Origin of the sequence: Rhodopseudomonas sp. AAP120 (genome assembly GCF_001295845.1) — a bacterium.
Lineage (GTDB): Bacteria > Pseudomonadota > Alphaproteobacteria > Rhizobiales > Xanthobacteraceae > Rhodopseudomonas.
This window is the reverse complement of record NZ_LJIC01000073.1, coordinates 57,672-100,827: the sequence shown is the minus strand read 5'-3', so window position 1 is coordinate 100,827 and position 43,156 is coordinate 57,672. Positions and strand designations below refer to the sequence as shown.

Annotated in this window: 44 protein-coding genes (1 of these 44 running past the window's edge); 23 read left to right on the top strand and 21 right to left on the bottom strand. The window is 66.4% G+C overall.

Annotated elements, in window-relative coordinates:
• Together glmS and IP86_RS13230 are read left to right on the top strand one after the other, a co-directional pair.
• Positions 1-1,658, top strand: a 1,658-nt coding sequence (gene glmS, locus IP86_RS13235; protein ID WP_054163005.1) for a glutamine--fructose-6-phosphate transaminase (isomerizing), incomplete at its 5' end; no start/stop codon positions are given.
• A 239-nt stretch (positions 1,659-1,897) separates the two neighbouring features.
• Positions 1,898-2,695, top strand: coding sequence for a DUF502 domain-containing protein (locus IP86_RS13230; protein WP_054162996.1), 798 nt, complete (start codon positions 1,898-1,900; stop codon positions 2,693-2,695).
• Between the two features lie 77 nt (positions 2,696-2,772).
• Here IP86_RS13230 and recG read toward each other — a convergent pair whose 3' ends face one another.
• Entirely contained in the window at positions 2,773-4,875 is a 2,103-nt protein-coding gene (gene recG, locus IP86_RS13225; RefSeq protein ID WP_054162995.1) for an ATP-dependent DNA helicase RecG, read from the bottom strand.
• 155 nt (positions 4,876-5,030) lie between these two features.
• Between recG and IP86_RS13220 the strand changes: the two genes are divergently transcribed.
• A complete protein-coding gene (locus IP86_RS13220) occupies positions 5,031-5,321 on the top strand; it encodes an FAD assembly factor SdhE (RefSeq protein ID WP_054162994.1) in 291 nt (96 codons plus the stop codon).
• Entirely contained in the window at positions 5,318-8,836 is a 3,519-nt protein-coding gene (mfd, locus tag IP86_RS13215) for a transcription-repair coupling factor (protein ID WP_054162993.1), read from the top strand. Before IP86_RS13220 ends, mfd begins: the two co-directional genes overlap by 4 nt.
• Before the next feature lie 169 nt (positions 8,837-9,005).
• On the opposite strand, the gene IP86_RS13210 is transcribed toward mfd, so the two are convergent.
• The 3 genes from IP86_RS13210 to IP86_RS13200 form a co-directional block, all read right to left on the bottom strand.
• On the bottom strand, positions 9,006-10,238 hold the full coding sequence (locus IP86_RS13210) for a hypothetical protein (RefSeq protein WP_054162992.1): 1,233 nt from the start codon (positions 10,236-10,238) through the stop codon (positions 9,006-9,008).
• A 61-nt stretch (positions 10,239-10,299) separates the two neighbouring features.
• Positions 10,300-11,823 (bottom strand): class I adenylate-forming enzyme family protein, encoded by a 1,524-nt coding sequence (locus IP86_RS13205; RefSeq protein ID WP_054162991.1) that lies wholly within the window; start codon positions 11,821-11,823, stop codon positions 10,300-10,302.
• A gap of 15 nt (positions 11,824-11,838) precedes the next feature.
• Positions 11,839-13,554 carry an extracellular solute-binding protein gene (locus tag IP86_RS13200; protein WP_156332495.1) on the bottom strand — a complete coding sequence of 572 codons (1,716 nt, stop codon included), beginning with the start codon at positions 13,552-13,554 and terminating at the stop codon, positions 11,839-11,841.
• 375 nt (positions 13,555-13,929) lie between these two features.
• Here IP86_RS13200 and IP86_RS13195 point away from each other — a divergent pair, with 375 nt between their 5' ends.
• Positions 13,930-14,715: an invasion associated locus B family protein gene (locus tag IP86_RS13195; RefSeq protein WP_054162990.1), complete on the top strand. Its 786-nt coding sequence runs from the start codon at positions 13,930-13,932 to the stop codon at positions 14,713-14,715.
• A 110-nt stretch (positions 14,716-14,825) separates the two neighbouring features.
• Here IP86_RS13195 and hspQ read toward each other — a convergent pair whose 3' ends face one another.
• Entirely contained in the window at positions 14,826-15,158 is a 333-nt protein-coding gene (gene hspQ, locus IP86_RS13190) for a heat shock protein HspQ (protein WP_054162989.1), read from the bottom strand.
• A gap of 211 nt (positions 15,159-15,369) precedes the next feature.
• Positions 15,370-15,963: a TetR/AcrR family transcriptional regulator gene (locus IP86_RS13185; RefSeq protein ID WP_054162988.1), complete on the bottom strand. Its 594-nt coding sequence runs from the start codon at positions 15,961-15,963 to the stop codon at positions 15,370-15,372.
• Positions 15,964-16,151: 188 nt separating this feature from the next.
• Between IP86_RS13185 and IP86_RS13180 the strand changes: the two genes are divergently transcribed.
• Both IP86_RS13180 and IP86_RS13175 read left to right on the top strand, forming a co-directional pair.
• On the top strand, positions 16,152-16,871 hold the full coding sequence (locus tag IP86_RS13180) for a class I SAM-dependent methyltransferase (RefSeq protein WP_197279785.1): 720 nt from the start codon (positions 16,152-16,154) through the stop codon (positions 16,869-16,871).
• Positions 16,872-17,045: 174 nt separating this feature from the next.
• Entirely contained in the window at positions 17,046-17,999 is a 954-nt protein-coding gene (locus IP86_RS13175) for an AEC family transporter (RefSeq protein ID WP_054162987.1), read from the top strand.
• 17 nt (positions 18,000-18,016) lie between these two features.
• Here IP86_RS13175 and IP86_RS13170 read toward each other — a convergent pair whose 3' ends face one another.
• Positions 18,017-19,213 carry a UbiH/UbiF family hydroxylase gene (locus IP86_RS13170; RefSeq protein WP_054162986.1) on the bottom strand — a complete coding sequence of 399 codons (1,197 nt, stop codon included), beginning with the start codon at positions 19,211-19,213 and terminating at the stop codon, positions 18,017-18,019.
• Between the two features lie 131 nt (positions 19,214-19,344).
• On the opposite strand from IP86_RS13170, the gene pcsA reads away from it, so the two are divergent.
• The 3 genes from pcsA to IP86_RS13155 all read left to right on the top strand — a co-directional run bounded on the left by pcsA (position 19,345) and on the right by IP86_RS13155 (position 21,867).
• Positions 19,345-20,079: a phosphatidylcholine synthase gene (pcsA, locus tag IP86_RS13165; protein WP_054162985.1), complete on the top strand. Its 735-nt coding sequence runs from the start codon at positions 19,345-19,347 to the stop codon at positions 20,077-20,079.
• On the top strand, positions 20,076-20,798 hold the full coding sequence (locus IP86_RS13160) for a TerC family protein (protein ID WP_054162984.1): 723 nt from the start codon (positions 20,076-20,078) through the stop codon (positions 20,796-20,798). Before pcsA ends, IP86_RS13160 begins: the two co-directional genes overlap by 4 nt.
• A gap of 94 nt (positions 20,799-20,892) precedes the next feature.
• Positions 20,893-21,867 (top strand): quinone oxidoreductase family protein, encoded by a 975-nt coding sequence (locus tag IP86_RS13155; RefSeq protein ID WP_054162983.1) that lies wholly within the window; start codon positions 20,893-20,895, stop codon positions 21,865-21,867.
• Positions 21,868-22,060: 193 nt separating this feature from the next.
• On the opposite strand, the gene rimO is transcribed toward IP86_RS13155, so the two are convergent.
• Positions 22,061-23,386: a 30S ribosomal protein S12 methylthiotransferase RimO gene (rimO, locus tag IP86_RS13150; RefSeq protein ID WP_054162982.1), complete on the bottom strand. Its 1,326-nt coding sequence runs from the start codon at positions 23,384-23,386 to the stop codon at positions 22,061-22,063.
• Positions 23,387-23,616: 230 nt separating this feature from the next.
• Between rimO and IP86_RS28695 the strand changes: the two genes are divergently transcribed.
• Positions 23,617-23,769 (top strand): hypothetical protein, encoded by a 153-nt coding sequence (locus IP86_RS28695; protein WP_156332493.1) that lies wholly within the window; start codon positions 23,617-23,619, stop codon positions 23,767-23,769.
• 15 nt (positions 23,770-23,784) lie between these two features.
• Here the strand turns inward: IP86_RS28695 and IP86_RS13145 are convergent, their stop codons facing one another.
• The 3 genes from IP86_RS13145 to pxpB are packed head-to-tail and all read right to left on the bottom strand — an operon-like array spanning position 23,785 to position 26,312.
• Positions 23,785-24,549 (bottom strand): LamB/YcsF family protein, encoded by a 765-nt coding sequence (locus IP86_RS13145; protein WP_054162981.1) that lies wholly within the window; start codon positions 24,547-24,549, stop codon positions 23,785-23,787.
• A gap of 30 nt (positions 24,550-24,579) precedes the next feature.
• On the bottom strand, positions 24,580-25,587 hold the full coding sequence (locus IP86_RS13140) for a 5-oxoprolinase subunit C family protein (protein WP_054162980.1): 1,008 nt from the start codon (positions 25,585-25,587) through the stop codon (positions 24,580-24,582).
• Positions 25,584-26,312 (bottom strand): 5-oxoprolinase subunit PxpB, encoded by a 729-nt coding sequence (gene pxpB / locus IP86_RS13135; protein ID WP_054162979.1) that lies wholly within the window; start codon positions 26,310-26,312, stop codon positions 25,584-25,586. The genes IP86_RS13140 and pxpB overlap by 4 nt, the downstream gene beginning before the upstream one ends.
• 232 nt (positions 26,313-26,544) lie before the next feature.
• On the opposite strand from pxpB, the gene IP86_RS13130 reads away from it, so the two are divergent.
• The 6 genes from IP86_RS13130 to IP86_RS13105 all read left to right on the top strand — a co-directional run bounded on the left by IP86_RS13130 (position 26,545) and on the right by IP86_RS13105 (position 30,447).
• Positions 26,545-27,258, top strand: a complete 714-nt coding sequence (locus IP86_RS13130; RefSeq protein WP_054162978.1) for a ribonuclease activity regulator RraA — start codon at positions 26,545-26,547, stop codon at positions 27,256-27,258.
• Between the two features lie 21 nt (positions 27,259-27,279).
• Positions 27,280-27,687 carry a (R)-mandelonitrile lyase gene (locus IP86_RS13125; RefSeq protein ID WP_054162977.1) on the top strand — a complete coding sequence of 136 codons (408 nt, stop codon included), beginning with the start codon at positions 27,280-27,282 and terminating at the stop codon, positions 27,685-27,687.
• A gap of 232 nt (positions 27,688-27,919) precedes the next feature.
• Positions 27,920-28,813, top strand: a complete 894-nt coding sequence (dapA, locus tag IP86_RS13120) for a 4-hydroxy-tetrahydrodipicolinate synthase (protein WP_054162976.1) — start codon at positions 27,920-27,922, stop codon at positions 28,811-28,813.
• A 55-nt stretch (positions 28,814-28,868) separates the two neighbouring features.
• Positions 28,869-29,300 (top strand): large conductance mechanosensitive channel protein MscL, encoded by a 432-nt coding sequence (gene mscL, locus IP86_RS13115; RefSeq protein WP_054162975.1) that lies wholly within the window; start codon positions 28,869-28,871, stop codon positions 29,298-29,300.
• Between the two features lie 36 nt (positions 29,301-29,336).
• On the top strand, positions 29,337-29,810 hold the full coding sequence (gene smpB, locus IP86_RS13110; protein ID WP_054162974.1) for an SsrA-binding protein SmpB: 474 nt from the start codon (positions 29,337-29,339) through the stop codon (positions 29,808-29,810).
• Positions 29,811-29,871: 61 nt separating this feature from the next.
• Positions 29,872-30,447 carry a peroxiredoxin gene (locus IP86_RS13105; RefSeq protein ID WP_054162973.1) on the top strand — a complete coding sequence of 192 codons (576 nt, stop codon included), beginning with the start codon at positions 29,872-29,874 and terminating at the stop codon, positions 30,445-30,447.
• 27 nt (positions 30,448-30,474) lie between these two features.
• Here IP86_RS13105 and lexA read toward each other — a convergent pair whose 3' ends face one another.
• Complete coding sequence (gene lexA / locus IP86_RS13100) at positions 30,475-31,182, bottom strand: transcriptional repressor LexA (protein ID WP_054163002.1); 708 nt, start codon at positions 31,180-31,182, stop codon at positions 30,475-30,477.
• 176 nt (positions 31,183-31,358) lie between these two features.
• A complete protein-coding gene (locus IP86_RS13095; RefSeq protein WP_054162972.1) occupies positions 31,359-32,570 on the bottom strand; it encodes a molybdopterin molybdotransferase MoeA in 1,212 nt (403 codons plus the stop codon).
• A 212-nt stretch (positions 32,571-32,782) separates the two neighbouring features.
• Between IP86_RS13095 and IP86_RS13090 the strand changes: the two genes are divergently transcribed.
• Entirely contained in the window at positions 32,783-33,142 is a 360-nt protein-coding gene (locus IP86_RS13090) for a hypothetical protein (RefSeq protein WP_054162971.1), read from the top strand.
• Between the two features lie 10 nt (positions 33,143-33,152).
• Here the strand turns inward: IP86_RS13090 and IP86_RS13085 are convergent, their stop codons facing one another.
• Entirely contained in the window at positions 33,153-33,635 is a 483-nt protein-coding gene (locus tag IP86_RS13085; protein WP_054162970.1) for an acyl-CoA thioesterase, read from the bottom strand.
• Positions 33,636-33,664: 29 nt separating this feature from the next.
• Positions 33,665-34,294: an HAD family hydrolase gene (locus tag IP86_RS13080; protein WP_054162969.1), complete on the bottom strand. Its 630-nt coding sequence runs from the start codon at positions 34,292-34,294 to the stop codon at positions 33,665-33,667.
• A gap of 243 nt (positions 34,295-34,537) precedes the next feature.
• On the opposite strand from IP86_RS13080, the gene IP86_RS13075 reads away from it, so the two are divergent.
• A complete protein-coding gene (locus tag IP86_RS13075) occupies positions 34,538-35,392 on the top strand; it encodes an OmpA/MotB family protein (protein ID WP_054162968.1) in 855 nt (284 codons plus the stop codon).
• Between the two features lie 27 nt (positions 35,393-35,419).
• On the opposite strand, the gene IP86_RS13070 is transcribed toward IP86_RS13075, so the two are convergent.
• Both IP86_RS13070 and IP86_RS13065 read right to left on the bottom strand, forming a co-directional pair.
• Positions 35,420-35,659: a PilZ domain-containing protein gene (locus IP86_RS13070; RefSeq protein ID WP_054162967.1), complete on the bottom strand. Its 240-nt coding sequence runs from the start codon at positions 35,657-35,659 to the stop codon at positions 35,420-35,422.
• 165 nt (positions 35,660-35,824) lie between these two features.
• On the bottom strand, positions 35,825-36,325 hold the full coding sequence (locus IP86_RS13065) for an Hsp20/alpha crystallin family protein (RefSeq protein ID WP_054162966.1): 501 nt from the start codon (positions 36,323-36,325) through the stop codon (positions 35,825-35,827).
• Positions 36,326-36,557: 232 nt separating this feature from the next.
• On the opposite strand from IP86_RS13065, the gene IP86_RS13060 reads away from it, so the two are divergent.
• The 4 genes from IP86_RS13060 to IP86_RS29230 all read left to right on the top strand — a co-directional run bounded on the left by IP86_RS13060 (position 36,558) and on the right by IP86_RS29230 (position 38,675).
• The gene (locus tag IP86_RS13060) at positions 36,558-37,043 is read left to right on the top strand and encodes a hypothetical protein (RefSeq protein ID WP_054162965.1); all 486 of its coding nucleotides are present in this window, start codon (positions 36,558-36,560) and stop codon (positions 37,041-37,043) included.
• A 630-nt stretch (positions 37,044-37,673) separates the two neighbouring features.
• Positions 37,674-38,291: a hypothetical protein gene (locus tag IP86_RS13055; protein ID WP_156332491.1), complete on the top strand. Its 618-nt coding sequence runs from the start codon at positions 37,674-37,676 to the stop codon at positions 38,289-38,291.
• Between the two features lie 2 nt (positions 38,292-38,293).
• Positions 38,294-38,449: a hypothetical protein gene (locus IP86_RS29235; protein WP_156332490.1), complete on the top strand. Its 156-nt coding sequence runs from the start codon at positions 38,294-38,296 to the stop codon at positions 38,447-38,449.
• A gap of 31 nt (positions 38,450-38,480) precedes the next feature.
• The gene (locus tag IP86_RS29230) at positions 38,481-38,675 is read left to right on the top strand and encodes a hypothetical protein (protein WP_156332489.1); all 195 of its coding nucleotides are present in this window, start codon (positions 38,481-38,483) and stop codon (positions 38,673-38,675) included.
• Between the two features lie 92 nt (positions 38,676-38,767).
• Here IP86_RS29230 and IP86_RS13045 read toward each other — a convergent pair whose 3' ends face one another.
• The 4 genes from IP86_RS13045 to trpD form a co-directional block, all read right to left on the bottom strand.
• Positions 38,768-41,332: a cation-translocating P-type ATPase gene (locus tag IP86_RS13045; protein ID WP_054162962.1), complete on the bottom strand. Its 2,565-nt coding sequence runs from the start codon at positions 41,330-41,332 to the stop codon at positions 38,768-38,770.
• Between the two features lie 36 nt (positions 41,333-41,368).
• Positions 41,369-41,890, bottom strand: coding sequence for a cyclic pyranopterin monophosphate synthase MoaC (moaC, locus tag IP86_RS13040; RefSeq protein ID WP_054162961.1), 522 nt, complete (start codon positions 41,888-41,890; stop codon positions 41,369-41,371).
• 243 nt (positions 41,891-42,133) lie between these two features.
• A complete protein-coding gene (trpC, locus tag IP86_RS13035; protein ID WP_054163001.1) occupies positions 42,134-42,955 on the bottom strand; it encodes an indole-3-glycerol phosphate synthase TrpC in 822 nt (273 codons plus the stop codon).
• A gap of 145 nt (positions 42,956-43,100) precedes the next feature.
• Positions 43,101-43,156, bottom strand: partial view of an anthranilate phosphoribosyltransferase gene (trpD, locus tag IP86_RS13030; RefSeq protein WP_054162960.1) — the final stretch only. It continues 961 nt past the right edge of the window; the window shows 56 of its 1,017 coding nt (coding positions 962-1,017); its start codon lies off the right edge, out of view — the gene reads right to left on this strand; its stop codon occupies positions 43,101-43,103.

Genomic DNA, 43,156 nt, shown 5'->3' with positions numbered 1-43,156 from the left:
GGCTCGCGCGCGAGCCGTTGTCCGGCCATGCCGGCATCGGCCACACCCGCTGGGCGACCCACGGTAAGCCGACCGAAGCCAACGCGCATCCGCACGCCGCCGATGGCGTCGCCGTCGTGCATAACGGCATCATCGAAAACTTCCGCGAATTGCGTAACGAGCTTCAGGCCGACGGCGCCAAGTTCGCCAGCGAAACCGACACCGAAGTCGTCGCGCATCTCGTCAACAGCTACATCCGCGAGGGCGCGTCGCCGGTCGAGGCGGTGAAGGCGGCGCTGCCGCGGCTGCGCGGCGCGTTCGCGCTGGCGTTTCTGTTCGAAGGCCACGACGACCTGATGATCGGCGCCCGCAAGGGCTCGCCGCTGGCGATCGGCTACGGCGACGGCGAGATGTATCTCGGCTCCGACGCGATCGCGCTGGCGCCGCTCACCGACGATATCAGCTATCTCGACGACGACGATTGGGTCGTGCTCACCCGCAAGGGCGCCGAGGTCCGCGACGCCAAGGGCGATGTCGTCCAGCGCGGCGTGATCAAGTCCGGCGCGTCGTCCTTCGTGGTCGACAAGGCCAATTATCGCCACTTCATGGCGAAGGAAATTCACGAGCAGCCCGAAGTCGTCGGCCATACGCTGGCGCGCTATCTCGACATGGGCAGCGAGTGCGTCGCGTTGCCGACCAAACTGCCGTTCGACTTCAAGGATATCCAGCGGATCTCGATCACCGCCTGCGGCACCGCGAACTACGCCGGCTATATCGGCAAGTACTGGTTCGAACGCTTCGCGCGGCTGCCGGTCGAGATCGATATCGCGTCGGAATTCCGCTATCGCGAGGCGCCGCTGCACAAGGGCGATCTGGCGATCTTCATCTCGCAGTCGGGCGAGACCGCCGACACGTTGGCGGCGCTGCGCTACGCCAAGGAGCAAGGGCTGCACACGCTGTCGGTGGTCAACGTCCCGACCTCGACGATCGCGCGCGAGAGCGAAACGGTGATGCCGACGCTGGCGGGCCCGGAGATCGGCGTCGCGTCGACCAAGGCGTTCACCTGTCAGCTCACCGTGCTGGCCGCACTCGCGGTCGCTGCCGGCCGGGCGCGGGGTGAATTGTCCGACCAGGACGAGACCAGGTTGGTGCAGGGCCTGATCGAGCTGCCGCGGCTGATGGCCGCGGCGCTCGCGACCGAGCACCAGGTCGAACGGCTGGCGCGCGACATCGCCAAGTCGCAGGACGTCCTCTATCTCGGCCGCGGCACCTCCTATCCGCTGGCGCTGGAGGGCGCTCTCAAGCTGAAGGAGATCTCCTATATCCACGCCGAAGGCTATGCCGCCGGCGAACTCAAGCACGGCCCGATCGCGCTGATCGACGAGAAGATGCCGGTCGTGGTGATCGCGCCGTATGACCGGGTGTTCGAAAAGACGGTGTCCAACATGCAGGAAGTCGCCGCCCGCGGCGGCCGCATCATCCTGATCACCGACGCCAAGGGCGCCGAGGAGGCGACGGTCGAGTCGCTGGTGACGATCGTGATGCCCGACATGGCGGCGGCGTTCACGCCTCTGGTGTATGCGATCCCGGCGCAACTGCTCGCGTACCATACGGCCGTCGTGATGGGCACCGATGTCGACCAGCCGCGCAACCTGGCCAAGTCGGTGACCGTCGAATAGGCAGCGCCGCAACTCTATCCACACCCGCCAGTTGTTGAGGCGGCTCGAACCGCCTATATCTCGCACCACGCGGGCAGGCCTTTCCGGCCTTTCCCGATGGCGCAGCGGTTCGCGTGGAAAAGGTGTCGAGACACCATTCTGGTGGAGCGGTTCCGATGCCAACGGAACCGAAACTGCATTAGAGTGGACGCACGCCGTCAGTTCGCGGCGCATTTCAATGTTGCCGACCTGGACGCCGCATGAACGATACGCCCAATCCGCCTCTCGGTGAGACCGTCCAGGATCCGCCGCGCGGATTCATGGGACGGATTCGGAATTACTTTCTGACCGGCCTGATCGTCGCCGGCCCGGTCGCCATCACCTTCTATCTGACCTGGTGGTTCGTGAACTGGGTGGATGGCTTCGTCCGTCCGTTCGTGCCGCTGGACTATCGACCCGAAACCTATCTGCCCTTCGCCGTGCCGGGCTCCGGCCTCGTCGTCGCCTTCCTGGCGCTGACGATGCTCGGCTTTCTGACCGCGAATCTGATCGGCCGGTCGCTGGTCGATCTCGGCGAGCGCCTGCTCGGCCGGATGCCGGTGGTGCGGGCGATCTATCGCGGCCTCAAGCAGGTGTTCGAGACGCTGTTTTCGGGCAACGGCAACAGCCTGCGCAAGGTCGGGCTGGTCGAATTCCCGTCGCCGGGGATGTGGTCGATCGTGCTGATCTCGCTGCCGCCGAACGAAGAGATCGCGACCAAGATCCCCAGCCCGGACGAGCACATCTCGGTGTTTCTGCCTTGCGCGCCGAACCCGACCACGGGCTTCTTCTTCTACGTGCCGCGCAACCGGGTGATCCCGGTCGATCTTAGCGCCGAGGAAGCCGCGACGCTGATCATGTCGGCCGGCGTGGTGCAGCCCGGCTCCGACCCGCAAAAGAAGATCGCCGCGCTCGCCGCCACCGCGCTCGCCGCCAAGAAGGCCGCGGGCGAGCCGGAATCGGCGTTTTCGCGGCGGCGCGTGAAGGCGCCGGAAAAAGCCTCCGACAAGGTCGATTAGTTGCGCGTTCGGCGCGCGCCCCGGAATGACCAGCTTGGGGGCCGTGCGACGTTGCGTGCCCGACGGCATCGTTGATCCTAACCCGCGCCGAGCAGCGGGATCGCTTCGTCGCGTTCGTACAGATACAGCAGGCAGCGCAGCGCGTCGCCCTGCGGGCCTTCCAGCTTCGGATTGTCCTTGAGGATGCGCAGCGCTTCGTCGCGGGCCTGGGTGATCAGTTGGGCGTGGACCTCCGAGCGCGCGATGCGGTAGCCGGGCAGGCCGCTCTGGCGGGTGCCGAGCACGTCGCCTTCACCGCGTAGCTTGAGGTCTTCCTCAGCGATGCGGAAGCCGTCGGTGGTCTCGCGGATCACCCGCAGCCGTGCCGCGGACATTTCGCCGAGCGGTTCCTTGTAGAGCAGCAGGCAGGTCGACGCCTCGCTGCCGCGGCCGATCCGGCCGCGCAGCTGATGCAGTTGCGCCAGCCCGAAGCGCTCGGCGTTTTCGATTACCATGATGCTGGCTTCGGGCACGTCGACGCCGACTTCGACCACAGTGGTCGCGACCAGCACGCTGATCTCGCCGCGCGCGAACTGGCCCATCACCCTGTCTTTGTCTGTCCCTTTCATCCGGCCGTGCACCAGGCCTACACGCTCATCGCCGAAGCGCTGCCGCAGCGACTCGTAGCGCTGCTCGGCGTCGGTGAGTTTGACGTTTTCGGATTCTTCCACCAGCGGGCAGATCCAGTACACGCGCTTGCCGGCGGCGATGGCGCGGCCGATGCCGTCGATCACTTCCGGCAGGCGCTGCTCGGACAGCGCGCGGGTATCGATCGGCTGGCGGCCGGCCGGCTTTTCGCGTAATTCCGCGACGTCCATGTCGCCGAAATAAGTCAGCACCAGCGTGCGCGGGATCGGCGTCGCTGACAGCACCAGCACGTCGACATCGGCGCCCTTGCTGGTCAGTGCCAGCCGCTCGCGGACGCCGAAGCGGTGCTGCTCGTCGACCACGGCGAGGGCCAGCGATTTGTAGATCACGTCGTCCTGGATCAGCGCGTGGGTGCCGACCAGGAAATCGATCTCGCCGCTTTCCAGCCGCGCCAGAATCTCGCGGCGCTCCTTGCCCTTCTCGCGGCCGGTGAGGATCGCCACGTTCATGCCGGCGCGCTCGGCGAGCGGCGCGATGGTCTTGATGTGCTGGCGCGCGAGAATCTCGGTCGGCGCCATTAGCGCGGTCTGCTTGCCGGCCTCGGCCACCGCCGCGGCGGCGAGCAGCGCAACCACGGTCTTGCCGCTGCCGACGTCGCCCTGCAGCAGCCGCAGCATCCGCACGGGCTGCTGCAGATCTTCGGCGATCGCCGCGGCGGCGTCGCGCTGCGAGTTGGTCAGCGCGTAGGGCAGCGCGTCGATGATCTTATGCCGCAGCCGGCCGTCGCCGGCATTGCGCGCACCGGCGGGGCGACGGAGCTGCGCGCGCACCAGCGCTAGGGCAAGCTGGCCGGCGAGCAGTTCGTCATAGGCGAGGCGTGACCAGAACGGACCCGCCGGCAGGATGTCGGTCGGCTCGACCGGGATGTGGACGCGTTGCAGCGCCTCGGCGAATGGCGGAAAGCTGCAGCGGCGCAGCACCTCGGGGCTGATCCATTCCGGCAGCGCCGGCAGCTTGGTCAGCGCCTGCGCCACCGCGCGGCGCATCGCGCCGATCGCCAGCCCTTCGGTCAACGGATAGACCGGGTCGATCTTCGGCAGCTTGGCGAAGCCTTCGGCGTCGACGACGCGGTCCGGATGCACGATCTGCAGCGTGCCGTCGTAGAGCTGGCCGGTGCCGGAGACGTAGCGCGTCTCGCCGACCGGCAGCAGCTTCTCGAGGTACTCGGCCTTGGCGCGGAAGAACGCCAGGATGACGTCGCCGGTGTCGTCGCTGGCATAGACCAGATATGGCGCGCGCGAGCGGCCGGGCGGCGGTGGACGGTGGCGGTCGACGGTGACCTCCAGCGTCACCACGGTGCCGGGCTGGGCGTCGCGGATCTTGGGCCGGGAGCGGCGGTCGATCACGCTGACCGGCAGATGCAGCAGCAGATCGGCCAGCCGCGGGGTGTCGTCGCGATCCAGCAGATAGCGGAACAGCTTGTCCTGCTTCGGGCCGACCCCGGTCAGGGTGGTGACGGGCGCGAACAGGGGATTGAGCAGAGCGGGGCGCATCGAACTGGTTCGGATGAACGACGTTGGCAGCAGGCTTGAATGCATTTTGCGCGGATTGCAATGCGCGGCGGCGGGCTGACAGCCGCCGCGGCGGCGGCTATATCACCTCCGCCCGGCACGTCCGGGCTTTCGTCGTTGACCGAAGGTTTCATCCCATGACCGGCACCACACGATCGAGCGGCGGGCTCGATGACCGTCGCAAGCGCCTGCTGTTCCGCTGCTGGCACCGCGGCACCCGCGAGATGGACCTGATTCTGGGCCAGTTCGCCGACGCCGAGATCGGAGCCTTGAGCGACGCCGAGCTCGACGAGCTGGAGCGGCTGATCGAACTCAACGACCACGACCTCTACGCTGCGGTCGCGGGCGGCGACACGCTGCCGCCCGCGTTCAAGGGCGGCCTGTTCGAGCGGATCAGGACCTACGGCCATCAGGGCGGCGCGGCATGAAAAGTCCGGCAAAGTCACCGGCGGAATTGCTCACACCCGGCAAGGCGCTGACTTTTGCCAATGTGGCCGAAGGCGCCGAGGGACTGATCGTCTCCGATCTCGCCCGAGCGATCGCGGCGCGGCCGAAGCCGCCCGCGGTGAGCCTCGCCGTGATCTGCCGCGACGGGCCGCGCATGCAGCAACTTGCCCGCAGCCTCGAATTCTTCGCGCCGGACGTCGGTGTGATGCAGTTTCCGGCGTGGGACTGCCAGCCCTATGACCGCGTCTCGCCGCATGCCGGCATCCTGGCGCAGCGCGTCACCACGCTGGCGAAGCTGTCGCGCCTCACCGGCAGCGACAAGCCGCTGATCGTGCTGACCACCGTCAACGCCGCCGTGCAGCGCGTGCCGGTGCGCGAGATCATCGCCGCGCAGGCGCTGTCGGTGGCGCCCGGAAATATCGTGCCGATGGATTCGGTGGTCGCCTGGCTCGAGCACAACGGCTACAGCCGCGCCTCGACGGTGCGCGAAGCCGGCGAATACGCCGTGCGCGGCGGCATCCTCGATCTGTTTCCGGCCGGGCTCGACCAGCCGGTGCGGTTCGACTTCTTCGGCGATCAGCTCGAATCGATCCGCACCTTCGACGCCGAGACCCAGCGCACGCTGCATACCATGCGCGGCCTCGACCTGGTGCCGGTGTCGGAATTCCAACTCGTCACCGAGACCATCCGCCGCTTCCGCATGGGCTACGTCGCCGCCTTCGGCGCGCCGAATCCGGCCGATCAGCTCTACACCGCCGTCAGCGAAGGCCGCCGCCATCCCGGCATGGAGCATTGGCTGCCGCTGTTTCAGGAGCGGATGGACACGCTGTTCGATTATCTCACCGGCACGCCGGTGGCGATCGAGCCGCAGAGCGAGGACGCGGCCCGCGAGCGCTTCAAGCAGATCGCCGATTACTACGACGCCCGCCGCGAGGCGATGGATCAGCCGGGCTCCGGCGCGATCTACAAGCCGCTGCCGCCGGACCAGTTGTATCTGACCGAAAAGGAATGGGGCGAGCGGCTGGAGGGGCGGCCGCTGGCGCGGCTGACGCCGTTCGACGTCCCGCCCGAAGGCGGCGCCGTGGTCGACGCCGGCGCGCGGGCCGGGCGCAATTTCGCGCCGGAGCGGGCCGACGCCAACGTCAACGTGTTCGAGAAGCTGGTCGCGCATGTGCAGGCGCTGCAGGGCGCGCGCAAGAAGGTGGTGATCGCGCTGTGGAGCGAAGGCTCGCGCGATCGCATGGCCAGCATGTTGAAGGATCACAAGCTGATCCATCTCACCAGCGTCAATTCGTGGCGCACGGTGCAGGCGACGCCGCGCAACGAGACCACGCTGGCGGTGGTGGGGCTTGAGTCAGGTTTCGAGACCGACGCCTTTGCGGTGATCACCGAGCAGGACATTCTCGGCGACCGCTTGGTGCGGCAGCGCAAGGCCAGCAAGAAGCTCGACAACTTCATCTCGGAAGTCACCAGCCTGTCGGCCGGCGACATCGTGGTGCATGTCGAGCACGGCATCGGCCGGTTCATCGGGCTGCAGACGCTGGAAGTCGGCGGCGCGCCGCACGATTGCGTCGAGTTGCACTACGCCAATGAGACCAAGCTGTTTCTCCCGGTCGAGAACATCGAGCTGTTGTCGCGCTACGGCTCGGACGGCACCAATGTCGAGCTCGACAAGCTCGGCGGCTCGGGCTGGCAGGCGCGCAAGGCCAAGCTCAAGAACCGCATCCGCGAGATTGCTGGCGAGCTGATCAAGATCGCGGCCGAGCGGCATCTGCGCCAGGCGCCGAAGCTGCCGGTGCAGCCGCATCTCTACGACGAGTTCTGCGCGCGCTTTCCCTACGACGAGACCGAGGATCAGCTCGCCGCCATCAACGCGGCGCTGGGCGATCTGGAGAAGGGCACGCCGATGGACCGCCTGGTGTGCGGCGACGTCGGCTTCGGCAAGACCGAGGTGGCGCTGCGCGCGGCGTTCGCGGTGGCGCTCGACGGCAAGCAGGTCGCGGTCGTGGTGCCGACCACGCTGTTGGCACGGCAGCACGCCAAGACGTTTACCGAACGCTTCCGCGGCTTCCCGGTGCATGTCGGCCAAGCGTCGCGGCTGGTGTCGCCCAAGGAACTGACGCAGGTCAAGAAGGGCATCGCCGACGGCACGCTGGACATCGTGGTCGGCACCCACGCGCTGCTCGGCAAGTCGATCAAGTTCAAGGATCTGGGCCTCGTCATCGTCGATGAGGAGCAGCACTTCGGCGTCACCCACAAGGAGAAGCTGAAGCAGCTGCGCGCCGAAGTGCACGTGCTGACGCTGAGCGCGACGCCGATCCCGCGCACGCTGCAGCTGGCCATGACCGGCGTCCGCGACCTGTCGATCATCGCGTCGCCGCCGGTCGACCGGCTTGCGGTGCGCACCTTCGTGGCGCCGCACGATCCGCTGATGATCCGCGAGGCGCTGCTGCGCGAGCGCTATCGCGGCGGGCAGGCGTTCTACGTCGTGCCGCGGATCGACGATCTCGCCGAGGTCAAGGACTTCCTCGACAAGCACGTGCCGGAGATGAAGGTCGCGGTCGCGCACGGCCAGATGCCGCCGACGGTGATCGAGGACATCATGTCGGCGTTCTACGAGGGCAAGTTCGACATCCTGCTGTCGACCACCATCGTCGAATCCGGCCTCGACATTCCCAACGCCAACACGCTGATCGTGCACCGCGCCGACATGTTCGGCTTGGCGCAGCTGTATCAGCTGCGTGGCCGCGTCGGCCGCTCCAAGCTGCGCGCCTACGCGCTGTTCACGCTGCCGCAGCACGGCATCACCGCGCAGGCGGAGCGGCGCCTCAAGGTGCTGCAATCGCTGGAAACGCTCGGCGCCGGCTTTCAGCTCGCGTCGCACGATCTCGACATTCGCGGCGCCGGCAATCTGCTTGGCGAAGAGCAGTCCGGCCACATCAAGGAAGTCGGCTTCGAGCTGTATCAGCAGATGCTCGAGGAGGCGATTACCAACCTCAAGGCCGGCATCGTCGACGAGCCGGTCGCCGACCGCTGGTCGCCGCAGATCACGATCGGCATGCCGGTCCTGATCCCCGAGGAGTTCGTTCCCGACCTCGCGGTGCGGCTGTCGCTGTATCGCCGGCTCGCCGATCTCGACTCCGATGAGGAGATCGCGAATTTCGGCGCCGAGCTACGCGACCGCTTCGGCCCGCCGCCGGACGAGGTGCGCTATCTGTTCCAGGTCGCGGCCATCAAGGCGTACTGCCGCCACGCCAATGTCGAGAAGGTCGACGCCGGCCCGAAGGGCGTGGTGATCACCTTCCGCGACAATTCCTTCGCGCATCCGGACAAGCTGGTGTTCTTCATCAAACGCCACGGCGAGGCCGCCAAGGTGCGGCCCGACATGAAAGTGGTGTTCTTCCAGGTCTGGAAGACCCCGGAGGAGCGTCTTGCCGGCACCACCGACATCCTCAAGCAACTCGCGGAGCTGGCGGGGAGCAAGAAGGCGGCGTGAGGACCTAGTTAGTCAGCCGACGTTCTCTCCCCGTCATTGCGAGGAGCGAAGCGACGAAGCAATCCAGCCCCGGGCACTGCGCGGCTGGATTGCTTCGCTACGCTCGCAACGACGGGGGGAGGCCGCGCTCAAGTCGCAAATTTTCACCGCTGCTGTGATCATGCCGCGCCTACGACGCGGCGCGGCGGGTGTCGAGCTTGGCGAGGCGGGACAGGATGGCGCGAGCGGAGTCGCCGGACATCATCGTTGCCAGCGAGACGTCGGGATCGATGCGGCTCTCGCGGCGCGCGGAGTGCGAAGTCTGCCGGATCACGGCCATCAGCCGCCGGGCGATCGTCTGGGCGCCGCGTAGGTCCGCTTCGGCGAACACCACGAGAATGCTGCCGTCGGGCAGCAACGTGCCGAAATCCATCTTCCGCATCAGCCGGCTGACGATGCGCGCGGTGTCGAACTGCGCGCGCGGCTCGGCGCGGTTCAGCACGAATTTCGCCACCGACAGGCCGTCGCCGCGCACCTGCGCGTGATACACGGCGGTCGCGAAGTCGCGTTCGAAAGCGCTGGGCGTGAGCAGGCCGCTGCGTGGATCGATTAGCCCGCCGGCATCCAGCGCGCGGAGAAGTCGGCCGAGCTGAGCTTCGAACGCATGCTGCCGGACCAGGGGCAGCGCCGCCGCCACGATTTGCGCCGGCTCGCCCTGAACGAAATCGAGATTCGGCAGATCGACCGGCCGTTCCGATGGCGGCGCCGTCACCACGATCGGCAGGTTGCGAAAGCGGGTATCCTCGAACAGAACGGTCAGGAACGCATCGACGACGCGCTGGCTGAAGCCCTCGGCCAGAACGATGCCATCGAGTTCGCGCGCGTTGAGATGCTTGGCTGCGGCTTCGATCGACAGCGCGCCGACGACGCCGACGCGTTCGCCCAGCGCGACGGATAGCGCCGGGTAGGCGGCCCCTCGGCCGATCAGCAGGACGGTGGCATCCTGAAGCGGGTCATGCTGCGGCGGTTGTTCGATGCCGCCGTCGTCGCTCAGCCGGCGCAACGTGGTTGCGTGCAGGGTGCGGACCCGCAGCGCCGCGCGCAACCGCGGCGGCAGTCGGTCGAGATCGTCGCTGGCGAAACCGATGATATTGCCGGCGGTCGCGCGGTGCGGACCGAGCGCGACGAGCGGCACATAGGGCTCGATGGCGGCCACCTGCTGCGCGAGCGCGTCGAGCGCGTCGTTTGATCCGGTGGCGATCACGGCGGAGGGCTGCAGGCGGATCACGGCGTCACGGGCGTCGCGCCAGCCGACTGCCTCTGCCGGGAGCAGACGCGCCTCGGTGAGCGCCGACAGGATCCGAGACGGTTCGTCCGACGAGATGTCGTCGGCGATGATCAGGATAGGCGCGTGATACGACATCGACGGGAGCCGGTTCTCCGCTGCACGGAGCCGACCCTAGGCCAGGTGCCTTAATACGGCGTCAATGTGGATGAGAGTCGTCGCCACGCGCCGGGCTGTCCCGAAAGGCTTCGACCATTAAAGGATTTAGGCCGAGTTCCGAAAGCGCTTCGCGAGCTCGGGCGTTGTCCTGGGCGCGGCCGGCGAGCCGATATCCGCTCCAGCGATCGGGTAGTGCGGTCAGCAGCGCGCCCTGGCCGAGTCGCTTGGCCCATTCCTGGAGATCCTGCGCCAGGAACCGGTATCCGCCGACCGCCATCACGCCGGACGGCGGCGCAGTGATACAGATCGCCCCGGTGGTGCGATCCAGCCGGGCGGCGAAGCCGGTATCGACGAAATCCGGCGCCGGCGGCGGCCGCGTCCCGGCATGCAGCGGCGGCAGCGGCGCGTAGGCGGCCAGAGTCACCATCGGGCCGCGCAGGCCGAGCGTGCCTTTCGGCGTGATCAGGACCTCGCCCGCGGAGGTGCCACCGGGCTGATTGCGCGGCGCCGTGTGCGGACCCGGCAGGATCGGGACCGCGGCGCCGTCGGCTCCGCGGCGAGCGCCGAACAATCCCGCCTCGCCGAACAGGTAGATGTCGGTGAAGCCGGTCGGTGCGCCGGTCCAGGCTGTGCTGGCGGCGACCTGTTCCGGCGCGCGCCACATGCCGATCACGCTGCGCAGCGTCGGCGCCCGGGCCGGCAGGCCGGCGTCCCCCAGCCGCAGCGCCAGGGGAGCCGGCGCAACCAGCGTGTCGCAGCCGAGCTCGCGAATTTCGGATTCCAGCAGCGCCTCGTCGAACGGATGATGCAGCGCCAGCGTGCCGCCGCTCAGCAGCCAGGTCACCATCGACGACGCCAGCCCGGCGAATGACGACAGCGTCTGCGCCGACATCAGCATCGCGCCTTGCGGCACGCGGCTCTCGAGGAACACCGCGAGGCCGCCGGCGATCATGTGCAGATGGGTGCGCGGGATCGCTCGGACGCCGTCCGGCGTGGTGTCGAACGAGATGATCGCGGCGCGGCGGGCATCCTGCACGCCTGGATCGAAATCGGCGCCGACCTCCTCGGTCATCGCAACGTCGAGCGATGCCATGCCCTCTGGCAGGTCGTCGCCGTAGCCGCCGACATAGCGGATCGAGAAGGCTTCGGCGGCGGCGTTCATCGCCACGTCGGCGTGGCTGACGCCGTCGATCCAGCGCGACGACACGATCGCGCGCGCACCGGTCCGGTTGAGCGCCGCAGTGACGTCGGCCTGTCGCCAGAGCTGCGGCAGCAGCGCCACCACCAGGCCGGCGCGGTGCGCCGCCAGGATGGTGAGCGGGAATTCGATCGTATTCGGGAGCTGCAGCGCGATCACGGCGTTCTGCGGCAACCCCGCGGCGGTGAAGTGAGCGGCGAGGGCGGAGATCGCCTTGTCGGCCTGCGCGTAGGTGAGCCGGGCCGGCGGCTGCCCGGTGATGCGCTGCTTATCAGCAGGATCGATCAGCGCGATGGCGTCGGGCTGGCGCGCCAGGATGCGGCGAAACAAACCGTCGAGGGTCGGCGAAGCGTGGGGCTGGGTCACTTGATCACCTCTGCGTCACCGTGGCTGTATCGATGGCCGGGCCCACCAAGTCTCCGGAAGATAGCCGGTCAGCGCGGTCGCTCCCGGCCGTTCTATCCGATTCCACCGCGCGATCCATTGCTCCTGGATGTTGTAGAGCGGGATCACGTAGAAGCCCGAGGTCAGAATGCGGTCCAAAGCGCGGACTGCCGCGACGAAGTCCGGCCGGCGGCGCGCGGCGATCATCTCGGCGATCAGCGCGTCGACCGCCGGATCCTTTACGCCCATGTAGTTGCGGGTGCCCTGGATGTCGGCGGCTTCCGAGCCCCAGTAGAAGGATTGCTCATTGCCGGGCGACAGCGACTGATCCCAGCGGTTCGGGATCATGTCGAAATCGAACGAGATCCGGCGCTGATCGAATTGCACCGCGTCGACCACGCGGACGGAAGCGGCAACGCCGATGCGCTTGACGTCGCGTGCGAAGGCCAGCGCGATGCGCTCCTGTTCGCGGGTGGTGACGAGAATCTCGAAACTGAGCGGCTGATGCGTCGCGCGCCGGCGCATCACCGTGCCGTCGAGCTGATAGCCGGCCTCCGCCAGCAGCGCGAGCGCGCGCCGCAGCGCGGTCCGGTCGCGGCCCGAGGCGTCGCTCACCGGCAGGCGGAAGCTGCCGTCGATGAAGTCGGGGCGCAGCCGGGCCAGATAGGGCCGCAGCAGGCGGAGTTCGTCGGGGCCGGCCGCGCGGCCATAGGCGGACAGCTCCGAGCCGGCGAAGTAACTGCCGCTGCGGGCATAGAGGTCGAAGAAGTAATTGTGGTTGATCCACGCGAAGTCGAACATCTGCAGCAGCGCTTCACGCACGCGGATGTCGGCGAACACCGGCCGCCGCGTGTTGAACACCAGCACTTCGGTCGGCTGCGGCGTGCCGGGTTTCACGACGTCGCGAATGACCTCGCCGCTGCGCGCCGCGGGAAAGCCGTAGCCGTCGTGCCAGCGAAGCGGCTCGGTTTCGACCCGGTAATCGTAGATGCCGCGCTTGAACGCCTCGAATTGTGAGTTGGCTTCGCGGAAATACTCGACGCGGATTTCATCGAAGTTCCACAGCCCGCGATTGACCGGCAGATCCCGGCCCCAGTACTCGGGGTTGCGCGTCAGCGTCACGCTGCTGCCGGCCTTGACGGCGCTGACGCGGTACGGTCCCGAGCCGATCGGCGGCGTCAGCGAGGTTTCCTCGAAGGTGTCGGGATTGACGGCGTGCCTGGGGAAGATCGGCATCAGGCCGAGGATCAGCGGCAATTCGCGATCCTGCGCATCGCTGAAATCAAACCGGACGGTACGATCGTCGATCGCTGCGGCGCGCGCCACCTTGGCGTAGTACAGGCGGTGGTTGGGCCGACCCTTGTCGCGCAGCAATTGCCAGGAGAACAGCACGTCGTCGGCCAGCACCGGTCGGCCGTCGGAGAATCTCGCCCGCGGATTGATCCGGAACGTGACGTAACTGCGGGTGTCGTCGGTTTCGACGGATTGCGCGAGCAGGCCGTACAGCGTGAACGGCTCGTCATTGCCGCGCGCCATCAGGCTCTCGACCACATAGCCGCGGATGCGCTGCACCGCGAGGCCGCGCACGATGAACGGGTTGAGGCTGTCGAAAGTGCCGAGCACGCCCTCCACCAGGCGGCCGCCTTTCGGCGCGTCCGGATTGGCGTAGGGCATCGCCGTGAAGTCGGCGGGCAGGGCGGGGTCGCCATGCATCGCCAGTGCGTGCGACGGCTTCGCTGCCACGCTGGTCTCGGCCGCTCTGGTGGGGCTGATCGCAGCCGCCAGGCCGAGCACAATCAGCGTCGTCAGCACGGCTCCAAGGCGGCGCGTGCCGGTCGCGAATCGTTCATGTGATTCGGCGCTCTTCACCCCCGAGGATTTACCACAAGGGAGTGATCCAACGGGCCGTGGATGATTGTCGCCATTGATCTTTTCGTATGCCGATGTATTGAAAGCGGACGCGCGACGGTGCCCGACCGGCCCGTCACGTAACTGCCTCAATTGGCTCCGAGACACCGGCCGAACGGCCAGATGCCAGCTCCCGCGTCGCTGTGGGGTGCGCGACCGTTTCAGAAAGGGTTTTCCGCAATGAAGTCTTGCAACTTGGTCGCGCCGGCCGGGCCGCGCGGGCGGGCATTTGCCCTGCTGACGGCGACGGCGGTGTCCGTCATGGCCGTCGCTTCCGCCGCGCAAGCGCAAGCCCCGCAGCAGCAGCCCGCGGCTCCCAAGGCTGCCCCGGCGCCGAAGGCCGCCCCCAAGGCGCCGGCGAAGGGCGCTCCGGCCGCTCAGGCCCCTGCCGCCGGTGCGGCGCAGCCGCAGGAACAGCAGCAGGTTCAGCTGATCTACGCGCCGTGGACCAAGTTCTGCCTGAAGGGGCAGGACGCCAACGCCAAGCAGGTCTGCTTCACCGGTAAGGACGGCCGCATCGAATCCGGCCAGCCGGTGATTGCCGCGGTGATCATCGAGCCGGAAGGCGAGCCGAAGAAGATCCTGCGCGTCACGCTGCCGCTCGGCATGCAGCTCGTCCACGGTACCCGCATCATCGTCGACAGCAACGCGCCGCAGCAGAGCCCGTATGTGATCTGCTTCGCAAACGGCTGTATGTCGGACTACGAAGCGACCCCCGAACTGATCGCCAACATGAAGAAGGGCCAGAACCTGGTGGTTCAGGCGATCAATTCCAACGGTGCGCCGCTGACCCTGCCGTTGCCGCTGGCCGAGTTCGCCAAGGCCTATGACGGTCCGCCGACCGACCCGAAGCAGTTCGAAGAGACCCAGAAGAAGCTGCAGGAAGAGCTGCAGAAGCGCGCCGAAGAGCAGCGCAAGAAGCTCGAGGCGCAGGCGCCGGCCGGCGCCAATCCGGCCGCGAAGTAACACAGCGACATCTGCGAATGAAAAAGGGCGCCCCAACAGGCGCCCTTTGTCGTTCCGGACTGCTGCGTATGAGCGAAGCGCGGTCCTGCCGCGCCGGATGCAGTTCCGGGCTAATTCAGCGACGAGTTGCGCGGGCGATAGCCGCCGGCCTTGTCCTTGACGAAGATCTCGGCGACCTGCGAATGCCGGATCGGTTCGCCGGAATCGTCGGGCAGCAGGTTCTGCTCCGACACATAGGCGACGTATTCCGACTCGGCGTTCTCGGCGAGCAGGTGGTAAAACGGCTGGTCCTTGTGCGGCCGGACCTCTTCCGGAATCGACAGCCACCATTCCTCGGTGTTGTTGAACTCCGGATCGATGTCGAATACCACGCCGCGGAACGAAAAAATCCGGTGGCGAACGATCTGCCCGATCTGAAATTTGGCGGTTCTCGTCTTGATCATCAGAGTCGCATAAACCAGGATTGCGGCCGATGCTAGGGCTTCCTCATTGGCAGCGGTCGCTTGATCGGCCGCAGCGCTGTTTAGAGGCAATCTCACGGTCAAATCGCAAGGTCTTGATTGACAAGAGGTTTGGTGTTGCCGGGCTATGCCTTGGAGCAGGCTGGGCGGCTGCGACTGCCCGTCAGGTCCGGCAACGCTGTGTGCGACGGCATCACAACGCGTCGTGCAGGCTCGCAAACGCCTCGCGAAGATATTGCGGCGGCGGCCGCTTGCCCTGGTCGTCGCTCCAGGCGTCGATCGCAAGGCGAAACGCGCCGACCGATAGCATGGCAACGAACCGCAGCGACTTTCGCCGCTTGGCTTGGGGCCATTTCTCGCACAGCGCTTCGAACACGGCTTGTTCCTGGGCGATGTATTTTGCATTCCTAGCGGCGCGGAGCGTTTCATTGGTCCGGAGAACGCGGTCCAGCGCGATACTTTGCTTGGAGTCGAAACCGAGCACCAATTGCCGGAGCGCGTTCTCGACGACCTCGATCGGCGGGAGATCGGAGGGCTGCGCCAGGATGGCTTCACGGATCAGCGCGGTGAAGTTGCTCTGCCAGGCAAGGATGACCTCTTCCTTGGACTTGAAGTAGTAAAAGAACGTCCGGCGAGAAATCCCGGCAGCCTCTGCGATCATGTCCAAGGTCGTGTTGTCGTAGCCGATGGCCATAAACAGACGCAGTCCGGTCTCCGCGATCCGCGCCAGCGTCTCGCGTCGTTTGCGCTCGCGCACTCCGATGTCGTTGCTGTCGTGGCCTGTCATCACGTCTTCGGGATCGAGCCGCCGGCTCCTTGAAAAATTACACTCGGTGCAATAGCAATTTTACACGGAGTGCAATTTTGAAGCAAGGATGCCGTATGCTTTGTCTGACACTGCTTGATGCGAATCCCCGGCTGCAGTCGGGCTCGACGGTTTGCCGTCCTGCCAGCCTCGAATGGACGAGCTGACGAATGTCGAGCCTCGACACGCCGCGGTGCCACTGGTCCTACCAAAGCTGGTGCAAGACTCGCGAGCGACGCGACGCGCGTCCACGCTGGCGCAACGTCGCGTCGTTCGATCCCGTCTCGTTCTTCCTGGCTTGGCTCGCCGCGCCCCGCCGTGTCGGAGCGGTGGCACCATCCAGCGATGCCCTCGCGAAGATCATCACACGCGACATCGGCCAGACCACCGGCGCTGTCGTCGAACTTGGGCCGGGCACTGGTGCATTCACCGACATGCTGCTGAGGCGCGGCGTCCGGCAGGAGGATCTGACGCTCATCGAATATGGCTCGGAGTTCATTCCGGCGCTGCAACTCCGCTTTCCGGGCATCCGCGTGATCTGGATGGATGCGGCGAGTCTCGGATCATCCGGCGTGTTCAAGCCGGGCGAAATCGGCGCCGTGGTCAGTGGCCTTCCTTTGCTCAGCATGTCGCCGCGCAAGGTCATGGCTATCCTCGAGGGGGCGTTCTCAGCGATCCGCCCCGGCGGGGCCTTCTATCAGTTCACCTACGGGGTGAGTTGCCCGGTGAGCCGCCCGATCCTCGATCGCCTCGGCCTCAAGGCGGTCCGGGTCGAGACGGCGATCCTCAACTTGCCGCCAGCCACGGTCTATCGCCTGACGCGCCGGAACCCCCGGCCGATGCGATCGATCGATCATGCCCGCGAGGCAGACAACCTCCCGGTCGACTGATCGCGCTCTGAACACGCCTCCGCGGGCGAGATCCGGTCGATGAGCCGTCGGCCGGATCATCGGCGTCCAGCGAAGGCGGAAGAAACGCGTCGCAGCGAGGCAGAACGTTGCCTATAAGACCCGAACGGATCATCCCGTTCGCGTCTCTCGGCCCCCCGCCTTGCTGCAGTTTCCATGATCGATATCCTCAACCTGGCGCTTCCGTATTTCGGGCTGATCTTCGTCGGCTTCGCCTGCGGCCGGCTGAAGCGGCTGCCGGAGAACGGCCTCGCCTGGATGAACTTCTTCCTGCTGTACGTCTCGCTGCCGGCACTGTTCTTCCGGATCATGTCGAAGACGCCGTTCGAGGAACTCAACAATCTGCCATTCGTGCTGGCGACGACGCTGGGCACCGCCGTCGCGTTCTTCCTGTCGGGCGCGCTCGGCCGGATCATCGGCGGGCTGACGATCCGCGAGGCAACCATGGCAAGCCTCGCCGGCGGCTACGGCAACATCGGCTATATGGGGCCGGGGCTGGCGCTGGCGGTGCTGGGGCCCAAGGCGGCGGTGCCGGTGGCGCTGATCTTCTGCTTCGACAGCATCTTCCTGTTTTCGGTCGTGCCGGTGGCGATGGCGCTGACGGCGGGGCAGCGGCGCCCGCTGCTGCCGACCATCATGCACGTCGTCCGCGAGATCGTGCTGCATCCGCTCATAGTCGCGGCCTATCTCGGTGCCGCTGCGGCGGCGCTGCATGTGCATCTGCCGGCGGCGGTCGACAATACGTTGCAGTTTCTGCAGAACGCCGCCGCGCCGGTGGCGCTGTTCACGCTCGGCGTCACCGTCGCGCTACGGCCGTTTGGGCGCGTGCCGTGGGAGATCCCGAGCCTGATCGGCGTCAAGCTGCTGCTGCATCCGGTGATCGCACTCGGCCTGATGCTGGCTTTCGGTCCGTTCTCGCCGGAATGGGCCGGTACTGCGGTATTGATGGCATCGCTGCCGCCCGCGCTCAACGTGTTCGTGATTGCGCGTCAGTACAACACCTGGGTCGAGCCGGCATCGGTCGCGGTGCTGATCGGCACCTTCGTGTCGGTGGTGACGCTGACCACGGTGATGTGGCTGATCAAGACCGGCCACATGCCACTGCTGTAGCGATCTCAGCAGTCAGATCAGAGTGACCGCCAGAACGGCGACAGGCCCTCGCGCATCGCGATCCGGCGTAGCGGTCCGACCGAACTGAGCAATTGCATTCCGGCGGCACGGACCGCCTGCGCCGGCAGCAGCTCGCTGAGCAGCGTGCGGTTGGCCATGTCGATCGCGAAAGTGCGGCTGGCGACGTCGGCCCCGCGAGCGCGGCCGAACCGCGCGATCACCGCATCGCTGCCGGGATCCTGGTCACGCGCCATCGCGTCCTCGACGATTTCGGCGATGTCGCCGGCGTCACGCAGGCCCATATTCAGTCCCTGCGCGCCGATCGGCGGCACCACGTGGGCGGCTTCGCCGACCAGCACGATGCGATTGCGGCCGTAGGCGCTCGGCTTCTCGATCGCGAGCGGAAACAGGTTGCGGCCGGGTGCGACGCTGACCTTGCCGTAGATCGAGTGCGACTGTTTTTCGGCAGCGGCCGACAGTTCGTCGTCGGTCAGCTCGCTCAGTCGCTGCGCTTCCTTCGGCGACGCGACCCAGACAATGCTCATGTGGCGGCCGGGCAGCGGCACGAACACGCACGGTCCCTCGGCGGTGTGGAATTCAGTCGAGACGTCGTTGTGCGGACGCGAAGTGGTGATGTTGAAGGTGAGGGCGGACTGCTTGAGCGGCCGGCTGCTCACGGTGATGCCGGCAGCCTGCCGGCACTGCGACTGGCGGCCATCGGCGCCGATCACCAGGCGTCCCGACAGGGTCTGGCCTTGTCGGGTGATCACAAGCGCGCTCTCGTCGCCCGGCGTCACCGTCGCGGCTTCGTCGTCGAACCGGTCGACATTGCCGACCTCGGCCGCGCAGGCTTCGAGCGCGACCATCAGCTTGCGGTTCTCGATGTTGTAGCCGAAAGCATCCATGCCGATCTCGCTGGAGACGAACCGCACCTCCGGGGCGCGGATCAGCCGATCGGTGGCGTCGACCAGCCGCATCGTGCGCAGCGCCGCGGCGTCGCCGGCACAGCGCGCCCAGACGCCCAGCTTGTCCAGCAGATCGATCGAATCGCCGAGCAGCGCCGTGGTTCGGTTGTCCGCGTAGGGCACCTTGCGGGCGACGAGAGCGGTGAGGGCGCCGGTGCCGGCCACCGCAAGCGCGGCTGCCAGACCGGCGGGGCCGCCGCCGACCACGATGACGTCGTAGCTGTTGGGTTCGAGCAGGGTCTGGGTCATAGCAGAGACAATCGTCAGTCGGGGCCCCGATTTCAAGCCCGCATCGGAACTTTAACGCTGCCGCGGCTCGGACGGGCCACCACGGTCGCGGGAAATGCAAAGTCGCGCCGGACCTGATATGGCGTGAGTCGATGACCCCGCTGGACCAGACGCCGCTGCCGCCGGCTTCGCGCCCCCGTCGCCTGGCCGCATTCGCGGTGCATCTGCTGACCGCCGCCGGCGCGGGCGTCGCGCTGTTGGCGATGCTGGAGGCGGTTCGCGAGCATTGGGCGGCGATGTTCGGGTGGCTCGGTCTCGCGCTGCTGATCGACGCGGTCGATGGTCCGCTCGCCCGCCGGCTCGATGTCGGCCGGCTGCAGCCGGATTGGTCGGGCGACGTGCTCGACCTCGTGGTCGACTTCCTCACCTACGTGTTCGTGCCCGCTTATGCGATCGCCGCCAGCGGGCTGCTGGTCCCGATCGCCGCACCGGTGCTGGGCGTCGGCATCGTGGTCAGCTCGGCCCTGTACTTTGCCGATCGACGGATGAAGACGGCGGACAATCACTTCCGCGGCTTTCCGGCGCTGTGGAACGCAGCGGCCTTCTACTTGTTCTTGCTTCACCCGCCCGCCGCCGTCGGAAGCCTCGCCATCGCCGCCCTGATCGTGCTGACGTTCGTTCCCGTGCATGTGCTGCATCCGGTTCGGGTAGCGCGGCTGCGCGGATTCAACCTGACGCTGATGGTGATCTGGAGCGTGCTGGCGGCCTACGCCCTCGTGCGACACTTCGCCGTGCCGGCCCCGGTGACCGTCACGCTTTGTGCGATAGCGTTCTATATAGTCGCCGCAGACGCCATCATCCGATTGATTCAACGAGCCCGACGATGATCGACCTGATCTACAGCCCGGAAGCCTGGGCTGCACTGCTGACGCTGACCGCGCTCGAGATCGTGCTCGGGATCGACAACATCATCTTCCTCTCCGTGCTGGTGTCACGGATTCCCGAACCGCAGGCGACCCGCGCCCGCCAGATCGGCCTGGCGCTGGCGCTGATCTTCCGGCTGATCCTGCTCAGCCTGCTGGTCTGGCTGACGGGGCTGACGGCGCCGGTGTTCACGATCGCCGAGCAGGCGTTCTCCTGGCGTGACATCATCCTGATCATCGGCGGTCTGTTCCTGATCGCCAAGGCGACGCACGAAATCCACGCCGAGGTCGAAGCCCGCGAGGCCGAGCACAAGACCTCGAACGTGCAGAAGGCATTCTTCTGGGTGATCGTGCAGATCGTGGTGATCGACCTGGTATTCTCGGTCGACTCGATCCTCACGGCGATCGGCATGGCCGAGCACATCGAGATCATGGTCGCAGCGGTGCTGATCGCGATGGCGGTGATGTACATCTCGTCCGGCCCGGTGGCGCGGTTCGTCTCCGAACATCCGACCACCAAGATGCTGGCGCTCGCCTTCCTGGTGCTGATCGGCGTCGCGCTGGTCGCGGACGGCTTCCAGTTTCATATTCCGCGCGGCTACATCTACTTTGCGATTCTGTTCTCGGCCGCCGTCGAACTGTTCAACGTGCTGGCCAAGCGCAACCGCACCCGGACGCGCTGACGCAACGCAGCGAGCCTCCCGCGCGGCGGTCGGTTGACAACGCCGCGCGGATGGCATTCGGTTGCCCGACGCGGAAACTCCCGAGGGAACGAGAATGACGAAAGCGGTGCGGGTGCATCAGGTTGGCGGCCCGGAGGCCCTGGTCTACGAGGCTGTCGAGCTGCCGCCGCCGGGAGACGGAGAAGTCCGCATCCGCCAGCATGCCGTGGGTCTGAACTACATCGACGTGTACTTCCGCACCGGCCTGTACAAGGCACCGACGATGCCGTTCGTCGCCGGCAACGAGGCGGCCGGTGAAGTCGTCTCCGTCGGCCCGCACGTCACCAATTTCCATCCCGGCGACCGAGTGGCCTACTACTCCAACCTCGGCGGCTACGCGACCGAGCGCAACATCGAAGCCGCCAAGCTGGTCAAGCTGCCTGACCACATCACCTACGAGCAGGGCGCCGTGCTGATGCTCAAGGGCCTGACGGTGTGGTACCTGCTGCACAAGACCTTCAAGGTCGAGCCCGGCCACCGCGTCCTGATCCACGCCGCCGCCGGCGGCATCGGCCTGCTCGCGTGCCAGTGGGCGCGGGCGCTCGGCGCGCATGTGATCGGCACCGTCGGCTCCAAGGCCAAGGCTGATCTCGCGCTCGCCAATGGCTGCGACCACGTCATCCTCTACAACGAGGAAGACTTCGTCGCGCGGGTCAAACAGATCAGCCGCAACGAATTGTGCGACGTGGTCTACGACGGGGTCGGCAAGACGACCTTTCCAGGCTCGCTGAAGTGCATCAAGCCGCGCGGCCTATTCGTGTCGTTCGGCAACGCCTCCGGTCCGGTGCCGCCGTTCTCGCTCGCCGAGCTCAACGCCCACGGCTCGCTGTTTGCGACCCGGCCGAAGCTCAACGATTACATCGGCACCCGCAAGGAACTGATCGAAGGCGCCGATACGCTGTTCTCCGCGGTGATCGAAGGCAAGCTCCACGTCCCGATCAACCACGCTTATGCGCTAAAAGACGCCGCGAAAGCGCATATCGACCTGGAAGGGCGGGTCACCACAGGCGCGTCGATCTTGAAGCCGTAACCGACCAACCTCGTGTCCCGGACAAGGTGCAGCGCGCAGCGCTGCGCCGCCGATCCGGGACCCCGGTTCTTCCAGCTTCAACCAACTGCAGTCCAGATCAACTGGGACCTCAGGTCACCGGGCCCAGGTTCAGCAGCGCATCACGCCGCAAGTGCGGCGCGCTGCGCAGCATCCGGGGCACGTGCGTTGTGACTCAGAACCCCGCCACAGTCCCGTGCAGATCATACGCGTCGGCGCGGTCGATCTTGGCGGTGACGATTTCGCCGACGCGGAGCGGGCGGCGGCTCGACAAGTACACGCTGCCGTCGATCTCGGGCGCGTCGGCCTTGGAGCGCCCCTTGGCGACGGTCGGGCCGATTTCGTCGATGATCACCTGTTGCCGGGTGCCGACCTTGCGCTTCAGCCGCCGCGCCGAGATCGCCTGCTGGCGGGCCATCAGCCGGTTCCAGCGCTCCTGCTTGACCTCGTCGCTGATCTGATCGAGCAGAGCGTTCGACGGCGCACCGGCGACAGGTTCGTACTTGAACGCGCCGAGGCGGTCGATCTCGGCCTCGTCCAACCAGTCGAGCAAAAATTCGAAGTCGCGTTCGGTCTCGCCGGGGAAGCCGACGATGAAAGTCGAACGCAGCGCCAGCTCCGGGCACTCCGCGCGCCAGCGCTTGATGCGGTCGAGCGTCTTGTCCTGCGCGGCCGGGCGTTTCATCAGCTTGAGCACGTCGGGGCTGGCGTGCTGGAACGGGATGTCGAGATAGGGCAGCACCTTGCCGTCGGCCATCAGCCCGATGACTTCGTCGACATGCGGGTAGGGATAGACGTAGTGCAGCCGCACCCAGGCGCCGAGGTCGCCGAGTTCGCGCGCGAGGTCGATGAACTTGGCGCGGACCGCGCGGTCCTTCCAGGCGCTCTCGGCGTATTTCAGATCGACGCCATAGGCCGAGGTGTCCTGCGAGATCACCAGCAGTTCCTTGACGCCGGCCGCGACCAGCTTCTCGGCCTCGCGCAGCACATCGGCGGCGGAGCGCGAGGCGAGGTCGCCGCGCAGCTTGGGAATGATGCAGAAGCTGCAGCGATTGTTGCAGCCCTCCGAGATCTTCAAATACGCGTAGTGCCGCGGCGTCAGCCGGATGCCTTGCTCCGGGACGAGATCGAGGTGGGGATTGTGCAGCGCAGGCTTGGCACGGTGCACGGCGTCGAGGACGCTCTCATATTGCTGGGGGCCGGTGATCGACAGCACGCCCGGATAGGCCTGCTCGATCTGTTCCGGCTCGGCGCCCATGCAGCCGGTGACGATGACCTTGCCGTTGGCCGCCATCGCTTCGCCGATCGCCGCCAACGACTCCTGCTTGGCGCTGTCGAGGAAGCCGCAGGTGTTCACGATCACGAGATCGGCGCCGTCGTGCTGGCGCGCGAGCTCATAGCCCTCGGCACGCAGACGCGTGATGATCCGCTCGGAATCCACCAAGGCCTTGGGACATCCAAGCGAGACAAAGCTGATTTTTGGCGCGGCGGCCTGCTGCATCGGTCCAAAACTGCCTGATTGAAGGTCCCGAGCTAAACCGGTTCGACGGCGGAGACAAGGCGGTTTCGGCCTCCAAGGGCCTAGAAAGAACGTCGCCTTCGCGGCTGCGGAAGAGAAGATTTCTGCCGGTTCCGGGACCTGCGTGGCACGGGCGTCGTTATTTCGCCGGCCGCCTTGCGGGGCGGCGGATTCGGGCTTTTGTTGTTCCGCGAGAGTTTGGGAGACCCGCGATGACACAGCACGACCGCACGAACGCACCGGCGATCCGCCGCGCTTTGGCGTCGGCCGCGACGGTGCTGAACGTCGACATCCTCGCCGTCAGCGCCGCCTTCGGCATTATCGCCGCAGTCGCGTTCGGAGCGCCGCACCTCCGCCCGTTCTGAGGCGAGACGCGGCGTTCACGTCCGCGCGAAGGGCTCGACCTTGATGCCGTTCTGCTCAAGCAGCTGACGCACGCCGCGGGCGATCTCGACCGCGCCGCTGGTGTCGCCGTGGATACAGACCGTGTCGGTGCGCATCTTGATCACCTTGCCGGTGACCGACACCACGGCACCGTCCTGGGCCATCCGCAGGACTCGCTCGGCAATCGCCGCCGGCTCATGCAGCACGGCGCCGGGCTTGCGGCGGGACACCAGATTGCCGTCGTCCTCATAGGCGCGATCCGCGAACACTTCATGGACCAGAGCCAAGCCTGCGGCTTCGCCGGCAGCGACCAGCTTCGAATTCGCCAGCACCACGAAGATCAGCGACGGATCGACCGCCTTGATCGCTGCCGCGATCGCGCGGGCGGTCATGTCGTCTTCACAGGCGACATTCGACAAAGCGCCGTGTGCCTTCACATGCGTGACCTTGTGGCCGGCCAGCGTGGCGACGGCCTGCAGCGCGCCGATCTGATAGGCGACCAGGTTCTCGATTTCCGCCGCGGTGATGCCGGGCACCGGGCGTCGGCCGAAGCCGTGCAGGTCCCGAAAGCCCGGATGCGCGCCGATCGAGACGCCGTGCCGCTTCGCCATCACCACGGTCTTGTGCATGATGTCGGGGTCGCCGGCGTGGAAGCCGCAGGCGATGTTGACGCTGGTGGCGATGCTCATCATCGCCGCATCGTCGCCCATGCTCCACGCGCCGAAGCCTTCGCCGAGGTCGCAGTTCAGGTCGATCTTCATCTCAGGCCTTTCTTCCAATTAATTCAGTGCTCAGCCATCGAGGGCATCGACTGCGGCGCCGGCGACGTTCGCGGTGGCGAGCGCGTCGAGGTCGAGCGTCACGTGGTGCGCTTCCTGCAGACGATCGGGCAGGGTGCGGATCAGCTTGGCCATCGCCCGATAGGCGGCCTGCGCCTCGCCCATCCCGACCGCGGCGAAGCGGAACGGCTGCCCCGGCTGGCGCTGCGCCAGGCGGCCGAGATCGGCGGTGATCACCGTGGCGATCTTCGGATAGCCGCCGCTGGTGCCGCGATCGGACATCAGCACGATCGGCTGGCCGTTGCCGGGGACCTGGATGCTGCCGTCGACAGTGCCGTCGGAGACGATGTTGTGGCCATGCAGATGGCGGATCGCCGGACCTTCGAGCCGGTAGCCCATCCGGTCGCTCGTCGCGGAGATCTTCCACTCGCCGTCAAGGAACGTCGCGACGGCGTCGCCGAACTCATCGTCCTGCGGCCCGAGTACGACGCGGATCGGATCATCGGCCAGCTTAGGCGGATCGAGCCGGCGCTCGTCGCCGGGCGCAGCCGATTGGGCCGGAATGATATCACCGGCCTGCAGCGGGCGCGGATAGGGACTGCCGAGACCGGCGCGGGCATTGACCGCGAGGCTGCCGAACATCGGCTCGCCCTCGATGCTGCCGGCGATCGCCAAGTAACTGAACACCTGGCTGCGCGCGATGCCGAGGGTCAGCGTCTTGCCTTCGCCGAGAAGGAAGGACTCGTTGAGCAGGATGGCCTTGCCGTCGATGGCTGCGGGCCGCTCGGCGCCGGTGAGGGCGAGGCGCAGCGCGCCGTCCTGGGCCGTGAGCTTGGCGCCGAGTGGTCCCAGTTCGATCGCGGCTGCAAACGGCGTGTTGCCGACCAGGACGTTGGCGGCGGCCAGTGAAAGCCGGTCCATCGCGCCGCTCGGCGTCAGGCCGTAGCGTTGCGCACCATGCCGGCCGCCGTCCTGCACCGAGGTCGCCGGCCCGACGCTGTCGATGACCAGCCGGCTCATGCGGCCACCAGCTCGGCGACGATCTCGCCGGCCTCGGCGGCGCGATCCTGCTCGGCGAATTGCTTGGCGTCGATCGGGCTGAAGCTGATCGTGTCGCCGGGCTCGAGCAGGAAGATCGGATCGCGGTGCAACTGATAGGTCCGAACGGGCGTACGGCCGAGCAGATGCCAGCCGCTGGGACCGGGCAGGCACTGCACGCCGGTCTGCACCCCGCCGATCGAAATCGTGCCGGCGGGCGTCAGCAGTCGCGGCGCCTGGCGACGCGGGATCGCCAGCGCCGGATCGAGCCCGGACAGATACGACCAGCCCGGTGTGAAACCAATCATTGCAACCCGGTAGTCGCCGCTGGCGTGACGCGCGATGAGCGCGTCCGGTGTCGTGTTCAGCGTGGCCGCGGCGTCCTCCAGATCGATGCCGTGCTCGCCGCCGTAGCAGACCGGAATCCGCCAGCGCCGCTGCGCGGTCGTCGCGGTCTCGATCGGCTGTTGCGCCAGCTGCGTCAGCTGTTCTGCGAGCGAACCGAAGCCGATCTGTTCCGGATCGTAGTGCACGAGTAACGAACGATAGGTCGGCACCGTCTCACGCACACCGACGATCGGAGCGGCGCCGAGCAGGCGATCCAGCGCGAGCACGCGGCGGCTCGACTCGTCGCTGATCTCGCGGCCGAAATCGACAGTGATGGCGGAGTCGCCGCTCGGCAACATACGGGGAGTCGTCAGCGCCATGTCTTCTGAACACGCCCCTCTCATTATCGGCGAAGGTCTACGCATAGCGTGTTTTCGGATCGCTTGAAAATCACTTCGTGAACGGCTCACAGCCGATAACTGATTGCCGGAACAACCGATAAGCCATGCTGATCAGGCGTTTGCCGAAGGTCAGCCGAGCGCGAGTTGCAGCTTGACGGGGAGAGGCGCGCCCGCAAGATGCGGCTCCGATCTCTTGAGGAGCTGCGTGCACATGTCACTGACCCCGGAAGCCATCGCCATCCTTGCGCGCGTCTCGACCGCGACCATCACCACGGTGTTGCTGAAGAAGGGGCTTCGCAACGTCTGGCTGCGCGGTGCGCGGCCGCTGCGTCCGGGGCAGCCGCGGCTGGTCGGCGAGGCGTTCACGCTGCGCTTCGTGCCGGCGCGCGAGGACCTCGCCACGCCGGAGTCCTGGGCGTCGCCGATCTCCACCCGCGCGGCGATCGAGGCGATGCCGGAAGGCTGCATCGCGGTGATCGACGCGATGGGCGTCAGCGATGCCGGCGTGTTCGGCGACATCCTGTGCGCCCGCATGGTCAAGCGCGGCATCACTGCGCTGATCACCGACGGCGTGGTCCGCGACCTCGAAGGCGTGCTCGGCACCGGTCTGCCGGTGTGGTGCAACGGCGCGGCGGCGCCGCCCTCGGTGGCCGGCCTCACCTTCGTCGGCTGGGGCGAGCCGATCGGCTGCGGCGGGGTCGCTGTCTTCCCCAAGGACATCATCGTCGCCGATCAGGATGGCGCGGTGCTGATTCCGCAGGCGCTGCTTGACCACGTGCTGGCCGAGGGACCGGAGCAGGAGCGGATGGAAGGCTGGATCGTCGAGGAGGTCAACAACGGCGCGGTGCTGCCCGGCCTGTATCCGATGAACGCCGAAACCAAGGCGCGCTATGCCGCGTTCAAGGAGAAGGCGGGCAAGGCGTAAGCGCCCCGGGGAGGCCAGACCATGGACATCTTCGCAGCCGGCTCCCGACCGACGCAGCGCGCCTCCAGCGACTATTTCACCGGCACGGTGTGGCAGGATCCGATCGTGTCCGCGCCGGCCCCGGCGCGGCTGGCGGCGACCCGCGTGGCCTTCGAGCCGGGCGCCCGCACCGCCTGGCACACTCATCCCCTCGGCCAGACGCTCTATGTGATCGCGGGGGTCGGCCGCATCCAGACGCTCGGCGGCCCGGTCCGGGAGATTCGCGCCGGTGACGTGGTCTGGATTCCGCCGGGCGAGAAGCACTGGCACGGCGCGTCGCCAACCAATGGCATGACCCATATCGCCATGCAGGAGGCTCTGGACGGCAGCTTCGCGACCTGGATGGAGCAGGTCAGTGACGCGGATTACAGCGCGGAACCAGTACCTTAAGCTCAGGGGTTCCAGCGAAGTTGGAGCCGGTCCAACTCGGCCGTCGGTCGTTTCGACGGAACTTGAAAATCGGAGGCTAAGACCTTCGAACTCCGTCATCCTTGCCCGGAGCGTTCGCATCCGCAAGCGAGCGTCGCTGGCGTTTCCGTCGTAACGTCAGGTCTTTCGCCGCTGTCGCGGACTCGTTATGAAGGCGGTTCGTTTGCAGGCGATGCGCGTCAGGAGAATACCAATGGCAGCCAAGGCGAATTTCCGGGGGTCGTTTACCGCCATGGTCACGCCGTTCAAGAAAGACGGATCGCTGGACGAGGGCGCATTTCGTTCGCTGGTCAACTGGCAGATCGAAGAGGGCACCCATGGTCTGGTGCCGGTCGGCACCACCGGCGAGAGCCCGACACTGAGCCATGACGAGCACCACAAGGTGGTCGAATGGTGCGTCGAGGAGGCCAGGGGCCGGGTGCCGGTGATCGCCGGGGCTGGATCGAATTCGACCCGTGAGGCGGTCGAACTTGCCAAGCACGCCGAGAAGGCCGGAGCCCAGGCGGTGCTGGTGGTGACGCCGTATTACAACAAGCCGACCCAGGAAGGCATGTATCAGCACTTCAAGGCGGTGAACGATGCGATCGGCATCCCGATCATCATCTACAACATCCCGCCGCGCTCGGTGGTCGACATGTCGGTCGACACCATGAGCCGGCTGTACGAGCTGAACAACATCGCCGGGGTCAAGGACGCTACCGCCAATCTCGGCCGCGTGTCGCAGCAGCGCCATGCGATGGGCGCCGACTTCCTGCAGCTCTCCGGCGAGGACATGACCGCGCTGGCCTATATGGCGGCGGGCGGCCATGGTTGCATCTCGGTGGTGTCGAACGTGGCGCCGAAGCTGTGCTCGGACCTGATGGGCGCGGTGTTCGGGGGCGACTATGCGGGCGCGCTGAAGATCCAGGATCGGCTGGTGCCGCTGCACGACGCGGTGTTCAAGGAGCCGGGCGTCGCCGGCGCCAAGCACGGCCTGACGCTGCTCGGCCGAATCCACGAAGAGGTGCGGCTGCCGCTGATGCCGGTGACCGAACCGACCGGCAAGGTGATCCGCGCGGCGATGATGCACGCCGGCTTGCTGAACTGATCTCCGGCGCCTGCTTCGGTCGGGCGCCGACCATAACAAGCTTGGGGGAGACGCGATGCTGAAGGAATTTCGCGAGTTCGCGATGAAGGGCAATGTCGTCGACCTCGCGGTCGGCGTCATCATCGGCGCGGCGTTCGGCGCGATCGTCTCTTCGCTGGTCGGCGACGTGATCATGCCGATCATCGGATCGATCACCGGCGGCCTCGACTTCTCGAACTACTTCACGCCGTTGTCTAAAGCGGTGACGGCGAACACGCTGGTCGAGGCCAAGAAGCAAGGCGCGGTGCTGGCGTGGGGCAATTTCCTGACTTTGACGCTGAACTTCCTGATCGTCGCTTTCGTGTTGTTCATGGTGGTGCGGGCGATGAACCGGCTGAAGCGCAAGGACGAGGCGAAGCCAGCCGAGCCGGCGAAGCCGACCCGGGAGCAGGAACTGCTCAGCGAGATTCGCGATATTCTGAAAAGCGGCAACCGTCCGCAGGTCTGACCTGCAGCGGGGCGGCGATTACGAGGTTCAGCCGCAATGGCCGACAAGAACGAACGCCCGATCAAGGTCGTGGCCGAGAACCGCAAGGCGCGGTTCAACTATGCGATCGAGGACACCATCGAGGCCGGCATCTCGCTCACCGGCACCGAGGTGAAGTCGGTGCGCAGCGGTAAGTCGACGATCGCAGAATCTTACGCTGATTCGCGCGGCGGCGAGATCTGGCTGATCAACGCCACGATTCCCGAATACCTGCAGGCCAACCGCTTCAATCACGAGCCGAAGCGGCCGCGTAAGCTTCTGCTGCATCGCAAGCAGATCAACAAGCTGATGGGCGCGGTCGAGCGGCAGGGCATGACGCTGATTCCGTTGAAGCTGTATTTCAACGAAAAGGGCCGGGCCAAGCTGCTGCTGGCGCTGGCCAAGGGCAAGCAACTGCACGACAAGCGCGAGACCGAGAAGAAACGCGACTGGAGCCGCGAAAAGGGCCGGTTGCTGAGGGCACGCGGCTGATCGCGCGACGTGGACTGTGGCTGCCGGAAATGCGTGCCCATCACGGGCGGGAGAAGCGAGAATGGCACAGCCCAATCTGCAGGACGTCGATTGGTCCCTGATTCCGGCCCCGGCCGATGACGGCGCGGCCGCGCATCTGCCGGGCATGACGCTGCCGTCGGTGTCGCTGCCTGCCACCAGTGGCGACACCGTCGATCTGTCGAAGCTGCGGGGACGCACGGTTGTGTTTGGCTATCCGCGGACCGGAGTGCCGGGGCAGATCTCGCCGGTGGACGACTGGGACATGATCCCCGGCGCGCGCGGCTGCACGCCGCAAACCTGCTCGTTTCGGGACTTGTACGCCGAGCTGACAGCGGCCGGCGCCTCGCAGGTCTTCGGCCTGTCGACGCAGAGCACCGCCTATCAGCGCGAAATGGCGACGCGGCTGCACCTGCCGTTTCCGGTGCTGTCGGACGAGAGGCTCGCGCTCGCGACCGCCGCGCGATTGCCGACCATGCAGGTCGCCGACATGACGCTGCTGAAGCGCATCGCGCTCATCATCGACGACGGCCGTGTCAGCCACGTGTTCTATCCGGTGTTTCCACCGGACCGGAATGCAGCCGACGTGTTGGACTGGCTCAAGACTCACCAGCTCTGAGATCGCGCCGTTCGAGGGCGGTCGCGATTAGTACTTGCGATACAGGCCGACCAGCTTGCCCTGAATGCGGACGCGGTTCGGCGGCAGGATACGGACCTCGTAGGCGGCGTTGGCGGGCTCCAGCGCGATCGACGCGCCGCGGCGGCGGAAGCGCTTCAGTGTCGCTTCCTCCTCGTCGATCAATGCCACCACGATGTCGCCGGTATCGGCGCTCTCGTTGCGCTGGATCAGCGCCATGTCGCCGTCGAGGATGCCGGCTTCCACCATCGAATCGCCGCGTACTTCCAGCGCGTAATGCTCGCCGGCACCGAGCATCTCGGGCGGCACGCTGATGGTATGGCTTCGCGTCTGCAGCGCCTCGATTGGCGTACCGGCGGCGATTCGGCCCATCACCGGCACGGCGACGTTGCGGTCGGTCTCATGTTCGACCGGCTGCGGGCTGGGCGGCCGCACCTTGCCGAGATTGCCTTCGATCACGCTCGGGGTGAACCCGCGCCGCGCCCCGCCGGCGTTGCCGCCGAGATCTGGCAGCTTGATGACCTCGATTGCGCGTGCCCGATTTGGCAGTCGGCGGATGAAGCCGCGCTCTTCGAGCGCCGTGATCAGGCGGTGGATTCCGGACTTGGAACGCAGGTCCAGCGCGTCCTTCATCTCGTCGAAGGAGGGCGGCACCCCGGCTTCCTTCAAACGCTCGTTGATGAATTTCAGCAGCTCGAATTGTTTGCGCGTCAGCATCCCGACCATTCCCCAATCTGGCGACGATCGCCATCTCGTCCGTCATCACCATGCGTCATCACGTCGTGAAGCGAGGTAATGAGGCGACATGAATCGAAACAAATCATGAACGAACACTATCTGTTCGGTATGTGTTCTGCAACCTCTTAATTTGGGGTCAACAAATTCATCGTTCGCTATAGGGGGAGCTTAAGGATGTGACAGCTCGCGCCGGCCGCGCTGGCTGGGGCATGGGGCGGCCGGATGATCAGCGCCTGCGCGGCCGACAGCCGCGCCAGCAGCGACGAGTCCTGACGGTCGACGGGCGTCGCGATCAGGCGGCCGTCGTCGCCCGCTTGCAGATGCGCCCGCAGATAGTCTTCGCGCTGGTCATTGGCGGTGAGTTCGACGCCGAGCGCCGCCGGTTCGCGACGATGCATCACTTCGGTCATCCCTGACAGCGCGCGCAGCAACGGCACCATGAACAGGAAGGCGCAGACATAGGACGACACCGGATTGCCGGGCAGCCCGATCACCCGCATCGGGCCGAGCCTTCCGTGCATCATCGGCTTGCCGGGCCGCATCGCGATCTTCCAGAACGCGATCTGCGTGCCTTCCGCTTCCAGCGACTGCTTGACGAGATCGTGGTCGCCCGCCGAGGCTCCGCCGGTGGTAACCAGCACGTCGACGCCGAGATCGCGAGCCTTGCGGATCGCCGCGGTAGTCGCTTCGACCGTATCGCCGGCGATGCCGAGGTCGATCACCTCGGCGCCTTCGCTGCGCGCCAGCGCGCGCAGCGCGTAGCCGTTCGAATACACGATCTGGCCCGGCTGCAGGCTGCTGCCCGGCATCACCAGCTCGTCGCCGGTGGCGAGCATCGCCACGCGGGGCCGGCGATACACCGGCAGCGCCGGATGGTTCATGCCGGCGGCGAGTGCGAGGTCGCGGTCGTTCAGCCGATGTCCGGCATGCAGCAGAGTCTCGCCTTCAGTGAAGTCCACGCCGGCCGGCCGGATGTGACGGCCGGGGCGGGCAGCCTCGGTGATGGTCACCTGATCGCCGTCTCGCACCGTGTCTTCCTGGATCACCACGGCGTCGGCCCCATCCGGGATGACGCCACCGGTGAAGATTCGCAGCGCCTGGCCGGGGCCGACGCCGAGCGCGGCCGGCTTGCCGGCGGCGATCTCGCCGATCACGGTCAGCCGCGCCGGCGCAGTCGCGGCGTCCGCGGCGCGCACCGCATAGCCGTCCATCGCCGACATCGCCTGCGGCGGCTGGGTGCGCAGTGCCGCAAGATCGCGTGCCAGCACGCGGCCATGGGCATCCTCGAGGGCGACCGCCTCGGTGGCGAGGCCTGCGGCGCCATTCAGCACCGCAGCCAGCGCGTCGGCAACCGGCATCAGCGCCATTGGCAGACTCCGGAGCGGGCGAGCGATGATTGCAGTCGGAGAAGATGAAAACAGCTCATACTTCGGCTTTAGGTGCGCCGCGCCGCTTGCGCAAGATGCACCGCAGCACTCGGTGCGACGGTCCGCCCAACGAAATCCTAATTGTCGGCCCGGGCCGCGCGGCGGTAGGAACCACTCGTCGCGGGCGTTGTGGCCGGCAGTGGAGCGTGCAGATGGGTGACGATTTTGCCAAATGGCTGCTGCGAATTGTCGGCGTGATCGGGCTGATCGCGTTCGGCACCACCTATGCGGTCCGCCACGACTGGAGCAAAGGCTGGATGCCGTCGGCCAATCCGGACTACGCGCCGCCGGCGGCGAGTGCGCCCGAAGCGGTGGCCGCTGCGCCTTCTGCCGCACCAACGCAGACGCCGGCACCGGCGAGTGCACCGGCGGTTGCGTCAGCGGCCACGGCCCCGTCCGCGGTCGCCGCACCGGCTGTGTCGCGCGCGGCCACGCCGTGCCAGCCGATCGGCCGCACCGCCAAGGGTGAGCTGGTGTATTCGATGGACTGCCGGTCGCTGCCGGCGCAGTAGCGTCGGTTCGTCACGCCCGATCGGGAGGCGCTTCGTCTTTCGGCCGCACCATCACCGGCAAATAAATCGCGGCAAACTCCGGCGGCAGGCGGCGAGGGCGGCCGCTCGACATCTCGATGCAGACCAGTTGCCAACGGCCGCGCATCACGGTGGCGCCGTCGCGCAGCCGGATCAGCTGGAAGCGCCGCTCCATCACCAATTTGCCGTCGCTGCCGTAGATCCAGGTGCCGAGCAGCAACTCATCGCCCAAGTGGCTCGGCAGCAGATAGTCGTATTCGCCGCGCCGGATCGCCATCGCACGGTCGAGCCGTTCCCAGTCGGCGAGCGCCAGACCCAGCGCTTCGGAATGCGCCCAGCCGACGCTGTCGCACCAGCGGACATAGACCGAGTTGTTGGTGTGATTGAGCCCGTCGATGTCGGCCGGACCTGGCACCAGCGTCAGCGTGAACGGGTTCGGATGATCCCAGGCGAGGTCGGTCGCAGCATCTGTCATGGCTACTCGTCAGCAGTCAGTCGGGCTGTTCACGGCAACCCGAGTTGATCGAGCGCCTGCGCCACATCCGCGCTGGAGCGGACGTGCACCGCCTTGAGGCCGTGCCGGCGCGCGGCTTCGATGTTTTCGGCCAGATCGTCGAAGAACACAATGCGCTCCGGGCGCACGCCGATCTGCTTCACGACGTGGTCGTAAGCTTCGGCGTTCGGCTTGCGCAGCCCGATCCGCGACGACAGGAACAGCTCGCGGAAGTGCACCAGCAGATGCGCATAATGTTCGGAGAAATGCGCGATGTGCGCATCGTTGGTGTTGGAGAGCGCGTAGAGCGGCAGGTGCTGCGCGGCGCGCGCGAGCAGCGGTGCGATGCCGGGCATCTCGCCGATGAAGATCGCGTTCCAGCCGTCCCGCAGCGCGTCGTCGGAGAGCTTCAATCCCAGCGTGTCGCGCACCGCCGCGAAGAATTCGGCTTCGGTGACTTGCCCGGTCTCATAGCGGTGAAAGGTGTCGTTGGCCGCCAGCCGTTTCATCATCGCCGACGGGTCGGTACCGAGTTCGACGGCCCAGGCCTTCAGCGTACGTGCGAGATCGAAATCGATTACCACGCGGCCGAGGTCGAACAGCAGCGCATCGACCGCGCCGGGGGCTAAAGAGGTTGTCATGCCGAAGACCTAGCAGGAACGCAGCGCCGAGGCGAGATGCCGACGGAAGTCTAGTATGGTCCGGAAACATTGAGGAACAACGACAACCGTTTGTTCATGCGTACCATTCTAGAACAGCGAAGCTGCGCGGCGAGGCCGTCTCCGAGGCCCGATGCACGCGGCGCCGGATCCATCAGCGGCGATCGCCATGCGCGTCGGACTTCATCGCTCGTTTGCCAAGTGCTCGATGTCGGATCATCTCCGATGCTGAGCGGGAGTGGTCGCGCCGGAGGCAAGAAGAAGGTCGAGGACGATCATCCCGCCGGGCACGGGTGGTTCGTGACGTTCGCCGATCTGATGGGGCTCCTCGTCAGCTTCTTCCTCGTGCTGGTGTCGTTCTCGACTCAGGATCTGCGCAAGATGCAGATCGTGGCCGGCTCGATGCGCGACGCGTTCGGCGTGCAGCAGGAGTCGCGCTATTCGGGCGTGCTGGAGACCGACGGCGTGCCGGTCCAGGGCAAGGTCCGCAGCAAACAGAACGTCGCTCCCGATCAGTCGAGCGCCACGCCGTATCGTGAAGACGCCGGTGGCGCCAGCAGCGCGGCCTCGCAAGCCAAGGCGGAGCGTGAATTCGCGCTCGCATCCGCGTCGCTCCGCCAGGCCCTGCAGGACTCGCCCGAACTGGCCGAATTGTCGAAGAACGTGGTGTTCGAGGAAACCCCCGCTGGCCTCAATCTCGAACTGACCGATCAGGACGGCCGGCCGATGTTTCCGGATGGGTCGGCGGTGCCCTACGAAAACGCGCGCCTGCTGATCGCGCGGCTCGCCGGGCCGCTGCGTGCGACGGCGCTTCGCATCGCGATTGTCGGCCACACTGCGGCCGTCGCGGTGGCGGCCAGCGACGACTATGACGCCTTCGACCTCTCCACCGGCCGCGCCAATGCGGTCCGCCAGATTCTCAAGCGCGAGGGGCTGCCGGCGAGCCGGGTGATGTCGGTGGCCGGCAAAGGCGACGGCGAGCCGCTGTTTCCGGAGGCGCCGACGATTGCGGCCAACCGCCGGGTGACCATCAGCCTGCTACGCGAAAACCCGCCGCTGCCGCCGGACCTGCAGCGCTGAGCGCGAACGGAACGCCAACAGTCGGCCTCAGAAGGCGACGCCGACGCGGCGATCGCGCTTCCAGACCATGCGACATTTCTTCTTCGTGCCGCCGTGCAGAAGTTCGAACCGCGACGGCAGGCTGATATCGGAGTTCAGCTCCACACAGGCACCGCCGGCGGAGTAATCGACCACGTTGCAGGACACGACCGGCAGCTTGGGGCCCACGATCAGGCTCCCCGCGCTCGCATTCGGCCGCACACGCGCAAATCGTCGCTCTTGTCTCATCACCAACTCTCGCCCCGCCGGTGAAAATACCTCTGTCGAGCGACTACACCCTGAAGTTGTTAAATTCTGTTTGCGCCGATACTGAGCGCCCCGGGACAAGGCGGGAGCGTCCCGGGGCGAACTGCGGGATGATGAACAGATCGTTTCGGCGCGTTCCACCGGCGATCACTTGCCGGGCTGGATTGCGATTCGCTTGGCGGAGGACGGTGCAGGCCCGTTCTTCGGCAAGGTTACCGTCAGGAGACCGTTCTTGAACGAGGCACTGACCTTGTCGGCCGCGATCGCGGCGTCGAGCGGGATCCGGCGCTCGAACTTGCCGTAGAAGTGCTCGCTGAACTGCTTGTCCTTGTCTTCCGTCGCCGATGTCTTCTCGCCTCGGATCGTCAGCGCGCCGTCATCGAGCAGGACCTCGATGTCCTTTTCCTCCATGCCGGGGACTTCGGCCGAGACCGTCAGCTCTTTTTCGGTATCGGCGATTTCCAGCTTCGGCCAGGAACTGCCGAGGGCCGGAAAGCGGTTTGCAAGGGCCGGCGCATCGAAGCCGCGGAAAACGTCATCGAACAGCCGGTTCATTTCGCGGTGCAGCGACAGAAAGGGATCGCCGTTGAACGACGGCACAGCGGGCTGACTGCCGCGGCTCCAGGGGATGATGTCTCGCATGTTCATGGATGCCTCCTCACTTCAGTCTTGATCATCCGATCACGGAAATCAGGAAAGCGCACCGCGCCGTAGCGGGCGCGCTGATCGATCTGGGATCGCGTCGTTCGCCGTCAAGAGGGAGCTGGTAAGCGGATGGAGAGAAGCGCGAAATTTTTCTCGGCGGGGACTTGAAAGCCGTTCTGGTCTTTCTAATTTTCGAACCGTCCCGTTCTGAAAGGAGTAGCTCGGGAGGATTGCTATGCACAGTACGACCGAAACGGCTCTGGACCGCCGCCATGTTCCGGGCCTCGACCACACCGCCTTGCAAAACCCGGCTGCGGGGTACGACCATCCCGATCAGGTGCTGCGCGACGACGCGCTGAGCACGTCTGAGAAGCGGGCCATTCTCTCCTCATGGGCGTCGGACGCCAATGCGATCGAGCAGCAGCCTTGGCTGCGCGCCGTGCCCGGAACGGGCCGGACGGTTGCGCTCGCCGCCATTCTGGCCGCGCTACGCCGGCTCGACGACGACGAACCGCCGCCGAAAGGCGGAGCGGCGGTTCGGCCGAGCGGCCTCGGTGATCGCGACGACAGCCTGTCGTTCGAGCGAAGCGAGCCAGTGGGGAGGAGGCATTATGGTCTGGCGAAACATTCAAACTACGTTCGATCCCGCGCGCTGCCCCGTCTGTGGCGCGACGATGCGGCTCGCGTGCGTCGAGCCGCGGCCGGTCGGGCGCAGTTTTGAGTTCGAGCGCCACACCTATCATTGCGAAGACTGCGCCAATACCAGCCGCTTCGTGATCGACCGTCAGGCGATCGAAGCGATGTCGGCGTAGCAACAACGCGGACGGTCGCGGCGATCAGCTCCCCGCTGACCGCCGCGACGGCTGCGCGTACACATCTGATGACCTCGGCACACCTGGTACCAGCAAAGCGACCAGTGTCGCGCCGCCATATCGTGCGGACCGCCAAACCACATTCCGGTCCGTTGCAGCTGATGTCTCTGGTACCAACATTGGACTGATCTCTGTTGCAGAAACGTCGCAACGTGTCGCGACCTTTGGCGCGAGCAGAATTTGCATTTGCAATTTCTGGTCTCATGAGATTGGATCCGCCGATATAGTTATTCTTTTTTAATTAGTTGTCGCGAGCCAATACCATGTTTGTGGATCGTATATTGCCGCTTTGCGTCGCAGCATTGTTGACGGGGTGTGGGACTTACGTTCCGGGCATTCAGGAGCCCCCCGGTGACGCGGCCGACGAACAGGCGCTCATCAATAGCATCGTGCACAATGTGAAGTGCGAGCTGCGCGACTCCTTCGCTGCGGTCTACGCAGCGCATCCGCGCACAGTGCTGGACAATTGGGGCGTTCAGATGAGCCTCAATTTTACGATGGGCGAGAACAGCGCAGCCAATCCGAACGCCATTTGGTTTCCGCCGGGCGCGGCCACGTCGATTTTCAGTCTCGCCGGAGGCGCCAACCTGTCGTCCGACGCCACTCGGATCAACAAGGTCGGCGCGTTCTACACCGTCCGCGAGCTACGCGAGCTGAAGGAATGCGAACCCGGCGAGCGGCCGGGCGGCTGGATGCTGATGCAGAGCGATCTGAAGCTACGCGACTGGTTGTTCGACAATCTCTCGCTCAGCAGCTCCGGCCTGATCAATTTCCGGCGCTACAAGCCCGACGGCACGGGTGTGAACGTCCTGTCGCACGAAGTGAAATTCGAGATCGTGACCAAGGGCAACATCACGCCGTCCTGGAAACTGGCGCGCGTCACGGTCAACCCATCGGGATCATTGTTGTCGGCGAGCCGAACGCGCACCCACGACCTGATCCTCACGCTGGGGCCGACGGTGATCGTGCCACCGCCGCCCGGCCGGCCGCAACTCGTCTCGACAGTGGTGCCGGCGCGCGCCGCCGCTGAGGCGCACTTGTCATCGGAAATCGGTCTCGCCGTATCGAACGGCATCCGGAACGCCCGCTTGCAATAGCCTTGCATCGCATCGTCGAAGGAGGTCGCAATGGTCAAGAAGGCAAAGAAGGCAAAGAAGGCAAAGAAGGCGGGCACGGCACCATCAGCCCGGAAGTCGCGGAGCGCGCCTGCCAAAAAGACCGCGAAGCGGGCCAAGACGGCCGGCAGGACGCTTGAGAAGGCGGCGGCCAGCGGTCGCATCTGGAGCATGAGCGCACCGACAGTTGCGCTGAAGCTGTCGATCAACGAGGCCTTGGCGCTGCCGCGGTTCGCCTGTCAGAAGACCGCAGTTGCGGGCGTTTGCCTGCTGTTCGAGTACAACAATCGATCCAAGCAATACGACAAGCTGATCGGCCGGACCGACTGCAGCAGCTGTACGCATTTCATCGAGCCGATCGAGTGACGCAGCGCCCGACCGTCAAGGTCCCATGGGGAAATGGTGAGACTGCTACCGGCCGACAGATCCAGGCTGGTCCTGACAGCTTCACGCGGGGGCTACGCCGCGCGCTGCGGCGATACGCCGCCCAATCCGCTGCGCCACAGCGGCTTGATCAGTTCGAGCACGATCAGCACCAGCAGCGCGGCGAGGGCGGTGAGTGCGAGATCGTCGCCGTGCAGCGGACCGAATTTGAAAAGTTCGCGCAGGCAAGGCCAGGCGAGGCTGAGGCCAAGTACGCCGGCGACGATGATCAGCACGACCAAAAGCATCGGATTGGGCCGGCGCAACGCTGCCAGGATCGAGGTCGAGAACGAGCGGTTGACGAAGATCAGGCAGACGAAGCTCAACACCAGGGCAAAGAACGTCAGGGCGCGCAGTTCGGTCTCCGGCATCGCGCGAGACTGTCCGATGACGAACACGCCAGCCACCAGCGCGAACACCAGCAGGCCCTGCACCAGGCCCCAGCCGATCAGTGCGCGGCCGAACAGCGGCTGCTCGGGATCGCGCGGTTTGCGGCGCATCACGTCGTCCTCGGCGGTCTCGGCTTCGAACACGATCGAACAGACCGGGTCGATGATCATCTCAAGAAACGCAATGTGGATCGGGCCGAGCAGGATAGGCAGGCCGAACAGCAGCGGCAGCAGCGCCAACCCGGCGATCGGCACGTGCACGGCGAAGATGAAACCCATCGCCTTGACGAGATTGTCGTAGATCCGCCGGCCGAGCCGGATCGCTTTCACGATTGAGGCGAAGTCGTCGTCGAGCAGCACGATCGCAGACGCTTCGCGTGCGACGTCGGTGCCACGGCCCCCCATCGCGATGCCGATATGCGCCGCCTTCAGCGACGGCGCGTCGTTGACGCCGTCCCCGGTCATGGCGACGACTTCGCCGTCGGCCTTCAGAGCCTCGACGATGCGCAGCTTCTGCTCCGGCATGATCCGCGCGAACACGGTGGTGGTCTTCAGGCGCTGCGCCAGGGTGGCGTCGTCGAGCCGGCCGATCTCGTCGCCAGTAATACTCGTCTCCGCCTCGATACCAGCCTCGCGCGCGATCGCCCGCGCCGTCACCGGATAGTCGCCGGTGATCATCACCACGCGGATGCCCGCTGTGCGGCAATCCGCGACCGCCGCCGGCACCGCCTCGCGCAGCGGATCGGCCAGTCCGACGAGGCCGAGAAACGCAAATCCGAAACCGAGCGGCGTCTCCGGCCAATCGTCGCTGGGATGTGAGGCGCGGGCGACGCCTAGCACGCGCAGTCCATCGGCAGCCATCGTATCGATCGTTCTTGATAGTAGCCTGAGATCGGCGTCGCCGAGGCCGCTCATGCGGGCGATCGCCTCCGGCGCGCCTTTGGCCGCGACGACGTAGTTGTCGAGATCGTCGGGATCTCGCCAGACCTGGGTGATCGCCAGCAGGTCGCGGCGCAGGCCGTAGGAATGCACCAGGCTACGCGCATCGGCGCCGTCCGGGAGGTGCTCGCCGGCAAGGCGATGCAGTGCGCGGTCCATCGGGTCGAACGGGTCGGGCGCAGCGGCGAGCAGGGCAGTGTCGAGCAGATCGCGGAATGTCGGCGGGAGGTCGCCGGCGCGTGGATGGAAAACATCGCCGGTCGGCAGGCGAAGTTCGGCGACGCTCATCCGGTTCTCGGTCAGTGTGCCCGTTTTGTCGGTGCACAGCACCGTGGCTGAACCGAGCGCCTCGATCGCGGCGGCCCGCCGTGTCAGCACGCGGGCCTGCGAAATCCGCCACGCGCCCATCGCCATAAAGACGGTGAGCACCACCGGGAATTCCTCCGGCAGCATCGACATGCCGACGGTGATGCCGGCCAGCACCGCGTCGAGCCAGCCGCCACGCAGCGTGCCGTACAGCATCACGACGAGGATACTGAACGCGCCGCCGATCAGGCCGAACACGCGGACCAGCTTGCGGGTCTGGGTCTGCAAGCGCGGCGGCTCGGTCTGCATCGTGCCGAGCGCCTGGCCGATCTTGCCGATCTCGCTGCGCGCGCCGGTGGCGATCACTTCGGCGATGCCGCTGCCGCGGACCATCAGCGAGCCGGAATACACGACCGGCTGATCGTCGCCGCCGGGCCGGCGCGCAATCAACTCGCCGGCCTCGTCGCGCGCGATCTTGCGCACCGGCAGCGACTCGCCGGTCAGCAGCGACTCGTCGGCCTGGATGTCGTCGGCCTCCAGCAGCACCGCGTCGGCGGCGACGCGGTCGCCCTCAGCCAGCACCAGCAGATCGCCGCGTACCACCTCGCGGCCGGCGATGCGCTTGCGCTCGCCGCCGCGGATCACCAGCGCGCGCGGGCTGGTCAGGTCGCGCAGCGCTTCCAGCACGCGCTCGGTGCGGCTTTCCTGCACCACGGTGATGATCACCGACAGGCTGGCGAACACCAGCAGGATGATGGCTTCCTTGAAGTCGCCGAGCGCCAGATAGATCACGCCGCCGCCGAGCAGCAGCGCCAGCATCGGCTCGCGCAAAACTTCCAGCACGATGCGGAGCAGCGTCCGCCGGTCCGGTCGCGGCAGTTCGTTGAAGCCTTCGGCCTTCAACCTCGCGTCGGCGTCGAGCTCGCTGAGGCCGACGAGGGGCGGAGAAGCTGCATCTGTCGGCATCGGCGCGCTCCCTGCGGATCGGCGCCGAGCTTACGCCTATTTGGCTCGCGCGTCCGCGACGTAGTCACCCGACTTTCCGCCGGTCTTGGCGAGCAGGTGGATGCCTTCGATCCGCACGCCGCGTTCGGCGGCCTTGATCATGTCGTAGATCGTCAGGCAGGCCACCGAGACAGCAGTCAATGCTTCCATCTCGACGCCGGTCGGACCAGAGACCTTGGCGGTGGCGCGGACGATGCAGCCCGGCAGCTTCTTGTCCGGCGTGATGTCGATCGTGACTTTCGACAACGCCAGCGGATGGCACAGCGGGATCAGCTCGGAGGTCCGCTTCGCCGCCATGATCCCGGCGATCCGCGCCGTGCCGAGCACGTCGCCTTTCTTGGCGTCGCCGCTGAGGATCAGCTCGAGCGTCGCCGGCTTCATCACCACGCGCCCCTCGGCGACCGCGACCCGTTCGGTCGCCGGCTTGTCCGACACGTCGACCATGTGCGCCTCACCGGTGGCTCCGATGTGGGTGAGGGTGGGAGAGGGCGCAGACGATTTGCTGGTCTTCTTAGCCACGGGTAGATCTCTCGATAGGAGAACGATGAGCGCGCGACATCTTCACCCTCCCCTGGAGGGGGAGGGTCGGACGGCACAGCCGTCCGGGGTGGGGTGAAACCACGCGGGATGATCTGGCGGTGATGCACGTTAGGACCGAGAGGCTGTCACCCCACCCCGACATGGACCGCGCTTCGCGCGTCCCATGTCGACCCTCCCCCTCCAGGGGAGGGTGAAGGCCGACGCTCGGCGCAGCGCGCTGCACTACTTTGTCCCGGTTGACTGCAACGCCGGTTCGCGTGCCAGCAGCGTCCGCGTCGCGGCGGTGACGTCGTCCTGGCGCATCAGGCTTTCGCCGACCAGGAAGGTCGACATGCCGACGCGGGCGAGGCGGGCGAGATCGGCTGGGTTGAAGATGCCGCTTTCACCGACCATCAGGCGGTCCTGCGGGATCCGCGGTGCCAGCGCTTCGCTGGTCGCGAGCGTGACCTCGAAGGTGCGCAGGTTGCGGTTGTTGACGCCGATCATCGGCGAGCGCAGCTTCAGCGCGCGGTCGAGTTCGGCACCGTCGTGGATCTCGACCAGCACGTCCATGCCGAGGTCGAACGCCGCGTCCTCGATGTCCTTGGCTTCGGCATCGTCGAGCGCCGCCATGATGATCAGGATGCAGTCGGCTCCGTAGGCGCGCGCTTCCACCACCTGATACGGCTCGTACATGAAATCCTTGCGCAGCGCCGGCAGCGACACCGCGGCGCGGGCCGCGACCAGATAATCGAGGCTGCCCTGGAACGACGGCGTGTCGGTCAGCACCGACAGGCACGCCGCGCCGCCTTGCTCATAGGCCCTGGCGAGTGCCGGCGGATCGAAATCGGCGCGGATCAGGCCCTTCGATGGCGACGCCTTCTTGATCTCGGCGATCAGCGCGTAGTCGCCAGCCGCATGCTTGGCGCGCAGCGCGCGGACGAAGCCGCGCGGCGGCGCCGCCTCACGCGCGATCGCCTCCAGTGCCGCAAGCGGTCGCTCACGCTTCGCTGCCGCGATCTCCTCGCGCTTATAGGCTTCGATCTTGGTCAGGATGTCGGACACCGGCACGCTCCGTAGGGGTCGCTGTACAATAACGCCAGCGTTTCGTCATGGCGAGGAGCGAAGCGACCAAGCAATCCAGCTCCATGCGCGGCGCGTCTGGATTGCTTCGCTTCGCTCGCAATGACGAGCGCGTTGTAGGGCTCGTTTACGCCGCCGCGGCGACCGCGATCAGTTTCTTTAGCCGCGCTTCGGCCGCGCCGC

Coding starts and splice junctions, on each gene's coding strand:
- rimO (WP_054162982.1), bottom strand. CDS start 23,386: ATGCAGCAGGCCGCCGCGCCAAAAATCAGCTTTGTCTCGCTTGGATGT.
- IP86_RS13210 (WP_054162992.1), bottom strand. CDS start 10,238: ATGTCGTATCACGCGCCTATCCTGATCATCGCCGACGACATCTCGTCG.
- IP86_RS13155 (WP_054162983.1), top strand. CDS start 20,893: ATGACGAAAGCGGTGCGGGTGCATCAGGTTGGCGGCCCGGAGGCCCTG.
- lexA (WP_054163002.1), bottom strand. CDS start 31,182: ATGCTGACGCGCAAACAATTCGAGCTGCTGAAATTCATCAACGAGCGT.
- IP86_RS13080 (WP_054162969.1), bottom strand. CDS start 34,294: ATGACAACCTCTTTAGCCCCCGGCGCGGTCGATGCGCTGCTGTTCGAC.
- IP86_RS13060 (WP_054162965.1), top strand. CDS start 36,558: ATGCACAGTACGACCGAAACGGCTCTGGACCGCCGCCATGTTCCGGGC.
- hspQ (WP_054162989.1), bottom strand. CDS start 15,158: ATGATCAAGACGAGAACCGCCAAATTTCAGATCGGGCAGATCGTTCGC.
- IP86_RS13140 (WP_054162980.1), bottom strand. CDS start 25,587: ATGAGCCGGCTGGTCATCGACAGCGTCGGGCCGGCGACCTCGGTGCAG.
- IP86_RS29230 (WP_156332489.1), top strand. CDS start 38,481: ATGAGCGCACCGACAGTTGCGCTGAAGCTGTCGATCAACGAGGCCTTG.
- mscL (WP_054162975.1), top strand. CDS start 28,869: ATGCTGAAGGAATTTCGCGAGTTCGCGATGAAGGGCAATGTCGTCGAC.
- IP86_RS13090 (WP_054162971.1), top strand. CDS start 32,783: ATGGGTGACGATTTTGCCAAATGGCTGCTGCGAATTGTCGGCGTGATC.
- IP86_RS13085 (WP_054162970.1), bottom strand. CDS start 33,635: ATGACAGATGCTGCGACCGACCTCGCCTGGGATCATCCGAACCCGTTC.
- IP86_RS13075 (WP_054162968.1), top strand. CDS start 34,538: ATGCTGAGCGGGAGTGGTCGCGCCGGAGGCAAGAAGAAGGTCGAGGAC.
- IP86_RS13055 (WP_156332491.1), top strand. CDS start 37,674: ATGAGCCTCAATTTTACGATGGGCGAGAACAGCGCAGCCAATCCGAAC.
- IP86_RS13195 (WP_054162990.1), top strand. CDS start 13,930: ATGAAGTCTTGCAACTTGGTCGCGCCGGCCGGGCCGCGCGGGCGGGCA.
- IP86_RS13145 (WP_054162981.1), bottom strand. CDS start 24,549: ATGAAGATCGACCTGAACTGCGACCTCGGCGAAGGCTTCGGCGCGTGG.
- pcsA (WP_054162985.1), top strand. CDS start 19,345: ATGACCCCGCTGGACCAGACGCCGCTGCCGCCGGCTTCGCGCCCCCGT.
- IP86_RS13180 (WP_197279785.1), top strand. CDS start 16,152: ATGTCGAGCCTCGACACGCCGCGGTGCCACTGGTCCTACCAAAGCTGG.
- IP86_RS13095 (WP_054162972.1), bottom strand. CDS start 32,570: ATGGCGCTGATGCCGGTTGCCGACGCGCTGGCTGCGGTGCTGAATGGC.
- IP86_RS13170 (WP_054162986.1), bottom strand. CDS start 19,213: ATGACCCAGACCCTGCTCGAACCCAACAGCTACGACGTCATCGTGGTC.
- IP86_RS13070 (WP_054162967.1), bottom strand. CDS start 35,659: ATGAGACAAGAGCGACGATTTGCGCGTGTGCGGCCGAATGCGAGCGCG.
- IP86_RS13220 (WP_054162994.1), top strand. CDS start 5,031: ATGACCGGCACCACACGATCGAGCGGCGGGCTCGATGACCGTCGCAAG.
- IP86_RS13160 (WP_054162984.1), top strand. CDS start 20,076: ATGATCGACCTGATCTACAGCCCGGAAGCCTGGGCTGCACTGCTGACG.
- dapA (WP_054162976.1), top strand. CDS start 27,920: ATGGCAGCCAAGGCGAATTTCCGGGGGTCGTTTACCGCCATGGTCACG.
- mfd (WP_054162993.1), top strand. CDS start 5,318: ATGAAAAGTCCGGCAAAGTCACCGGCGGAATTGCTCACACCCGGCAAG.
- IP86_RS13065 (WP_054162966.1), bottom strand. CDS start 36,325: ATGAACATGCGAGACATCATCCCCTGGAGCCGCGGCAGTCAGCCCGCT.
- IP86_RS13125 (WP_054162977.1), top strand. CDS start 27,280: ATGGACATCTTCGCAGCCGGCTCCCGACCGACGCAGCGCGCCTCCAGC.
- IP86_RS13230 (WP_054162996.1), top strand. CDS start 1,898: ATGAACGATACGCCCAATCCGCCTCTCGGTGAGACCGTCCAGGATCCG.
- pxpB (WP_054162979.1), bottom strand. CDS start 26,312: ATGGCGCTGACGACTCCCCGTATGTTGCCGAGCGGCGACTCCGCCATC.
- IP86_RS13105 (WP_054162973.1), top strand. CDS start 29,872: ATGGCACAGCCCAATCTGCAGGACGTCGATTGGTCCCTGATTCCGGCC.
- IP86_RS13175 (WP_054162987.1), top strand. CDS start 17,046: ATGATCGATATCCTCAACCTGGCGCTTCCGTATTTCGGGCTGATCTTC.
- smpB (WP_054162974.1), top strand. CDS start 29,337: ATGGCCGACAAGAACGAACGCCCGATCAAGGTCGTGGCCGAGAACCGC.
- IP86_RS13200 (WP_156332495.1), bottom strand. CDS start 13,554: ATGCATGGCGACCCCGCCCTGCCCGCCGACTTCACGGCGATGCCCTAC.
- IP86_RS13045 (WP_054162962.1), bottom strand. CDS start 41,332: ATGCCGACAGATGCAGCTTCTCCGCCCCTCGTCGGCCTCAGCGAGCTC.
- IP86_RS28695 (WP_156332493.1), top strand. CDS start 23,617: ATGACACAGCACGACCGCACGAACGCACCGGCGATCCGCCGCGCTTTG.
- recG (WP_054162995.1), bottom strand. CDS start 4,875: ATGCGCCCCGCTCTGCTCAATCCCCTGTTCGCGCCCGTCACCACCCTG.
- IP86_RS13130 (WP_054162978.1), top strand. CDS start 26,545: ATGTCACTGACCCCGGAAGCCATCGCCATCCTTGCGCGCGTCTCGACC.
- IP86_RS13185 (WP_054162988.1), bottom strand. CDS start 15,963: ATGACAGGCCACGACAGCAACGACATCGGAGTGCGCGAGCGCAAACGA.